This is a genomic window from Antarcticibacterium flavum (genome assembly GCF_006159205.1).
Classification (GTDB): Bacteria; Bacteroidota; Bacteroidia; order Flavobacteriales; family Flavobacteriaceae; genus Gillisia; species Gillisia flava.
This window is the reverse complement of sequence record NZ_CP040812.1, coordinates 692055-749725: the sequence shown is the minus strand read 5'-3', so window position 1 is coordinate 749725 and position 57671 is coordinate 692055. Positions and strand designations below refer to the sequence as shown.

Sequence of the window (57671 nt, the reverse complement as noted above, 5' to 3'; positions counted from 1 at the left end):
CCTTTCCTGTAAGGAGGTCTTTAAAGATCATTGCAGAAACAACCCCATAGGTAAGGCCATCTGTAGAAAAACCGGTAGCCACATAAATATTGTCATCGCTGCTTTCACCAATATATGGCAGCCCGTCTGCAGGTTTATAGTGTTGTGCAGACCATTTATACACCACCTCTTCAACATCGTAGATTCTTCTCAGGTTCTTTTCAAGATCTCCAAAATAATCCTTTTGGGGATCCTCCTGTCCCACTTTGTGGTGGTATCCAACTGTTATAAGATATTTACCATCTGCCGTATCATAGGAACGAAGGGAGGGATGAGTTTTGGAATCTGTACTCCAAAAGATACCTTCAGGATATTCTCCCGACTTTAATTTTGCGGCCAGTGCGTATTCCCTATGAGGGAATAATTTGGAATGTAGCGCATATACACCTTTTGGAGAATGTGTGGCCAGGATGACCTTCCCAGCTGTAACTTTCCCATTTGGGGTATGGAGAATATGTGGAGAGCCTTTTTCAATATGATGAACAGGAGTGTTCTCAAAGATTTTGCACCTGTCCTTTTCTATATTTTGAGCCAACCCGGAAACAAAAGCAGCGGGATTAAACTGCGCCTGATTCTCAACTTTAATAGCCGAATCGATTTGAAACGGCAAAGGCAGAGATTGCAGTTCCTCCACTTCTAAACCAAAATCCCGTAGGGCCTCTTTGGTCTTTTGAATGATCTTCTTTTCTTCGCCGCTTTCAGTGTAGAGGATCCAGGGTTGTCTTTTAAAACTGCACTCTATATCATAGTCTAATGTGAGCTGCTCGATAAAGTCGACTGCTGCTGTACGGGATTCAGCGACTGTTCTGGCTGTTTGTTTGTCAAATTTTGCCTGGATATGGTGCAGGCGGTTGTCCACCATTGTGTACAAATTGCCCGTAGAACCGGCAGTTGTTCCCCCACCAACCTGCATACTTTCAAGTACAGCAACCCGCACCCCGGATTTTGCCAATAGATAGGCAGAAGTTATACCGGTAATTCCACCACCAACTATAGCGATATCAACCTCTAATTGTCCTTGTAGAGGTGGATAGTGGTTATTTGAAGCCTTAGCTTTCCAAATGGATGTGGTCATTTCTAATACCTTTTTAACAAAGTTAAAAAATGATATCTGCATTAGAAGCTGCAGTATGTTATATTTATCTTAACATTCGCCGGTAAATCTTAAATTTTGTTCGTTTTTTTTCAAAAAACCCGGACCCCTTAATTAAGGGAATCCGGGTGTTTCAATTTTCACTCTCTGTTTAGGCAGGTTGTCTCTCTTCCACCAATACTTCAGTCTCGAGTTTAATTTCAGAAGTAATGGAGTTGGAGATGAGGCAGGCTCTTTCAGCCTTGATCATTATTTTCTCTGCTTTTTCCCTGTCGGCTTCATTTACAATGGTGACTACAGGTTTTAAAACCACCTCTGTCATTGCAAATTTTCCATCTTTCTTATCCAGGATTCCTTCAGCAGGACAGCTAAGGCTTTTGAATTCCAAATTGGAATTTTCAGCAATTGCTAAAAAAGTAGTCATAAAACAGCTGCTTACAGCTGCGGTGAAAAGATGTTCCGGGGACCATATTCCGGGCATTCCTTTGGGAAATTCCGGCGGGGTCGCCACTTCTATTATTTGGTCAAGTTCCGGGGAAGAAATTTCCCCTTTTCTTTGAGATAACCAGGTTAGGTCTACGTTATAAGTATGTGGATCCATAAAGTATATATTTAATTTTTTGTAAAATTAAGACCTCATGTTAGGAGGTCCTATGATCATGATCAGGTTTGACTTCACAGGCACTATTTGAACAGCTACCGGAGGCACAGCCAAGGCCAAAAATTCCCATTCCCGCAAAATAGAAACCGGGAAGGGTGAATAACCATTCTCCATCAAGCCCTGCGTGTATGATCATAAGTACGCCTATAACCACAAAGGCCAATCTTGTCCAGGTCCACCCGGTAAATATTCTCTTACGCATCCTAAGAAGAAATTTTATTATGTAAGTTTGACCAGCTTCCACCATTATGCACATTAGTATACCCCTTTGATTTCAAAAAACTTTTGGCAGATGCACTTCGCATCCCGGAAGCACAACAGGTAATGATAGGCGCATCTTTATTTTTAGAGATATTGGGATTAGCATTCAGGGATTGCAGCGGAATGTTTTTCGATCCCTTTATATGTCCTCCTGCATATTCTGCCTTTGTTCTTACATCTACAATGATCCCACCTTCCTTAACTAACTGGCTGTAATCAACCGGCGGTTTAATGCCAAGTAATTCTTTTAATTTATTTATCATAGTTCAGCCTCTTCAGAAATTAAAAAATTCACATCCAGCCAGGATCCTCCATTTACGCAATCCACACCCTCCCTGCTAAGGTATTGTGCAGCCTGCCCGCTTCTGTTACCGGAGGCACAGCATAAGATCAACGGGGATTCCAGGTCCTTTAACTCATCAAGTCTTAGTGGAATTTCATTTAAAGGAATATTTACAGCTCCTGCCACGCTTCCTCCTCTATATTCAGCAGGAGTGCGTACATCAACAACGGTTCCTTTGTTTTTCTTTATTAGGTCTTCTGTATTCATCTTAAATATTTTATTTAAACTTCGCTTATTTTCATACTGCATCTGGATGCAGATTTATAAGGACAAAATTAGTATTTAAGCATAGCTCCTTCAGTTACAAATGTTACATAACTGTCTATAAAACAGGGAGAGGAATAGGGGCTGTTGGGGGCAAGGAGTTAGAAGAGGTGAAAAATGAAAAAGGTTCGGGGGAATGTTCCACCCGGACGCTGTTTTTATAATGTATGGTTCCTGTTCGGGAAATCAGGATAGCCTGTTTATGACCGTTTCCAGTTTAGAGCGCACTTCCTGTGCAATTCCTCCGAGTTTCTCATTTTGGATGGCAGTCATTGAGGCTACTGGATCTACTGCAGAAACTTCGACTTTACCGTCTTCGGTTTCCTGCACGATCACATTACACGGCAGCATTGTACCTATCTTACTTTCAGCCGAAATTGCCTGATGAGCCATCTTAGGGTTACAGGCACCCAGGATCCTGTATTTCCTGAAGTCTACGTCCAGTTTCTTCTTGAAGGTTTCCTTTACATCAATTTCAGTCAGGATCCCGAAGCCTTCTTCCTTTAGTTCTCTAGTGACTTTTTCTATTGCTCCCTCGAAGGAATCGTCAAGGACTTTTGAAAAATAGTAACTCATAATTTTATTTTTTAGATTATCCTAAATTTACCTCTTTTCAACCTTTTGATTAAAGATTGAGTATTAATCTTATGTGAATTTAAATGTGCGCCGGCGGAACTAAGTCTTTTCCAAAATAAAATCTGAAGCCATCTGTGCATGAAGGTTTGTGGTGGCAAGCAACGGTAGATCAAAGTCCTTTTGCTCCAGAAGCATGGGAAGCTCTGTACAACCAAGAATGATCCCATCTGCGCCACGGGCACGGAGTAACCTCATTTGCTCCAGATAGAATTTTTTTGCCTCTTCGCTAAAAACGCCTTTTGTAAGCTCCTTCGCAATGTAATCGTGATTTTCATCTATATACTCACTCTCCGGAATAATGGTTTCTATACCGTACTTCTCTTTCAAAGGAGAAGAAATAAAATCTCCCGTCATTGTTGGCCGTGTACCCAGAAGTCCGAGTTTTTTCAAGCCTTCTTTTTTAGCTTCCTTCCCAATGGCGTCGGCTATGTGTAGTATTGGGATGTCAATTTTAGGTTGCACAAAGTCATAGACCAAATGCGGCGTATTGGCGCAGATCAATATAGCTTTAGCACCTGCCTCCTGCAGGGTTTGTGCAATTTCCAGATACTTATTGTTGATCTTTTCTATATTATGTTCCCGCATAAGCTCCACATTCAGGCTGTAGATAAGTAATTCAGGGTTTGCCTGATTTCCTATTTTCTCTCCTGTCATTTCATTGATGAGACGGTAATAAACTATGGTAGAATGCCATGAAGTACCGCCTATAAGGCCAATTTTTCTCATAACTTCATTTAATTTATGGTGCTTATTAAAGGTATAACATTAGTTATATATAGACCAGTTTTCCCTTGGAACAATGATCTTCCATACCCCGGTTCGGTTAAGAAAAGAAAAAAAACTTTTCCGGGCGGGACTATCTCCCATACGGATTTATTTTATGCGTTTGGAATTTGTGCGATATTGCATAGTGTAACAAATGTTACTGAAAAATGATAACTATCAGCTTTTCTTTGCAGCGTTAAAAAAAGAGAACTATGAATTATATTTTAGAACCATGGCCGTGGTATGTAGCAGGCCCATTAATTGCAGGAATAATGTTCTTGCTGCTTTTCACAGGTAAGAATTTTGGAATGTCTTCCAACCTGCGAACTATGTGTACTATTGGTGGGGCAGGGAAAAAAGCAGATTTTTTTGATTTTAACTGGAAAAGTCAGCGCTGGAACCTTATGGTTGTGGTAGGAGCGGTTCTAGGAGGATTCATAGCAGCCAATCTATTAAGTACAGATATTGCTGTGGATATAAACCCCGATACTGTTTCAACCCTGGAAGTACTGGGATTTGACAGTGCGGGAGAGGCCTATTTGCCAAATGAACTTTTTGCTACCAATGCCCTTACAGATCCAAAAGCCCTTGTAATATTATTGACTGGAGGAGTACTTATAGGCTTTGGGGCGAGATACGCGGGAGGTTGTACTTCCGGGCACGCGATATCCGGGCTTAGTAACCTGCAGCTGCCATCACTTATTGCTGTAGTTGGATTTTTTATAGGAGGATTGGTTATGATCCACCTTTTATTCCCTTTAATTTTTTAGAAGATGAAGTATATAAAATATTTATTGATAGGTATTGTTTTTGGAATTGTGATGTTTAAGAGTGAGGCCGCTTCATGGTTTCGTATTTATGAAATGTTCCAGTTCCAGTCGTTTCACATGTATGGGATCATAGGCTCTGCTCTCGCATTGGGAGTGCTTGGAGTTTACCTTATTAAAAAATACAGGCTTAAGGCTATTGACGGGGAGCCCATTAAATTTATTCCAAAGGATAAAAGCTTTAGCCGGTATATGTATGGCGGGATCATCTTTGGCCTTGGCTGGGCACTGGCCGGTTCCTGCCCGGGACCAATATATACGCTTATTGGTGCTGGATATATCTCTATAATTGTTGTTTTAGTGGGTGCCCTTGGAGGAACATTTCTGTATGGTTTACTGCGGAAAAAGCTTCCTCACTAAAAAAAATGAATTATAACTGAAAGCCTTCCGAAGAGAACATAGTTAGTTTTCTGCGGAAGGCCTTTAGTTTATTTCTCGTGCACGTTTATGCTTAGCACAGGTACATCCAAATGGTTCACGATCTTTTCAGTAAGGCTGGGAGAGAATATCTGGCTGAACGCCGACCGGCCTTCCGTAACAATTGCAAAAACATCGGGTTCCTGCTGCTTGAGGAAATATTTCACCCCGCTTTCCTCATTATGGGCATTATAAATATGTTTTGTACAACTTCCCTCGGCACAACTGGAATAATAGGAATCAAACAGGACATCCATTTCGTGAGTTTCCTTAAAATCATAGGGTGTATTAATATAAAGTAAATGTACCCTGGCCTCAAAAGCGTTTACAAAAGTGAGAACACTTTCAAAATGCCTGCTATATTTTTTGTCGAATGTAGATGCAAATAAAACTTCCTTAATACTATCATATTTTGGTTTATTCTTTACAATGAGCACCGGTTTTATGGAGGCACGAAGGACTTTTTGAGCATTGGAACCAATTGTAAATTCTTTGATTCCTCTTACCCCGTGAGAACCCATAATGATCAAATCCAGATCTTCATCCTTTACATATTCGGGAATACTCTCCACATCAAGGTTATAAATAAGAACAGAACGGGCGATAATACCTTTATCCCTAAACCTGCTAACCACATCATTTAGTGCCACCCGGGCATCTGCTATACGTTCACGGGTTTCAGGATATTGTTTTTCTTTTTCAACCCCAAGATTCACCCAGTCCACAGGAGTATTCACAATGTGCATTACCTGTATCTCTGCCCGCGTTTTCTTAGCTACAATGACTGCATATTCCATAGCATTATCAGAAATTTCAGAGAAATCTGTTAGTAGCAGGATTCTGTTGATTGATTTCATCTTTTTATATTTTAAAGGTGAATATTCAGAAGGGGAGGGAAGTAAATTTTTTTACTCCTCTTAAATTTCCTGTTTTTATTCCAAATATTCAATGATAATAATCAGTTTTTTAGAATAGTAGTAATGTTTTCTTCGGCCGCACAAAAAAATGATCCTGCTTTTGGCAGGATCATTTTTATAGCTGAAAAATAAGTTGCAAGTATGAGGTCATTGGTGACCGCATAAAATATTCAATATTTTTCCTTAAGCTTTATTATACCCGGTCAGAAGACATACCCATCTCAACCAGGGCGGTTTTGGACTCGAAATAGTTCAGGAAAATATAAGCTTTTTAAAAGTTGGTAAACGGTTCTTTTCCAAAAACTTACATTTTAGTCTGGATTCCAGATTCCAGCACGAAGCGGTCCAGACTCTTTTATCGGACAGTAGTGATTATGAGGTCCACTTATAAAGTAGCTTATAATATTCGTCTACAGATTTTTTCCAGGTAAATCTCATTTTACGGGCGTTCTTCCTTATCTTTTTCCAGGTTTCCTTTTCATTTTGGTAAATATCCAGCGCCTCTTCAAAGCTGGCAACCATATTCTGGACTTTTTCCTCATAGGTCCTGCCATCAAAACTAAAGCCTGTGTGAACGTGCCTCACTGTGTCCTTAAGCCCACCGGTGTGATGCACAAGGCAGGGCTGTCCATTACGCATGGCAAGCATTTGGCTTATGCCGCAGGGCTCAAATAAGCTTGGCATAAAATAAAGGTCAGATTCCCGGTAGATCGATTCTATCACATCCTCACTTTGAGCATTAATAAAGATAAAGTTAGCGCGTTGATGACTTATTTTTCTTAATAGGTGTTCATATTCCGGAGCGCCGGTTCCCAGAAGCACGTACACGCCATTTACAGTTGCAAGTTTATCCAGGATCTTTAAAAGAGCCTCTGGCGATCGTTTAAAGAAATAGAATTTTTGCTCGGTAAGACGGGCTACGCTGGCACAAATGAATCCCGGCCGTTTTTTAAGATACGGTAAGATCTTTTGTCCTGTATGTGCAAGAAAATCGATTTTATGTTTTACAGTCTCCTTTTGTACCTGGTCAAAAATAGTATTGTAAATATTCTTAAATAAGGTTCTGTTCCCCGTTTTCTTGGCTGCAGGATATTCACTGCCATTAAGTATGCCATAGAATCGTCCTTGCCTGTCTGCCTCTATAAGATCCTGCTCCAGCCCCTCGCCCCCAATAAATTCTGGCGGTTCACTAGGTAAAAGTACATCCTCCTTATAAGAAGGGGAGACGGTATGTACCACATCTGCAAAGCGTATTCCTATTGCCATAAGGTTAAAACAGTCGGCATAACGTGGATCCACTAATTCTTCCCGGGGTATCTCCAGGTTTGGGAACCAGGTTTGTAAAGAGGAATGGCTATTTTCAAAAGGCCTTATTCCCTGGATTGCAAGGTTATGAATACAATACACAGTTCTTATCCCCTGCATCATCTCATATTTAGGATGAAATTTTCTTAGGAATAGCAAGAGGCTGGTATGCCAGTCGTGCAAATGCATGATGTTGATCTTCCCGAACACATTTTGTTTAATTGCCTGAGCCACCGCCGTACAAAAGATAAAATACTTGATGGTATCTGTAAAAAATGGTTCAGTAAGGTCATTGTGATAGACATTTCCAATGTCTCCCGACTCAATTTCGGGATGATGTATCACGTAGTGAAAAATATTTTCATCTTTCTCTTTGGGCTCTACCTCATATAAATAAGCCACATAAGTTACATCCCGAAGCCTGAAGTTGAGGTTTGTGATCAATTTACCACCCTGGTGCAACCGGGAATAGGAGGGAACAACAACGTGAACCCTGTCTCCCTTTCGGGAAATTTCCCTGGGTACGTCCCTAATCACATCACCTACACCACCCACCTTACAGTTATGGATCGCATCATTTTCTGAAGCTACAAAAAGAAAGTTGTTCATTCTGTTCTATCTTAATTTAGATTATCATTCATTTAGATCATTCTTCATTCATAAATATGATAAGGCACATTAAGCACCTGGGGGTAAACCCTGTTCCTTTATTTGCACGTATACTTCTTAGTTGCTGATCTTTTTCTTCAGCAGGAAGCACAAGGACATAAATCAGGCTATCAATAATGTGGGGTAACGTGCTCTAATTGTGGGGGTAGAGAAAAAAGTAAAAACTAAAAATCTATTCAATTTATATCCTGCAGGTTAGGGGTACCTGCCGGAAAAAGGCCAATTTAAAAAACTGAATCTATTGAAGGATCATATAATACTCTTCAATAATTATACCGCCGAAGCTTCTATTAAGGAATTATATTCTGAAAAAATTAAAAATTCCACACTACCGGCAATCAATCTTTTATACCTGCTTTGGGTTGACGAAAATAAGGATTTGACATTAAAGTTTTGTTGACATTTATCAGCTTTAATAAATTTTTATAATAGAGTAAAATCTTGAGAATAAAAGGGGATAGGGTTATAAAAGATTTCTACTGCCAGGAGAAAATTTAAATCTCAAGGTTCCATCTAATATGATTACTTATAAAATTAGGAGACAATTTTAATATTGTTAAAAGCATCCCACAAATGGAATAAAGTGCAATGGAAACAATTGAAGAAAGGAAGTTTAGCACAATTTTAAATAAATGCTGTCTTAGATGAATTAAATTAGATAATCCTCGAAATCATTGATATAAGAAACTAAATGACAGAAACTATTTATCTAATAATCGGCTCTCTATTACTGCTCCTGGGAATATATGATTTCTTTCTAACCACCCTTTCAGCTAGTGGTGCCGGTTTCATTACCAGGGCTGTTGCATTTTCCACCCATGCTGTTATTAGGAAATTAAAAGGCCCCACCGGCAGAGGCATATTTAATATTAGTGGTCTTCTTGTGAACCTTAGTGTATTGGCAGTATGGATTTTCTTGGTGTGGTTAGGCCTTTTTCTTGTATTTTCCTTCGATCCGGACGGCATGACCAATGATACGGGAAGAGTTGCCAACTGGATAGAGCGCCTTTATTATACCGGGTATACTTTATCTACACTTGGTGTGGGAAATTTTAAAACAACAACAGCCTTTTTTGAGATCATAACCAGCATTTTCTCATTCTTCGGATTCATCTTTTTCACTAGCTCAATGACTTATCTCATTTCAGTTTCTTCTGCAGTGATCAATAAAAGAACACTGTCCAGAAGCATTCAAAATCTTGGAAAAGATCCGCAGGAAATTGCAGATAAATTGAATTCCCTGGATAGCTCTTATAGCATACAACAACTACAATCCTTTCAGGAAATGGTAGACCGGCATGCAGTTAATCACCAGGCTTATCCAGTGGTGCATTTTTTTAGCCATAAAAGGCAGGATGTATGCCTGGGATTAAATTTAGTAAGACTGGATGAAGCACTCAATATTCTTTTCTCGACACCAAAAGATAACCTTACAATAGAATTACAGCCTTTACGCGCTGCGGTCACTCATTTTATTTATCATGTCAATCAAAATTATTCCCGGTCCCTACCTAAGGGACAGGCCGGAGACGCCAAAAAAGCTTTATCGTATGAAGTCACCGCTATAAATGAAAATGAACTGGCAAAAAGAAGGGAGATCCTTGGAGGCTTATTACAAAATGAGGGTTTCGAATGGAGAGACGTTATGGAAGGCCGGGATCCCTTTGAGACCAGGACATAGAGGCAGAAAAAATGTTTGGGTGGTTAAGATATTCATTTTTAGATTATTATACTTTATATTTTCACATATTGTATAGAAAAAAATAGGAAAGATTTAAGGGTATGGGAGAAGCTTATTCTTAAATTTAATTCTTTAACCCTCAAAACCCTAAAGTAATGAAGAAGTACGGAATATGGGAATTCAATGAAGATCAGGGCCTCACAGGCAGACCTTTGAATTTGCCTGAGATTAAAATTAGTAAAGAGCAACTTTGGGAAACTGAAGATACAACAGAAGGAAAAGTATGGAAATGGCCCCTTCATCTTACAAGGCAAAAATGGTGTTCCCCGGTGATGGCCAACGATTTTAATAAAGCATTCTTTAGTAGTATAAAAGCACTTAAAAAACAGCGCCCGGCAACTTTTAATGTAGAGCCAGATCTTGATGCCAGGACCATTCGCTGGCAAACCGATATGCTAAGTGATTACTTTCCCGGGCCAGATGCTGAGGCGATTGCATGAAAAGCAAATGGACGGCCCCACCCGTCCATTCGATTTAGATCCTTATTAACCCCAACAGTTTAAGGACCTGTTGTAATGCCCAAAAGGGCTTTTATTCCTGATTGCCGATGTTAAAACATCTTCTCACAATGCAGGCTGTCGTCCTATGAGAAATGACGACTACTATATGTATAGCGAGGCGGCAGATTGTTACAGGATACTTTCTTTTTTTTTCTTTTCGTGGAAATTTTCATCCATCCCATAAGAGAATTTACATTGTCCTGTGGCTTAAGGTATAAAAGAGTCCAGAAAAGTATCAGAATTTTTTTACCGATAAAAAAAGATACTGCGCAACATTTAAAAGAGTGCCTCCAAAATGGAGGGTACTTTGAGGAGGCACCCAATCAAAAAAAACCGGTTGTACCGGTTGAAATAAGATTAGTCCAACATTTATAATAATGGGTCAAATCATCCCCTGTTTTTCAGCAAAGAACTGTAGATTGAGGAGATAAGAGACATCTCGGTTTCAAGCCAGACCAGAAACGCAATAAAAAAACTGAATACAATCGCTAAAAAAATAGTGATTGCATTTTTGTACAGTTTATTCCAGGTAAATAAATTCTCAATTCTTTCCATAGGTTCATTTCTCCAATTCATAGCCTTGCAAAGATATTTAATGAAGAGTTAAAGGATTACTAGTTTTTAACTAATTGTTAACGCATATAGACTTTTGTGATTTTATTCTTTTTTGTAAACAAGCGTGAAGAAGTATGAAAACTTTTTCTGTTGACGGTGAGAGTTTAAGATATCTCCTCTTTTCTCAATGTATCTATTGGGATCATTCCTGGGCCAGTTTTGTTGTAAAAGGTATAATACCTTATATTTCTTGACCGGCAGCACATACTTTCATACTTTTAGGGAGGCCAATCATAAATGCTCTAATGACTAAATTTAAGGGAAAAACAGTATTGATCACCGGCGGTGGTTCGGGGATAGGTAAATCTATGGGTAAACTTGTACTGGAAAAAGGGGCCAGGCTAATTATTTGGGATATAGACAGGGAGAATTTGGAAAATACTCGTATGGAGCTGGAAACCCTTGGAGAAGTTATATCCTATCCCGTCGATGTTTCAAAGATCGACGAAGTGAGAAAAAATGCCGGGTTGGTAAAGGAAACTTATGGAGGAATTGATGTGCTCATCAATAACGCAGGGATCATTGTAGGAAAGTTTTTTAATGAACATTCAACCGCAGAGATAGACAGCACAATGGATATTAATGCTACTGCCCCTATGCATATTACTTCTATATTTTTGGAGGATATGATGAAAAGGGAAGCTGCCCACATTTGTAATATAGCTTCTTCAGCAGGTTTTCTTTCCAATCCGCGAATGTCTGTATATGCAGCAAGCAAATGGGCGCTCCTGGGATGGTCAGACAGCTTAAGATTGGAAATGAAACAGCTGGGCAAAAATGTAAATGTATCTACAGTTACTCCATTTTATATAAACACAGGTATGTTTGCCGGGGTAAGATCTATAATTCCTGTTCTGGACCAGGAAAAAGTTGCCAATAAGATTATAAAGGGTATTGAAAAAGACAGGATAATTATAAGTATGCCCTGGAGTATGAGGTTTGTTAGGTTTTTCCAGGGGTTGTTTCCCATTTGGTTCTTTGACTGGTTTGTGGGTAAAGTTTTGGGAGTCTATCATACAATGGATCACTTTGAAGGAAGAAAAGACCAAAAGGTAAAAAATTACGAATATGAAAGAAACCAACCGGGAGAAGGTCCTGCAGGTTCACAGGGATCAAAAAGGATTTTTTAATAGCCATCAAACAAAAGATCTTGATTTTAGGTTAAAGCAACTGCAAAAACTGAAAAAGGTTATTAAGGAGTATGAAAAAAGAATTGAAGAGGCATTGTGGCTGGACCTTCATAAAAGTGCAGAGGAGGCTTATTTAACCGAGATAAGTATTGTTACCGGGGAGTTGGACCTGCATATAAGTAATTTGAAAAAATGGGCAAAACCTCAAAAAGTATCCACTCCATTACACCTCAAGCCTTCGAAAGGTAAATTAATCTATGAACCCCTGGGAGTAGGCTTGATCATTGCGCCCTGGAATTACCCATTTCAACTTTTAATAAATCCACTAGTGGGAGCAATAGCCGCAGGTTGTTGTGCTATTCTTAAACCTTCTGAATTTACCCCAAATATTTCCGGGGTCATGGAAGAAATGATCAACAATACGTTTGAAGAAAATTATGTAAAAGTGTTACCCGGGGGCAGCAAACAGGAGAAGAATTGTTAAGCTTAGAATTTGATATGATATTCTTTACAGGCAGCACAAGGGTAGGCAAACTGGTGATGAAAGCTGCTGCAGAGCATCTCACCCCGGTGGTCCTTGAACTTGGAGGAAAAAGCCCGTGTATAGTAGATGAAAATGCAAACCTTGAGATTTCTGCTAAACGTATTGCCTGGGGGAAGACAATAAATGCAGGTCAAACCTGTATAGCGCCAGATTATTTGCTGTTGAACAGAAATGTGAAGAGAGAATTTTTGGAGCTGCTTAAAGGTCATCTTGAAAGCATGTTTGGAAGTGATATTAAGCAAAGTGAGTACTATGGTCGTATAGTGAATGACAAGACCTTCAATAAGCTTGAGCAATTGCTGCAGGAAACTAAGGGGAATATTTTTTACGGGGGAGAGACAGAAAAAAACCAGCGTTTTATTACTCCTACAATCATTGAGAATATCTCCAGGGAGGATGTTCTTATGCAGGAGGAAATCTTTGGCCCTTTACTACCTGTTCTTGAATTCTCTAATTTAGGTGAAGCAATCGCAATTATAAATTCCAGGCCCAAGCCCCTTGCTCTTTATTACTTTGGGAGTAAGGAGAAGGCAAATGAGGTCCTGCACAAAACCAGTTCTGGCGGTACAAGTATTAATGATACTCTTATACATATTGGAAATCATAACCTTCCTTTTGGCGGGGTAGGTAATAGCGGTTTTGGAAAGTACCACGGTAGGGAAAGCTTTCGAATCTTCAGTAATCAAAGGGCGGTGGCCACCACACCTACCTGGATTGACCTGCCATTCAAATATGCTCCTTTTAAAAATTTCCGGTGGATTAAAAAATTGCTGGATTAATTAAAGACAGCAAATTAAAAATTCCGGTAAAAATCTTAAATCCTGAAATTTATTACTTTGTAGTCCGAATAAACCTGATAAAACTTTCTTTACGCCTTCCTATATGCAGGCAGTGCATGTATCCAACTGGCCCAGGACGTGGTTTTGGGTTTAAATTGTTTTTGAATTTTTCAATTTTTCCAAAAAAGGTTAGTGGTCTTTTTTTCAGACCACTATAAGGTAAAGTCCAGGTTCCAGATTCTAGCAGTGAAAGCGGTCCTGACTCTTTTACCAGGCAACAATGAATTTAATATTGTGAACTAAAAGTGAGCAGGAAAAGCAGAAGGAATATAAAACCCGCAACTAGAAATAAAATATAGAAGGGTGAGAGACTATCAAAAAGGGTAAGTGAAAGCAGGGTAAGGGAATAGAAGGTCCCGAAAAGGAGAAAAAAAACCGGCCGTAAAAAGTTGTAATTATTCACCATACCTCTTAAATTAACCTTAAAGGTTGTTAAACATTTTAAGTTATAATTAAAGATAGCACCAAATCTTCCCTTTTTGCATAAGGGAAAACCCCCATTTTAAGTAACTGAACAACTGCACTCATAAAAATTTTAAGAAAATGTTCTTTAAGTGAAAATTTAGTGGCATCTCCGAAAAATACAGGATTTCCCCAGTTTTAGGTAAGGATTGTATATAGTAATTTAAAGACGATTCAGAACAACAAAATTGTTGATGGAATGATATAAAATTACACCACTGCACATTTTCGGTCTAATTAGAAGGGCAGGCGGCAGCCTTTTGCCGGCTTATTTAGTATTATTTAAGAACCTGGATAATTTGATCTCCACAGATGGTAATAGTACCTATTCCTTCAATAAGGTAAGTAGTCATTAACCTTTAAATCTATTACTATGGATTCTCTAAACGTATTTATTAGCAATTACCGCAAGGCTACAGAAGGTCTAAGTATTTTAGGAAAAATTATTATTGCGATCGTTATCTCGTTTATTTTTGTCGCTGTGATCTTTGCTTTGGTTGGGGTGATCAAGAATGCTTTTTAAATTTTTCTTGTACCGGGCAGTCCTCCTGCCTTTAAGCATGAGTTTAGAAAGAGTTACAAAAAAAGGCGGCCAATTATTGACCACCTTTTGTACCCTGGATTTTATTGGCTTCCTAAAATGGCAACAGGACACTATCAATAACATGTATGATCCCATTTGAGGCAGAGATATCTGCCGGGCCAATATTGGCGGTACTACCAATCGCATTAATTTCAGCAGCTGTATTTACGCTAAAGGTTTCGCCCAGTAAGGTTTCTATAGTCCTGCTGCGTACCGGCGGCACCACACTGTTTGAAGCTCTGCGACCCTCAGTAACGTGATATAGTAATACTTCAAGTACAGTTTCTGCGTCAAGCTCTCTCACACTTTCAATTCCCAGGACACCATATAATTCTGAAAAGGCAGCATCTGTAGGGGCAAAAACGGTGTACTGGTCTGTTCCATTAAGAAAAAGGTTCACGAGGCCTGCATCGAGTTCTTCATCTACAAAGAATAAGGCATCTACCAGTTCATTAAAGCCACCTGCAATGGCGATTGCAGCAATGGCGTCATCACCCTTGGCAGGAGCACCCTTTCTACGGGTATCCACGTTATTCTCATCTGCAGGCACTTTTAAAAGATCCAGAATTGCCATTTCCGCATCATTGACTGCAGGTGATACTGCCTCATCCTTTTCACATGATGTGAAAACAAAAGCAAATAAAAGCATCATAAGAAGAGTACTCATTCTTGAGATACCCTGAAATTTGTAATTGAAATTTTTCATAATGATATGATTTTTAGATTAATACCAACTTAAAGGTAACAGGAAAATAAGATTGTTTAATTTTTTTATATAAAAAGTAAACAAAAAATAACAGTTGTTTATCTCCCTTTTTCAACTTAGGACTATCAACCTCCATTTTTGGTATATATTCTTTTTGGTCGTTAAACATATTTGTTTAATAATCAGCTTTTTGCAGAACTATTGTCGATTACTCATGTTCCTAACTTCCAATAAAGTTCTTTCAAACATACCCCATAGTAATAATTTTAAAACATGAGTGATGCATATTAGCTTCCTGGATCCAGCAACCCACATTCCTGATATTCTTTTTGGTTTACAGGCAGCATCAATTTACCTTTGTCCTGTTTTTCAGAATAAGAAAAGGTATTACAGAACCTACCTGAGAAGACATTTAGGTTTTTTAAGTATTCGGCTTCTTTGGAGGTTAGTCTTTCAGTAAAAGTTATTTTTAAGAATCCAACACTAACCCTGGGCTGCCAAAAACATTCAGGCTTAATTATGTTTTCTGTAGATACATAATAAAATTCTTACTAAGTTGCAGTTAAAGCTTTATGTTTAATAATTCGGTAAATTTTGAAATGATCCCTACCCTGGCATGTCCCGTTTAAATTTCAAGATCATTTCCCATATTATGGGCCTGCTCCTGCTTTTCAATGGTAGTTTTATGCTGTTGGCTGCATTGGCGAGTTTTTATTATGAGGATGGGGTAACCCTTGAAATCTCCCTGGCCTCCTTAATAACCCTATTTACCGGGATGCTACTTATGTACTTCACCCGGGGGCATCACAAGGAGATGAAACCACGAGAAGGTTATCTCATTGTAAGCTTAGGATGGATCTTTATGGCCCTAAGCGGCACATTGCCATATTTGTTGAGCGGCGCTATACCACAAGTAACCAATGCTTTCTTTGAGACCATGTCTGGTTACACTACAACCGGCGCCACCATACTTAATGATATCGAAGTGGTACCAAAAGGCATTTTGCTCTGGCGCAGCCTTACCCACTGGATTGGAGGGATGGGAATTATTGTACTTGCCATAGCAATTTTACCGTTACTGGGGGTAGGAGGAATGCAACTTTTCTCTGCAGAATCGCCCGGTCCCAGTGCAGATAAGCTTAAACCGCGTATTGCCGATACAGCTAAAAGATTGTGGTTGATCTATGTAGGCTTTACTATTGCTGAAACTATCTTGCTCAAAGTTGCAGGGATGAGTTTGTTTGACGCTGTTAACCATGCTTTAAGCACCATGGCTTCGGGAGGATTCTCTACTAAGAATGCCAGTGCAGCTTATTGGAATAACCAGCCTATAATACAATATATCTTAATCTTATTTATGTTTTTGGCAGGTACTAATTTTGTAGTTAGTTATTTTGCTTTTAAAGGAAGGTTTCAAAGAGTATTTCAAGATGATGAATTTCGTTGGTATGTAGGATTTGTTGTTACCTTTTCAATTATTACGGCACTTTTAATATATTTTCAGGCAGACCTTAGCTTATCCTCAATTTCCCATCCACAGGTTTGGGGAGTGGCAGAGAGTTCCTTTCGCCACGCTCTGTTCCAGGTCCTCGCCATCATTACTACCACAGGATTTGTATCTGCAGACTATACCTTATGGTCGCCATTTCTCACTATCCTATTTTTTGGACTATTTTTTACAGGAGGGTCTGCAGGTTCAACTTCAGGAGGGGTTAAAGTAATGCGGCATATGATAATGATCAAGAATGGCCTTATGGAGTTTAAGAGAATCCTTCACCCCAATGCCATTTTACCTGTAAGGTTCAACGGTAAGGCTGTAGAGAACAATATAGTATTCAATATCCTTGGTTTTTTTATTCTATATATGCTATCTTTTATAGTTGGTGCACTTGTCCTTTCTTTCATGGGGCTGGATTTTACCACTGCAATAGGAGCCGCAGCCTCTTCCATTGGTAACGTTGGGCCCGCCCTGGGAAATCTTGGACCGGTCAACAATTTTGATGCTATCCCGGCAATGGCCAAATGGTGGTGTAGTTTCCTTATGCTTATTGGCAGGCTGGAACTTTTTACAGTTCTTATACTTTTTACTCAATTTTTCTGGAGGAACAGGTAATTTGGATGTGCTCGGGAAGTTGATGTTTCAGTAAAAAGCGTAGCAAAATACCATTTTCTGAAAAATTTGAAAATTGCAAGGAAACCGATAACAGGACAGTGACTTCTGAAAGAATATCTCACTTTGGCCCGGTTAACTATCTGAGGAATTCCCGAAAATAGAAATTAATTTATTTTTTTGACTTTTCCTCCTCTTCCCGTTCCCTTACCTGTTTTCTTAGCTTAACAATAGTAAATATGATCGCTGCCAGTAAAACTACAGCCATAGTAATAGCAAACCCGGCCCCATAACCATATTCAAATTTTGTAGTAATCATATTTAAAGGATTTGAATTCTTTAATTTACATATTTAATGCAAGACCCGGTGAAAATTGATTTGTTTTAAAAACGCCTGGTGATTGATCCCTATATCTTTATTCCTGTATCATTGGTGTCCGATTAAAATGATGTGAATTTACGTTAAGCCTTGCTACATATAGTCCATGGCCTTATCAACCTCCATTTGGGGTGGTTTTGAATTTAAAATAGTTTTAGAAAATCCAGGTTTTTTAGAATTGGGTAAAATATCCGATTTACAACGAAATTGATTTTAGTCCAGGTTCTATATTCTAGCAGCGGAAGCGGTCCAGACTCTTTTACCGGACAATAATGATTCCTGTATTAAGACTTTTTCCTTACTTTTAATTCATCGTAAAAATATAGACGATGTCTTTTCACAATTAATCAAGTTCAAATAATATGAAAAAAAGGAATTTTGGTATACCAGCCACGGCTGCTATGTTTTCTTTGCTCCTGCTGTTGGGCACAGGTTGTAGTAGCAGCAAAGATAGAGATGCCGGGGAAACTGTTGCAGTAGTTGAACAATCTGCCCCCGAGGTCCGGACGCCCCAACCCCCTGTGGCTCCCGTACATCCAAAGGAATTAACCATCCACAATGATACCCGGATAGATAACTATTACTGGCTTAATGAAAGGGATAATCCAGAAGTGATCTCTTACCTCAATGCTGAAAATGCCTATACCCGGCAGGTAATGAGTGATACTGAAGACTTACAGGAACAACTCTTTGATGAGATCGTAAGTAGAATTAAGCAAACAGACGAATCTGTACCCTACAAAAAGAACGGATATTTCTATTATACCCGCTACGAGGAAGGACAGGAGTATCCTATATACGCCAGGAAAAAAGAGAGCATTGATGCGGCTGAAGAAGTGATGCTTAATGCAAATGAACGCGCAGAAGGAAAAAGTTATTATGCTGCTGCAGGAATGAATGTGAGCCCAAACAACAAGTTAATGGCCTTTGGGGAAGATACCGTAAGCCGCCGGCAATATACCCTGCGGTTTAAAAATTTGGAAACAGGGGAACTTCTTGAAGACAGGATACCCAATACTACTGGTTCTGCTGTATGGGCAGGGGACAATAAAACAATATTTTATACAATGAAGGACCCCGCACTGCGATCCTTTAAGATCTTTAGTCATATTCTTGGTACCCCGGCCTCACAGGACAGGGAGGTTTATCATGAAGATGACGAAACCTTCAACACCTTTGTCTATAAAACGAAATCTGATAAATACATAATCATTGGTTCCAGCAGTACTATGTCACAGGAATACCGGTTTGTGGACGCCAATGATCCTGCAGCCACCTTTAAGGTTATCCAGCCAAGGGAGCGGGGCCTTGAATATAGTATTGACCATTATGGAGATAGCTTCTACATTCGAACCAATAAAGATGCAGCTACCAATTTTAAATTGATGAAAACCCCGGTAACAAAAACATCCAAAGAGAACTGGAAGGATGTCATTCCTCACCGGGAAGATACTTATCTCGAGGGAACCGAAATATTTAAGGATTACCTGGTCCTGCAGGAACGCAAAGATGCCCTTACCCATTTAAGAATAAAAAAATGGGATGATCCTCAAACCGACTATTATGTAGATTTTGGAGAAGAAGCCTATACAGCCGGTATTAGTGTTAATCCAGATTTTGACAGCAAAGTTCTTAGATACGGTTATAGTTCCCTTACTACACCTTTCTCGACATACGACTATAATATGGAAACCAGGGAGAAAACCCTTATGAAAGAGCAGGAGGTAGTGGGTGATTTCAGCAAAGATAATTATGTATCCAAACGTATTTACGCGACTGCTAAGGATGGTACCAGGATTCCTGTTTCCCTGGTTTACAGAAAAGGTCTTAATCTTGACGGTAACAATCCTACCCTTCAATATGCTTATGGTTCTTATGGGTACTCTACCAATCCCGGTTTTAATTCTGCCAGGCTTAGTTTACTGGACCGAGGCTTTGTATATGCGATCGCACATATTAGGGGAGGCCAGGAAATGGGCCGGCAGTGGTATGAGGATGGAAAAATGATGAACAAAAAAAATACGTTTACAGATTTTATTGCTGTATCTGAATATTTAATCGAGCAAAAATATACCAATCCCAATAAGCTTTTTGCCCAGGGAGGCAGTGCGGGTGGGTTGCTTATGGGAGCTGTTGTGAATATGCGGCCAGACCTTTATAAAGGAGTACACGCCGCTGTACCATTTGTAGATGTTATAACTACTATGCTGGACACCAGTATTCCTTTAACTACCGGAGAATTTGACGAATGGGGGAACCCTGCAGATAAAGAAGCTTATGATTATATGCTGTCCTATTCCCCATATGATAATGTTGAAGCAAAGGAATATCCAAATATGCTGGTTACCACAGGTCTGCATGATTCCCAGGTACAGTACTTTGAACCTGCTAAATGGGTTGCCAAATTGCGTCAAATGAAAACAGATGATAACCTCCTTTTGCTCCAAACCAATATGGATGCCGGGCACGGCGGAGCATCGGGACGCTTTCAGCCATACAGGGAAACCGCTTTACAATACGCCTTTTTCCTGAAGCTGGCAGATATAACACAATAAAAAGAAATAGTACTCCAAAAAAACCCTGTTGCCTGGTAGTAACAGGGTTTTTTAGTTTAATGAAATTAGGTTTTCGAAATAATTGATGGGAGGTCTTGAGTGCAGAACAAAGGCTGATCTCTATTTATAAAGTTCTGCCTCTATGCTGTTCATATAAATAGTAGTTTCCCCCTCAAAACCAGAGTCGGTACCAAACAGCAGCCATAAGGAACCTTCACTGTTGGTGGTAACAGTAAGTGGAACAGAGGTAGAGAGGGTTTTAAGAGTATATATATTATTATCTGTCCCATTGGCAAAATTACCTATAACGACCATATGCCGCCCGCCGGTTGCCTGGTTTCCCTTATCGATATCCAGCCTGTACCAGCCCAGCTCATCCTCCTCCTTCTGTGGTTCAGCAGGTGTTGCGCCGGCTTTGAGATATACGCTCTCGCCGGGACTACCCCCAATTCCAAATTGCCCGGTCGCCACGTTGGAGGCAAATTCCACTTCGAAATTTAGTCGGTATTCTGTGTTAGGAGAAAGTCCGGTAACCTGTCTTTTCACGAACATAAAAAGGTCGTCGCTGTGATTTCTGCCTGTAAGCATAAGAGATCCCTGCGAATTATCGAGCGGTTCGGGATGGGGAGAGTGCTTAAATTCCAGGCCATAAGCTTCTTCTTCCCCCGCGGGATAGTCGGCAAAATCACCTGTCCATCCTTCAGCATCTGCCTCGAATTCATATTTCAATGTAAGCCTGTCATTTCGCGGCTGCTCATCATCACTATCACAGGCCAAAAAGACGGCCAGTATCAATATTGAAAAGGTTTTATTTTTCATAATTCGTTTTAGATTTTAGATATTAGACATGAGATATTAGACATGAGATATTAGACATGAGATATTAGACATGAGATGTTAGAATATAGATTTCGAATTAAGAGTAGTCAAAAATTTTTAAATTGAAACCTTCAGCTACAAACACCAAACACCAAACACCAAAACACAAAACATCAAACATCAAACACCAAACACCAAACACCAAACACCAACCCCCAAACTCCAAACACCAAATTTTACTAACGACTAACGACTAACGACTAATTCCCCCTGTTCCTCTTCTCGATCTCCTGCAATTTTTCGCTGATCTTTTCCTCCGGATACCATTCTCCCCGTACCATGACCCCGGCACGATCTTTTACATTAGAAATATCTTCTATTGGATTGGAATTCAGCAAAATGAGATCGGCACGGCGGCCGGGTTGTATGGTTCCAAATTCTTCAGGGGTTGCGAAATATTCGGCTGCATTCTTAGTTCCCGTCACCAGGACTTCATAGGGGGAAAGACCGGAATTAACCATCATTTCCAGTTCGTGGTGAATTGAAAACCCGGGCACGTTGAAGAATTGTGGCGCATCAGATCCCAAAACAATATTTGCACCGGCATCGTGAAGTTTTTTTGTTAGTTCCCGTCTAAATTCTACCAGTTTTGCTGTATCATCTGGTTGGAAATCATCGCGTTGCACATAGTCATTCTTGAATTTAACCCAGCCATCCAGTACCTGTTTGGGCATGTATTTCATTTCAGGGCGTTTGATCATTTCCTCAGCTTCTTCTTCATTGGCAAGATGTTCAATGAGGCTTAGGGTTGGTACATTCCAGGTGCCTGCCTCCAGTGTTTTTTCTATAGCCAGAGGGATCCTTTCCCGGTCAATAAGGCCTATGATCCCGCTGCCAAAGAAACCGTTGCTGCGGCCTTGTTTCGCCTCTTCGGGTACCAGGAACTCCACATACCTGTCATAATGATCAATGGAGGTTTGCCGTGCTTCAAGCGCTCCTGCCAGCCCCACTGCTTCCGGAATATGGCCACCAAAAGGCATTCCTATTTCATGAGCCGTCGCAGCCATTTGTTTATAGGTTTCAGGCTCAAGACTTCCAATTTTCAGGAGGTCAAAGCCTGTGGATTTATATTCCCTTACTGCATTATCTGCAGCTTGAGGGGTGGGAATAGCTTCCTGGCTTAGCCATGGGCTGGCTGCAAAAATGGTAGGGCCAGGTAATTCTCCTTTCCTTACTCGTTCCCGAAGTTGCAACTGGAACTTTGTACCCAGCATATTGCGAACGGTGGTGACCCCGTTAGCGATATAAAGGAAAAGGACATCTTCTGCATATTGGACCTGGTCCTCTCCTGGAATATGTCCGTGCATCTCTGCAAGTCCGGGCATAAGATAGCGGCCCCTGCCTTCAATTTCAACTGCTCCTTGCGGAATGGTAATTTCTGCTGAAGGGCCTAGCCTTGTGATCCTGTTGTTCTCTACGATCACATGATGATCCTCCAGTACTTCCTCCCGGTCCATGGGAAGTACATTCACATTTTTAAAAACAAATACTTCAGCTGTAATATCATCCTTTTCCTGTGCCTGAAGCTGATTTATAAATAGTAAAATAAATGCCAGTATCCCTAATATTTTTCTGAAGCTATTCATATAGTTTAGATTTAAATAGTATCTACTAATTTACTGAAAAAGAATGAGCAGAGGTTTAAAAAAGAGAAGTGCTAGTTAAAGAGAATCAAGAAACAAGAACCAAGAAACAAGAAAAGAGAAAAGAGAGAAGAGAAAAAAAGAGTCTAGAATCTGGAGTCACTGGCGTCCGGTAAAAATAGTATTTCTTGTTTTAATCTTAATAAACCTTGATTCTACCTCACTTCGATTTTTATTTTCAATCTATGGGGGTCCTATGTCAAAAAGGTTAGGTGCAAGCTGTATATTTTTAGGATAAATGTTAGGATCTGCTGATTTTAAAAGTAAGTCTGTAACTCTCACATAATTCATTAAATGAAGTCTAAATAGCCCGCAAATCACCGAATAAGATAATCTGCAACGTCGAGACCCTTTTCGAGCTATTTGGACCAGTAAATCCGCTATAAGTGCACACCAGATTTGAATTCGTATTGCATTCTCATTATCGCCAATAAAGCTGGTGATCTTAAGGTTTTGCTTGAGCCTTTTAAATAAAAGCTCAATTTGCCATCGCTGCTTGTATATTTCTGCAATTGTGCAAGCAGGCAGCTGCATATCATTGGTAATAAATTCAATTTCCCGTTGATCTTTGTGATCATAAAACTTTATAATGCGGCATTTTACTTTTTGTTTTTGCTGGCTATGCCCTAATTCTGCTCTACAGTCTTCCAATATGCCATATTGCTCATCCTCCTTAGTTAAGAGGTTATAATTCCCCCAAGTTACTTTGCATCTTTTGTGCAGTCGGCTTACAAAACTGACATCGTTTTTACTCCAATGAATAAATAAACCAAAATTTAAGTATGCCTTATCAAAAACTACAATGGTCTGTGCAGGAAGTTTTTTAAATCGGGGCATAAAATTTTTATCATTTTCCGCTGCTTTAGTAATCATTATTAAAGAAGGAACTTGTTCTTTTAGCCACATTCCAGTATGTATTTTAACTCCTCCCTTACGCCTCCCGTTAGCCATAGCATTACCACAGGCCTTCATTATATTCTTGAATAACGTAACAGTGGTAGAGTCAACCAAAAACAGCCTGGAGAGCCATTTTTCATTTTTAGGTATACTGCTGTCCGAGAAAAAACGATAGTGCTGCTTATATATGCTTATAAAGGTTTTTTCAAACAACTCAGAACACCGGCGCATATTAGCATCACTCACGGTGCTTCTGCATGGCATAGAACTCATTCCTAAATGTTTTAAACTTTGATTATGTGCTGCTAAACCAGAGCATAACTCACGTAATCCGCCAACATTCTCAATAACCGCAAACAACATACAGACCAGGTGATCCCAGGATGTAAATCGTTTGGTATAGCGATCTGTACCTAATTGGCCAACTAAACGGTTAAAATTGCTTCGGGGAATAAAAGATAACAGCTGTCCGAGAACCGGCATTCCAGAATTTCTTGTAATTTTGTCCATAATGTCCGCTTTAAGTGGAACCTTTAAAGGGAGTCTGTGGTCGAAAACGAGGACTCCCTTTTTCCATGGTATTAAGGTAGGATTTAATTTGGTTTACCGGACGCCAGTGAATCTGGAGTCTAGAGACTAGACCAATATAAAGCAGGATCACAGAATTTAGCTGAAGGAAATAGAAAAACATTCGTGCATATAGGGATATTTTATTTTCGTCTAACGTCTAACGTCTAACGTCTAACGACTAACGACTAACGACTAACGTCTAACGTCTAACGTCTAACGACTAACGACTAACGTCTAACGTCTAACGTCTAACGACTAACGACTAACGTCTAACGTCTAACGTCTAACGACTAACGACTAACGACTAACGTCTAACGTCTAACGTCTAACGTCTGACGACTAATCTTCAGTAAAAAGCTTCCCAATAGAATAAGTACGGGCATGGCCGCTAATTGCTACACGGTCACCTAGTAATTTGCACCCCAGGCTGCCGCCTCTGGGGGAGATTTGGCGGGCATTGAGATGAGTCTTATTTAATTTGCTGCTCCAGTAGGGAATTAGTGAACAGTGGGCAGAACCTGTGACAGGATCTTCAAATACAGAGGCCCCTGGTGTAAAGAAGCGGGAAACAAAATCTACCTCCTTTCCAGGTGCAGTAACTATGACCCCGCCTGTTCCCAACTCCAGCTTGTCAAAATGAAGCCGGTTAATATCTATATTTTTTACATCCTCTTCTTTGTCATATACCAAAACAAAATCACGGGCTTTTAAAACTTCCAGTGGTTGGATGTTCAGGGAATTTTTTAGCAGTTCAGGCATTTCAGCTGGTTCCGGTGTTCTGATAGGAAAATTGAGAGTATAGACTCCATTTTCTACGAGTACCTCCAGGTCTCCGCTATTGGTTTCAAAAAGTATCTTGTTGCCTTGATGTTTTCGAATCTCCTTTATAGCGTGTGCTGCCGCAAGAGTAGCATGTCCGCAAAGGTCCATTTCCATTTCAGGCGTGAATTAACGCAGGTGGTAGTTAAATCCCTGGTTCACAAAGAAGGCGGTTTCAGCCACAGCATTCTCACGAGCAATCCTGAGCAAGAGATCATCTGGTAACCACTCGCTTAGCGGCACAACACAGGCTGGGTTGCCCTCAAATATAGTTTCAGTAAAAGCATCGATCTGGTATAGGTGTAGCTGCATGATTTTTTTTTAAAGATACTGCTTTACCAATCTTTGTTTTTATATATAATGATCATTTTTAAGAACAGGGTGTCAACGTCAACATGGGGAGGTTTTGAATCTAAAATAGGTTCGGAAAATACAGGCTTTTTATAATTGGGTAAAGCGCTGTTTTCCATTGATGTAAATTTTAGTCCGGGTTCTATATTCTAGCAGCGGAAGCCGTCCAGACTCTTTAACCGGACAGCTATGGTTGAAGTATTCAGTTCTTTGCTTATTACCATAAAAATTAACCTATATGTAGATGATAGCACAACTGAACTTACTTAAACAGTTCATAATTCATTAATTTTCATTATATTCAAATATTTGATAATTAACTACTTATATTAATATGCATTAAAATTCCGGCTTTTCTACCGGTATGCGCTAACCATTCAAAATGATAAGGGATTTTGCGAAAAAAGTAAATTGCAAAATCCCTGATGCGTTAAAGGATCTGGTAGTAGGTGTTATCATAGGTCATTCTGGAAAAGCGGTCGATGAGGTAATCCCTATGTACGCATCTGGTTATGCCGTATTAATCAATATTTTTGAAGACAAACCATCTTTAATAATAGATGGGAAAAAACAGGAAATTAAATCCCGTCTTATTATTGCAGGTCAAATTTGCGATAAGATTATTTTTTTTCAGATAAACGGGATATTTGGCCAGCTTGGTATTGTTCTCCATCCTACGGCTCCTTATTATCTTTTTCACAAATCTGGAGTTGCTTTTTTAAATACCTGGAGTAGCCTGGAGGAAAACACTCCCTTTAATACCCGTGATTTTAGCAATAACCTACAAACCGCACATTCCAGAGATGGTCGAATTCAAATCATGTTCAATTTCCTTATTGAATTGGAGAAGCATCGAATTCCTAAAATACACTGGCTTGATGAATCTCTTGAATTAATTCTGAAAAGTAATGGAAGGATTTCCCAAAGGGAACTTATTATAAAATCTGCTGTTTCTGCGAGACATTACAGGCGAATCTTTAAAAAAGTTATTGGGGTTTCACCTAAGTATTATTGCAAGATCATACAACTTGCCACTGTTTTCGAATTGCTTAAGAATTCAGAAAAACAAAAACTTCACCATTTGGCCCTGGATTGTGGCTATTATGACCAATCCCATTTTATACGTGATTTTCAGAAATTAATAGGTAGAAGTCCCGGGGATTTTATGAATGGAAAGTTTTCGTATCTAAGCACCTATATGGGTAGAAGGGGAATTTAAAGAATTCATAAAAAATTACATCGTAAGATCTGGAGAAGAAATGGAGTATTATAAGGGACGCAATCAGAATCATTTTTAGGCTGCAAACCAAAAGTAAAAAAGAAGAACGACCACCAGAACACCTCCCAGGATAAGCTGGCCTTTCAGCATAAGCCAATCCCAGTTTATTTGTTCAAGGTAAAGTTTTATATCTTCCCGCTCTTTCGTGCTATCTTTTTTCTCTTTCATGATTTCAGGTTTTTGTTCCAAACAACATCGCTCTTTATTAATAAGACGTAAAGAGTTTAATATTGTTTCACTCTTGGGAATATTTTAACTCCAAAAGACAGAATCTTATAGATTTCTTCAGAACTTGTTTAAAATCCTGCCTTCCGCACTATGCAATTGGATAAAATATAAACGCCTCCTTTTTATTATCCTTTTGAAATATTTAAATTGCCTAAGGTCTTTCTTTATATGGTTAGAGGGCCTATCAATCTCGCCAATGGAGTAAAAGATAGATTAAGAAATTTCCAGAAATCCTGAAGATCAAAAATGATATTTCCCATGCGTTGAAATTTTAATCCAAGCACTGGATTCCAGCAGCGAAAGTGATCAAGACACTTTTACCTTACAACATTAATTGTTTACTTTTAAGGCTCAAACCTGTTTTTATGAATGATCTTAAGGACCGTATCCTGGCGCTGCAGCTGCAAAGTGCTGCACTTGAGCCGGGAGAGGGGGAGCGTGACCGGCTGCTTGAGGAATTACAATACTATTCCAATAATTTCATAAACTCTCTTGGGGAACAAAAAGCTTATATAGGAGAGAAAGCAGATGTTTCCACTTTCCAAATAGGTGAGGGAACACGTACTCTTAAGGAAGTGCTGGAAATTTATAGCAGGGAAGTGGCAGCAAAGGGTGTGAAGCCTGCCAGTGGAGGCCATATGGGTTATATTCCCGGTGGCGGCATCTTTACCGCAGCACTTGGCGATTACCTGGCCGATGTTACCAATGAATATGCGGGTATTTCTTTTGCCTCCCCCGGTGCTGTCGCGATGGAACACGCGCTGCTTAATTGGATGAAGTCCTTATTTAATTTTCCCGAAACAGCAGTAGGCAATCTTACTTCGGGCGGGTCCATTGCCAATATGATCGCTCTTACCGCAGCGCGGGACAAATACGTGATAAAAGGGGCACAAATCGAAAAAAGTGTGGTGTATCTAAGTGAACACCTGCACCATTGTAATCTTAAAGCCCTTAGAATAATTGGCCTGGAAGATGTGGTCATTCGCCACCTGCAGTTGGATGAACGTTCGCGAATTGATCCAGGAGATCTTGAAAAAAAGGTAAATGAAGATAAGCTTGCCGGGCTAAAACCTTTCCTTGTTATAGCTTCTGCCGGTACTACAGATACCGGGGCAGTGGATCCCCTTAAAGATATTGGGGAAATTTGTTTGGCAGAAGATCTTTGGTTTCACATTGATGCTGCCTATGGCGGATTCTTTATTCTTACTGAAAAATGTAAATCAATGTTTAGAGGGATAGGGCTGGCCAATTCTCTTGCCATAGATCCCCATAAAGGTTTGTTTCTTCCGTTTGGCCTGGGCGCGGTTTTAATAAAGGACAGGGAAGCAGTATTCCACTCTCATCATCACAATGCCAACTACATGCAGGATGCTAAGGAAAACGCCGAAGTTATAGATCCTGCCGATGTTTCACCTGAACTTACAAAGCATTTTAGGGCCTTGCGCCTCTGGTTGCCATTACAACTGCATGGAACAGCGCCTTTCATTGCCTGCCTGCAAGAAAAGCTCCTGCTTACCAAATACTTCAGAATTAAATTGAAGGAAGCCGGTTTTAAACTTGGCCCGGAACCAGATCTTACCGTAAGTTACTTCTGGTGGCCTCTTGCCGTGGGAGATGAAAATTCTTTTAATAAAAGACTCATCAAAGAGATCCATAGAGATGGGCGGGTATTCCTTACGTCAACTACAATCAAGGGTAAATTCGTTATAAGACTGGCAATCCTGTCCTTTCGATCAAAAATTGAAACCGTAGACCGGGCAATGGAAATGATCCTCACCGCAAAAGAGAAGGTCCTGGCAGAGGATAAGGATTTGGGAATTTAGCGTAGCTTTTAGGTTTAACTGATTATAATCATAGGATGTTTTCCGGTTTCCTGTTACCTTAAAGGCTGCTAAAAGGACATTATGAGTATTTCCAGAAATATCCCGGGAGGAAAACGCCCAAAGGAAAGTGATCTCCATTCACGAAACAAGGGGGTAATCAATAAAGAATATATTGGGGAGTTTGTCTACGGGGGAATTGACGGGGCTATCACTACATTTGCCGTGGTGGCGGGGGCAGAGGGGGCGAGCCTGGGAGTGACTGTTGTTGTGATTTTGGGAATAGCCAATTTAATTGCAGATGGTTTCTCCATGTCTGTAGGTAATTTCTTTTCAACCAAAGCTGAAAGGGATAATTTTGAAAAACACCGTCAAATTGAATATTGGGAAGTAGAGAATCTCAGGGAAAAGGAAGTGCAGGAAATACGCGAGATCTATGCCGCAAAAGGTTTTAAAGGCAGCCTACTGGAACAGGTTGTGGAAGTGATCACCTCCAATAAAGATGTTTGGGTAGACACTATGATGAAAGAGGAGCTGGAGATGGTAGTAGGGGATAAGACTCCTTTTAAAACTGCAGGGGTTACCTTCTTTAGCTTTATACTTGTGGGTGCTGTACCTCTGCTGTCCTATGTATTTATTGGAAATGACCTTATATCTGGCCCAGATCTTTTCCTTTATTCCTGCCTGCTCACCGCTGTAGCCCTTTCGATCGTGGGAGCCCTCAAAAGTCTTGTCACAGAAAAAAATGTTATTATTGGGATCCTCGAAACCCTTCTCTTAGGTGGGATAGCAGCACTACTTGCTTATTATGTGGGAGATGTGCTGGAGAAGATGTTTATGTGATTTGTGAATAGTAAATCATTGATGTCCAATTAATATAATGTGAATATACGTTTAGTCCTTTTATGTATAGTCTAAGGTCATGTCAACCTCGAAATGGGGCCGGTTTGGAATCTAAAATAGATTTATGAAATCCACGCTATTTAGGTATGGGTAAAGTGCTGTTTTCCATTGAAGTAGATTTTAGTCTAGATTCTATTCTATCAGCGAAAGCGGTCTAGTCTCTTTAACCGGACAGCAATGAATAGTGATTAGTGAGTAGAGGAAAGGAAAAAGTGGAGAGTGAAGAGTGGAGAGTGGAGAGTGGAAAGTGAATAGTCAAAACGGAAAAAAAATTATGGAAAGTTGCCGGGATCTTCGGAATTGAAACCGATAAATTTTTTAATAATTGCTATATGTTTTTTGAGATTTGGAATTTAAAATCATGGGTGTCCGCTTAAAATAAGGTTGATGGTCTGTTTTTCTGGCCAATCAAAAGTCCGGGTTCTAGATTCTGGCAGCTGAAGCGGTCCGGACTCTTCCACCGGACAAGAATGTTTTAAAATATTGAAATAAATCTATACATTTATTGCTGAAAAATCAAAGTTCCTGTTTAAGTTTTATCCCAGGCTTCCTTATGAAAAAAAATCTTTCCCCTCTGTTATTCCTTGTGTTTCTGATACTTTTTTCCTGTACCACATCTGATGCTCCTGAAGAACGCAAAGTGCCGGAAGTAGCTGTAGATGAAGACACTGCTTTTTATCTTGCTTTACGCAATGATGGACAGCTGTTTGAAATTGGAGACACTACAGGAGAAATAAAAACCGTCAATAAGATACCTGGAATAGATTTCAATACGGTGATTAATGGTGTTACAGCTTCGTCAACAAAACTTTTTATTTATGAACATGAGTTTGATCCTTTTCAGGCCTATATCCACGTTTATAATTTTTCAAATAAAACAAGCACCGCACATAAGCTCACATTTGCTGAAGATGATTTTGGGACCTTCGCAGGCCTCGTGTCCATGGAATGGGATGAGGAAAAGAAAGTCCTCATAGGGCTGGTAAAGGAAAACTTTGGAGAGAACTATCCGGTTGCAAGCAGGGTAGCTCATATTGATCCTGTAACTTTTAAGGTAACTCCCCTGGAAATTGAGGTGGAAAAAGGCCATATAATGGGTACACTTCTTATAGGTAATAGTATTTACGCATCATCTTTTCGCACTTCCACGGGAAGTGGGATGACAGAGTTTTTCAGGATCGATCTTAGTAATGGCTCAGTAACCAACCTTGAGGTAGATGGAATGACGATTCCTCCAATCCATCTTTCTCAGGATCCCGGAAGTAATACTGTTTTTGGTTTTCTTCCCGTCTTAGGTTCCACTTTTATGGGAGAATCAAATCCTGTTACAATGAATTTGGAATCTGGTGCGGTCACTTATTTGCTGCCCGGGGAGACCACGGGAACAAAACACCAGTTTGGGCGTTCCTTCTTCAATGTTGACACCAATGAGCATGTGGATATCATAACTTCTCCTACCTATAATGCCCTGTTTAGATATAATTCAGTAACTCAGGAAATCATCATTACCAAGCTGCCAAATACTAATGACCTTAGCAGTATGATTTCACTGGTAGGAGTGAGGAGGGGGTAGGAGTTATAGAGTTATGAGTTATGAGTTATGGAATTGTGAGTTATGGAGATAGGTGTTAGGAGTTACGAATTGATTTTGTGAATTACCTATCATTGGTGTCCGATTAATATAATCTGAATTTCCGTTTAGCCTTGCTATGTATAGTCTGAGGTCATTTCAACCTCAACAGGGGGGTGGTTTTGAATCTAAAATAGTTTAGGAAAATCCACTTTTTTTGAAGTGAGCAAAGCGCTGTTTTCCACGAAGTAAATTTTTGTCCAGGTTCTATATTCTAGCAGCGGAAGCGGTCCAGACTCTTTAGCCGGACAATAATGAATTACCTATCAAAGATTAAACTTCAATTTCAGATGAGGTGATCTTCTCTGGTTAAAAAGCCTAATGAGGAGGTCATGGGAGCAAAATTGAAATTTTCAGATAAAATAGTACGATTGAGTATCGAACCTCTACGTAATCCGGTAAAATCCGCGTAATCTATTTTTTCCGTAACTTGAGTAGAAACAAAGTTTTTGATCTATGATCCTGAATTCTGTACCGGCTATCTTGCTGCTGTGTTTGATCCATATTTTTGTTAATAAACTTAGGTTAACAGGCATGCCCAGGAGCAAGTGGTTGTCTATTGCGGGGGGCATCTCTGTTTCCTATATTTTCCTGCAGGCGTTTCCGGAACTCCACCATTTCCAGGAAGAAATGAACAGGGAAGAGGTTTTTTCTATAGGGAGGATCCACGAACTGGAAATATACCTCGTGGGACTACTGGGCCTCACTTTTTTTTACGGACTTGAAAATAAAACTCGAAAATCTGTAGAATCCAGGAGGAAACCTAACGAAGGGGAACATACAGAAAATATTGGGATCTTCTGGATACATATTAGTTCCTTCGCAGTTTATAATTTTATCATTGCTTACCTGCTTCTCAACAGGGAAGAGGTCTCTTTTTTACAAATGCTTTTATATGCTGTGGCAATGTCCTTTCATCTCATTGTAACAGACCATTCCCTGGAATCACATTTCGCAAGCAGTTATCGTAAAAAGGGCAGGTGGTTGCTTGTAACTGCTCTCCTTGCAGGGTGGGCTACTTCAATTTTCACCAGTATCCCACATGTGTATGTTGGGATCATTTTTGCATTTATTGCAGGGGGCGTAATTATGAATGTAATGAAAGAAGAACTCCCAAGGGAGCGTGAAAGCAATCTCCTTTCCTTCCTCGCCGGGGTTTTGTTTTACAGTGTGGTGCTTCTTCTGGTGTAACAAGGTCATTTGGCCCTTCTTGATTCTCTTTAATTAGCCACGAATGCACGAATGTTTTTCTATTTCCTTCTGCTAAATCTGTGATTTTGCCTTATTACATTTGTCTAGGCTCTAGACTCCAGACTCTATTTTCTCTATTCTCTTCTCTCTTTTCTTGTTTCTTGTTTCTTGTCTCCTGGCTATTGATTCTCTTTAATTAGCCATGAATTCAAGAATATCTTTTAGTGGTCAATTTTTTTTGTCCTTATCCTTTCTCTTCTCCTGTTTCCTGTAGTTCACCCATTTACAATTACATGAACAAAAAGCAGTGATTTACCCTATAATTTTAACCTGCTGAAAGTTAGAAATTAATTTTATTAAGTATTACCTTAATAGGTTGATTGTCAATGATTAAATAATTTAAATCTGTTATTATGAGAACAAAAATGATTTATTATGTAGCAGCTGTGGCAATGCTGTTGTTTTCCTGTGAAAAGGAAGCAATGGAAGCTGAAATTCAGGAGGTGCCACTCCACCTGGAAGTCGATAATGTAAAAGCGAAGCAAGTGCTAACTTTTAAAGCCCATCTTTCCGGGGACCAGGAAGTTCCTCCTGCAGAGACAAATGCTACCGGACAAACAAACTTTAAACTAAGTAAGGATGGGATGGAGCTGGAATATAAATTGATTGTAGCCAATATCGAGAATGTGAGAATGGCTCATATACATGTAGCTCCTGTAGGGGTTAATGGAGGGGTGGTTGCCTGGTTATATCCAGATGGTCCACCTCCACAAACTATCCCGGGTAGAACCGACGGTATCCTCACACAGGGGACTATTACAGCAGGTGACCTCGTGGGTGATCTTGAAGGTGGTAGTCTGCAGGATCTTGTTGACCTAATGACAGCAGGCCAAACCTATGTTAATGTGCATACTGATCAATTTCCCGGAGGAGAGATTCGCGGGCAAATATCTGCCAATAATAAAAAATAATATTAAAGTATTGCTTAATTCCCCCGGGGATTAAGTGCTTTTAAAAAAACCAGGAAGCTAGAACGAAGAGCCAGGAATCAATTCTCAAGGATTAACGGAATGACGAATCCCGAATTAACTTATCACGAATTAACGAACTAACCATTCCCCGTCTTCACAATAATTAGTTAAGCAACGCTCTAAAGGTATCCCCCTGCGCGATGTCGCCACTGCTGTAACCCCGTTTAAACCATTCCATTCTTTGTTGAGAGGTACCGTGGGTGAAAGCGTCGGGAACTACGGTTCCTGAAGTTCGTTTTTGAATGGCATCATCCCCTACGGCACTTGCTGCGCTAAGGGCTTCTTCGATATCACCTTCTTCAAGGTATTTCCTGTTATGATGTGCCCATACCCCGGCATAGAAGTCGGCCTGTAATTCCAGGGCTACAGATAGTTTATTGGCATCTGCCTGGCTAAGGTTCTGTTGCCTTTGTCTTACTTCTCCTGCTGTACCCGTAAGATTTTGAATATGATGGCCTACCTCGTGTGCAATGACATAGGCAATGGCGAAGTCTCCTTCCTTGGCTCCAAAGCGGGCATGAAGTTCGTCAAAGAACCTTAGATCCATATAGATCTTTTCATCTGCCGGGCAGTAAAATGGTCCTACTGCAGCCGATGCACCGCCGCAGGCACTGCGTACTGCATCTGTAAAAAGCACCATTCCGGGTTCTCTATAATTTGAATTATGCTGCGAAAAGATGTTGTTCCATACATCTTCTGTATCGGCCAGGACTGTGGCAGAGTAATCACCAAGTTCTACCTCCTCTGCGGTAAGCTCCCTTTCCTGTGTGGTCGCAGGACCCTGATCCTGAAGCTGATTAAGGACCTCGGCATCACCTGTAAATAAATAAATTGCAAGGGCTATCATTCCCAGAATTCCGCCACCTGCGGCCAACCCTTTGCCAGATTTTCCTCTCCTGTCATCTACATTTGAGCTTTTTCTTCTCCCTTGCCATTTCATTATTAAAGTATTTATATTAAAACCACAAAGTAGTTAAAATTTGAGCAGGAGGATGTTGGGGATTTCTTAAAAAGGGAGGGATGTTGGCGGTTGAAAAAGTTGTAGGTTGTCGGTGGAAAAAAGTTATAGGTTGTAGGTTGTATGTTAAAAAAAGAGGAAAGAGAAAAGTGGGAAGAGGATAGTCAACCCATTTTAAACAAACGTATAACCAAACTCATGGAATGTTGTGGTTGGTTATGTCTGTTATAATTTCCAGGGATTCTAAATTTCTCTTCTCTCTTCTCTCTTCTCTCTTCTCTCTTCTCTCTTCTCTCTTCTCTCTTTGTACTTGGTTCTTGGTTCTTGTCTCTTGTCTCTTGTCTCTTGTCTCCAAACACTCATTTCGAGCTCGAGCTACCTAATTCCCGGCTCCACTGGCTCCCCTTTTTGGTACCGTCCACATGTAAATGGTGGCTCCATCTACCACTGCAGTTTTTTCCGGTTCCCAGTCACCCATGCTAAAAGCATGTGAAACTATTCTCGTTCCGGGTTTTAATTGTTGGAGCAGGGTGGGTCTGAGTTTTTCATTCAGGCTGCTTAAAAGATATAATGTTACCACCGTTGCTTCGCTGAAATCGCTTTCAAAAAGATCGGCCTCGATGAATTCCACATCATCTGTTACTCCGGCATTTCTTGCATTTTCATTGGCTTCCTCAATTCTTTCAGGGTCTATATCTATTCCAACTCCCTTTGCACCGTAATTTTTAGCGGCATGAATTACGATACGGCCATCGCCGCATCCAAGGTCATAAACCACATCACTTGATTTTACATCGGCCATTCTAAGCATTGCATCTACAACGGGCTCCCTGGTTGGAACATACACCACATCTGGTTTCTTTTGAGCAATGGCAGGCTCAATTGCCCAAAAGACTATAAACATTATAGCGGCAAAGGTTTTTAAACTGTTCATAATTTCTGAATTTTAATGGTTAATAAATTGTATGATTAATTTAGATGTTCATTTTTGTTGTGGCCATTCTGTTTAAACTTCAGACCATGATTTTCTCCGGTCACAGATGGTTTCAGCAGCAAAAAGATTATACCAATGGCCAGGACTGCTATTCCCACCAATGCCCCCAGCCGGTATAGGCTATACTGGAATACAGTAAATAGGCGCTGGTAAGACAAAATACCAGGGGTAGTATGGGGTACAGTGGTACACGGAAAGGCCTTTCAGTATCTGGTTCTTTTTTTCTTAAAACAAATAAGGCAATTCCCACAAGTAGCAGGAAAAACCAAAAAACCGGTGCAGTGTAATCGATCATTGTCTCAAAGCCGCTTCGAGAAAAAAAGCCAAAGCTAACCAGTACCAGTGCGATGGCACCCTGTATCAGGAAAGCGTTTACGGGCCCTGCTTTTCGGGTCTTCCATTTGCCCATAAAGGAAAATGCTTTGAAGTCCCTGCCAAGGGCATAGTTGGAACGGGCCCCTGTAAAAATAGTTGCATTAGCCGAAGTCATTGCGGCAATTGCAACTACCAGGGATATAAGAATGAGGCCGGTTTGGCCAAAGGCGGCTCCCATGAGGTCACCTGCCACAGCACTGGAACCTGCCATCCCATCAAGTCCCAGGCCTTTTAGAAAGGCAATGTTTACAAGAAAATACACGAGGGTAATTATTATAATGCTAAGCACCAGTGCCATAGCCATCTTTTTCTTTCCTGAGCGTATTTCAGCAGAAATATATGCAGCTTCATTCCAGCCACCAAAAGTAAGTAGTACAAATACCATTGCCAGGCCAAGGGAATTACCCGCTTCTGTTGCCGGAACAAACGAAAAGGAAACATCTGTAGCAGCAGGTACAAAGAAAAGCCCTGCAATAATGACAGCAAGGATCCCCAGTACTTCAAGGCTGGTGAGTAATTTTTGCGTCCCGGCGCCCATTTTAACTCCAATTATATTTATTGTAGTGAGGAGCAGGACGATAAGCCCGGCATAAAGAACAGAGGAATATTCTCCCAAACTGTAAATTTGAGTGGCATAATCTCCAAAGATGAAAGCTAATAAAGCTATAGAGCCGGTTTGGATGACGCTCATTCTAGCCCAGGCAAAAAGGAATGCTGTTCTTTTTCCAAAAGCTCTCATTAAAAAGTGATAATCACCTCCGGTATTGGGGAAGGTGGTGGTAAGCTCGGCATAACAAAGGGCACCAATTAAAGAAACTGCTCCTCCAATAAGCCACACCCCAAGCATTAGTCCGCCAGATTCTACATTGCCCGCCACCAGGGAGGGTGTTCGAAAAATACCCGCACCTATAACAATTCCCACAATAAGAGCTATAGCATCAACGGCTCCCAAAACCCTTTTAGGGGTTTCAGGTTGTACAGACTTTTTTTCCTGTGCTGGTGCTAAAACTTCTTCCTGGGCTGTTGGCATATAATCGTTTCTTGATCTTATCAGATTTAATTGCAAAAGCAATTTCTGCTCAAATCGCTATAGCCCTGCCATATTTCGAAGCATTATTGGGAAGCAAAAAAATAAACCTGATTCTTTACTTCCCTGAAACTATGAAATTTAGCTCTTATCCAGACGCCCTTTGGGAAAAGTTTTGCATTTGGATTAAGGAGAGGATAAATTGAAAGGGCTGGTCTTGAGAATAACCTTAAAAGATTCTTCTTAGAATATTCAACACCGATAATTAGAAAAACCAGCGCCTGCTTTTACTTTTAAAATTGTTTTGTTTCTAAATATTCCATCGCTTTCTCCAGCACAGGATCGCTATTTTCGATATACTGTGCCAGGGTTTTTTTTACCTCAATGTCCGGTAGTATTCCCACACCCACAAACTCCCGCCCATCTGGATAAGTATCCTGTTTGGTGCATATCCTTGCAAAGGCATTGCCCGGTAATTCAAACGCCAGGGGCTGGCCCGTGCTTCCAAAGGTAGGTTCTCCAATCTTGATCATATGTGGCTTACCGTGGGCATAGATAAGAAAATCCTCTGCGGCAGATGCTGTCTTGCTGGAAATGAGCAGGGCGGTAGGCACGATGATCCTTTTTTCCTTTATTTTTAGGGTATCTGGCTTGTAAGGGAGAGAATGATAAAGCTCGTCCCGGAAAGCAAGAAAGGTCCTTTTTGCCCCCTCATTTTGAATGGTATCTTTCTCGGCAGTCCAGCGACCCCAGGCTTTAAGAGTGGGAATATGCATCCTGCTTCGGGATCTTGAGCTATACAAGATCTCATCCTCAATTAAATATTGAAGGATCTCCCGGCCAATACTGGTATTGCCGCCACCATTATCTCGTAGATCTATAATAAGATTTTTTGCCTTGTATAATTCCGGAAGAATTTCCCTGAACCTCTTGGTTATGGCAGGATCATCAAATGAATTGAGTGCCAGGTACGCAGTATTCCCGGCCATCCATTTAAATTCCAACAGTTCTTTTTTGTTGAGCGGGGGAAAGAAGGGCTCTTCAGTATTGCGGGCAGCAATACGTAATTCCATTTCTTCCCTTCTTCCATTAGGTAAATGGAATTTAATTTGAAAAGTTTTGCCAATGGGAGCCTGGAACATTCGATGTATTGCCATCTCCTCTAAAACGTAGGAAGTAGAGGAGGATATAAATGGTTTTATTTGAAGATCCAGGTATTCCTGCACTGGAAGTGCATTGACCTCAAGTATTCTAGTGCCAATGGGTAATTCTTCCTGTTTGCTCTCATTTATACCTGCTATAATTACCTGTCCTTCTATCCCGGTAAGCCGGAGGGAATATCCCTCAAATTGATTGTTAAGCTGGTCCCTTACATTTTGTGGCATATAGATATTGGTATGCCCGTCGTTGAGCATTGCGCAAAATTTTTCCAGCAATCGAAAATATTCATAATCATTAGTGGTTTCCTGCACCTGTATTATTAGCTTTTTATACTCCTCGTCCCAGGCCTCACGATCTATTTTATTGAGATACACAAAATTGTAATTTACCTCCTGCCAAAATTTAGAGAGTCCATATACTTTATCTGTAGCAGTGAGATCTGCCGGCATTTGTGCAAAAACCTGGGTTGCAAAAAGGAAACTTATAATATGAATGAATTGTTTCATAGTTCGAATTTTCCATAAGAGACTATCAACCAATAATTTTGTTACTGCTTAGGTGAAATTTTTTACGCAACCTTTTGAAGTTTTGAGGTCATATATATAATGGAAGGTAGGACAGGGATAATAATCCCGGCCATTCTAAAAAAGAGTGCCTTATGAAAAGAATTCTGCTAATAATACTTATCATTTTGACAGGCTGTTCGAGAGATTCTTCTCCAGGGAACTCAAAAATATTCGGCACCTGGGGAAGGTCATTTGCCTTCAACCCTGCTGCAGTTGGGGAGGAGGGAACCGGCAATCTTCTTAGCGTTACACGCTATATTTTCAAAAATGACTATTCCTTTGAGAGTTTTACATTTCTTATGAATGAGGATTCCATGGAGATCCCGGGCTATTGGAGCCGTAAGATGGGCACTTTTACCCAACAGGGGAATCGGCTTTTTTTGATCTATGACCTTTATAATACAGGAGGCGAAGCTTTAAGTGACTTTCCCCATATTGATAAGGAGGATCTTGTCCTTGCTGCTGAAGGTGTTGAGTGGGAGTTTAATTTTTCAATTCTTGAGGATAACAGTATCCTTAAATTTGAATTCGACCCCTGCGGACCCCTGGAAAATTGTGTGGGAGAGATGACGCTGGTGAGGGTAAAATAGTATGCCGCCTGTGAAACCGGTGAATACCTGATTTAATATATATTCCCTTACGATGTACAGGTACTACAGGAAAAATAAATAAAAGGTTTAAATTAGCTTTTTTATACAAAGCTATATGGCAACGACAAAGATCACAGTTAACAATAATGGATCCCTTATAATTGACGGGGATTTCGAGATAGTAGATAAAAGCGGAAATTCCTATGACTTGGGAGGAAGGGATAAGGTAACTCTTTGCCGCTGCGGACTCTCTAACAACAAACCTTTTTGTGACGGCTCTCACAGGAATCACTTTGAGCATGATGCCGTGGCATTTGCACTTCCTCCAAAAAAGGTGTAGCTTCTCTGGCAGGAGTACAATTCATTTTACCGCCTGCCCGGCCTTTCCCAATCTTTTTTTAATTCCTTACCTTTAAGGTATCACCAACAGGTAAAATTTCCGGCTGTGTATGTTCGAGTTTTTATATAAGAAGGTCAATGAGACCATCACTATAAGTGAGGAGGACTTCGAATTTGCCAAAACCCTTTTTATTCCTAAAAAGCTTAGAAAGAAACGTTTTGTTTTGCAGGATGGGGATCCCTGTAAGTATACAATTTTCGTGGAAAAAGGCCTTCTGCGTAGTTACACCATTGACGAAAAGGGGAGTGACCATATTCTGCAGTTCGCAATGCAGGGATGGTGGAGTGCAGACCTTTACAGCTTTCTCACCGGGGAACCTTCAGAATATAACATAGAAGCCCTGGAGGACAGTGAGCTACTGCTTATTACAAAACCATCGTGGGATATTTTGCTGGAGAATGTGCCGGCTTTTGAACGCTACTTCCGCATTCTTATACAAAATAACCTCATTGCCACCCAAAGAAGGTTAATGGGTACCTTTAGCACTACAGCTGAAGAGCGGTACCAAAAACTTCTTGAAGATTTTCCCGATATCTCCCAACGGGTGCCACAGCATATGATAGCCTCCTATATAGGTATAACCAGGGAAACTCTTAGCCGAATAAGAAACCAGATCGCTACCGGCTCTTAAGGAACCGGAATTCCAAATTCTTTCCAAAACCCTCTGTTCACAGGGCTTTAACTTAATCCTAAGAAAAAACTGTGATATAGATCACATACATTTATTAATCTATGTCATTGGGTACCCCGTAATGTCGAGGTAAATTTGTCCTGTAATTAATTAGTAACTAAAAATTAGAAAATTATGGCAAATACAAAATGGACAATCGATCCAACCCACAGTGAAGTAACATTCAAAGTAAAACACTTAATGATTTCAACAGTAACCGGGAACTTCAAGGTTTTTGAGGGGTATGCTGAAAGTGAGAGCGATGAATTCAAATCTATAAGCAATATCGAGTTTAAAGCAGATGTTAAGTCTATAAATACAAATAACGAACAACGTGACGAGCACCTTAGGTCTGCCGATTTCTTTGCTGCCGATGAAAATGCTGAAATGATCTTTCGCGCCAGCAAGTTTGATGTGGAAACTGAAAAGCTGGAAGGAGAACTTACTATAAGGAATACTACGAAACCTGTAACCCTGGATGTTGATTTTGGAGGAGTGGTAGTAGACCCTTACGGGCAAACAAAAGCCGGATTGACAGTTTCAGGAAAAATAAGCCGTAAAGAATTTGGTTTGACCTGGGATGCAGTCACCGAGGCCGGAAGTGTAGTTGTAAGCGACCAGGTGAGAATAAATACCGAAGTACAGTTTGTAAAACAAGCTTAAAAGGAAACCATATTTTCCGGGAACTGTAAACCCTGTTCCCGGGAATTATTTAAATGATGATAGAATGAAGGCAGAAAGAACGATAGCAATCATAGGTGATACCGGCAATTTTTGTCCTGCCCTTGCTAAGCAGCTGGCAGGAAAAAATGTTCGCCTGCTGTTTGTTTCAAATGATGAAGAAAAGGAACTAGCGCTAAAGAACCGCCTGGATTCTGCAAACCCTCCTGCAGAGGTTGATTTTACCACCTGTGAGAAAGAAGGATGCTGGGAAGCCGATGTGATTGCCTTTACCCATCCTGAAACTATAGAACAAGGTCTTATTGAAAAAATAAAGGAAGTTGCTACTCAAAAGATCGTTCTTATATTATCACATGAAGAGGATTGCCCTATTTTGAAAGATAAAGTAAATTTTGAGGAACTGCTCCCACATTCAATGGTAGTGAAGGTAGTCCTGAATATTGAAAAGATGCAGGTAGGACTACTGGGAAATGATGAGGGATCACTGTTAACGGTGAGGGGCTTTTTTGAGGAAGCCGGTTATACATTAAAAAAATAAAAATGGTTATAGATATATTTTCAGATGTTAGATGTCCTTTCTGCTATATAGGAAAGAGAAAATTTGAAGCAGCACTGGAAAAGTTTCCGCAGCGGGATAAGATAAAGGTAAACTGGAAAAGCTTTCAGCTTGATCCCACCCTGGAAACAAGAACAGATATAAGTACTGTAGATTATTTCGTAAAAGCTAAAGGAGTAAGCCGGGAGCAGGCAAAGCAAATGCTGGGCGGCGCCACTCAAATGGCAAAGGAAGTAGGTCTTAATTTTAACCTGGAGGACTCGGTTCTTGCAAATTCCTTCAATGCCCACCGGCTTATCCAAATGGCTAAAACCAAAAGTTTGGGTAACGAGATCGAAGAAGCCCTTTTTAAGGTACATTTTGAAGAAGCAAGGAATATCGATGATTTTGATGTTCTCATAGAAACCGGGGAATCGATAGGTTTAAATGCTGAAGAGGTGAAAGAGGTCCTGGCTTCAAATTCCTTTGAATATGAGGTAAAGCAGGATGAGATGGATGCCCGCAACATTGGGGTAAGGGGAGTTCCCTTCTTCGTGTTCGATAATCGCTATGGCGTATCTGGAGCGCAATCTACAGAAGCATTTTTACAAACCCTGGAGAAATCATGGGAGGAATACACTCAAAAGAATAATGATATAGAGATCATAGAAGGGGATTCCTGTAAGCCCGATGGTAATTGTGATTGAGCAATCCATAAATACAGGAACATAAAACAGTAATTAACTAAACATTCAAATTAAACAATCATGAAAAAAGGAATTTTATTTGCATTCGTTGCTTTATTAAGCACAGGGCTTTTCGCCCAAACTACCTGGACCGTAGACAAAGCCCATTCACAGGTATCTTTTGGGATCACCCATATGGGAATTGCGGAGGTTACAGGATTGTTTCGCAGCTTTGATGCGAGCATCAATACTACCAATGGCCTGGATAACGCCACTTACAATGTTACTATAGATGTAAATTCTGTAGACACAGGGGTAGAGAGAAGGGATAATCACCTTAGAAGTGATGATTTTTTCGCAGTTGAAAAACATCCTGAGTTGACCTTTAAAAGTAAGTCAGTTAAAAAAGATGGAGAGAACAGGTATAAAGTAACAGGGGATCTAAGCCTTCACGGAATCACTAAGCCCGTTACGCTGGATGTATGGCATAGAGGAACTATCACAAAAGATGATGGCACCCAGGTAGCCGGTTTCCAGATCACAGGAGAGGTGAGCAGGCAAGAATTCAATATTGGTCCAGATTTTCCTGAAGCAGCTTTAAGTGATGATGTAAGGATTAAAGTAGATGCAGAGTTCAAAAAATAATATTTAGAAACCAAAGGGTCCCGGGTTTATCTCGCGAAAGCTTAGGAAATGTGACCCTACTCACCCCCGGGCCTTATGGTTTTATTTACTAAATGAAGAAAAAGAAAATGAAAAAATTGCTTGGAATAAACATAGGAAATGAGCAGGTAAGTATAGCCTTGCTGATTGTAAGAATAGGTGTTGCCTCGATGATGCTGGTGCATGGTTTTCCCAAAATGCAAATGTTGTTTAGCGGGGATGCCTCACAATTTCCCGGAGTGATGGGATTAAGCCCAATGATCTCCCTGGCACTTGCAGTCTTTGCTGAGGTTGTATGTTCTGTTTTGATCCTTATAGGACTGGCTACGAGATTCGCAGCTATACCTTTGATAATTACTATGATGGTGGCAGTATTCTATATTCATGCAACAGATCCTTTCTCGAGCCAGGAACTGGGATTACACTACTTGATGTCATATATAGTGCTATTAATTCTTGGAAGCGGTAAATATTCTCTGGATGCAGTCCTGGTACAGCAAAATAAAATGAGCTTGCAAAACGCATAATTACCCCAACTTTTTGGAATAAATCCGGATCATTTAATTGATCCGGATTTTTTTTGCTCGGGCTTAATTGCTGAAGAAATCGTAAAACCTTGTTAAACCTTCTATTGCTTAGGCTTCAAAGAGCTGTAAGAGATAGACTTTTTAGTATTTTAGGGTGCTAACCAAAATTTCTTATGGAATCACAGGACAAAACTGAAGCACAGGAAATCGAGGATATCCTGAAAGATGAAAAGGTACAGGACGCCATAAAACTTTCATCTGAGGAGAAGACCGAGGAAACAAAAGAGGAGGAAAAACAGGGCATGTCTGCCCTTGCTGTTACTATAATAATTTCGGCTGTTTGTATTTTTCTTTATTTCCTGCTGGAGTGGAAATATTTCCCAATACAGGCCTCCTATATTCCTGCGCTGCAAAAAATAGTACTGGGTTTTATGTTTGCTTCATTTGTGCTGGTACTAAACAGACTTTTTAAAAGGATTGTAAGCCGAAGGATAGCCGATGGTTCTGTTGCTTACAACCTGCGCAATATCATCAACCTGTTCTCGGGTATTCTAATATTCATCATCACCCTATCCCTTTTCTTTACAAACTGGTATGCCACCATGGTCTCTTTTGGGGTGGTATCCCTTATAGTTGGTTTGGCATTACAAAATCCCTTAAGCAGTTTTTTTGGCTGGATCTATTTGTTGATAAGGAAACCCTATGAAGTAGGTGACCGCATTAGGATTGGGGCTGTTTACGGGGATGTCATAAATGTTGGCTATCTCGATACCACGCTTTGGGAATTTAGGGGAGATTATCTCACCGGCGACCATCCCAGCGGACGTATCATTAAATTTTCAAATTCAAGGATCTTTAACGAATATATCTATAACTATTCCTGGCCGCTGTTCCCATTTATCTGGAAGGAACTGTCTTTCTTTGTCTCCTATGATACCGATCTTCAGTTTGCGGGGGATATTATACGCAGGATGGCAGAGGATGAAATTGGGGAGGCGATGATGCGAAGGGTAAAACGCTTTAAGGATATACTGGCAGGCACCCTTATTGATGAACTGGAAGTAAAGGAAAGACCTACAATTATTCTGAAGGCGCATACCAACGGCTGGATAGAAGTGACCCTAAGATATCTTTCCCGACCCAAGAATTCTGAGTTCGTGAAAACAAAACTTTTTCAAAAGATTATAGAAGAGTTGCTGAAGCATCCTGATAAAATTGGACTGCCAAATATCAAATTACAACCTAAGGCCTGAGTGCGTTAGAATATACTTTTATCCTTAAGAAGGATAAAGATTTAACTGAATTGCCGGTTAAGATTTTAGCGATTTGTGATTCCCTGCTTTTCAGGATAAAGGTTCCGGGGAAGGATTATCCCTGGGTTTAAAAGGATTTTCTGGCAACGGGATGAACTCCTCATCATCTGTAGGAGGTAGCAGGATCCTGCCCTGTTTCCAGTCTTCTTTTGCCTGTTCAATGCGTTCCTTACGGGAAGAAACGAAATTCCACCAAATATAACGCTCTCCAAGGGGCTCCCCTCCCAGGACCATAAGGTCTGCAGGTTCTGTTGCTATGATCACAGGATCTACACCCGGTTCAAAAACAAGCATTTGCCCTGCAGAATATACAGTGCTGCCTATTTTAAGTTTTCCCTTTGCAATATAGATCCCTCTTTCGCTATGTTTTTCAGGCAATCCAAATCGGGCCTCTTTATCCAGCTTCACGTGCAAATAAAAAAGAGGGGAGTGGGTACTCACATCATTCTTTAAACCATAGGCGTCCCCGGCAATAAGGCGCATCCAGACACCTTTGCCTGTATAGACCGGCAATTCTTCGGGTTTATAATTTTCGAAAGATGGTTGTGCTTCCTCATATTTTTCGGGAAGCGCGACCCAGGTTTGTATCAATTCCAGGGAATTTTCAGAAAGAATTCCCGGATCTTCAAATCTTTCAGAATGAGAGATCCCGCTTCCTGCAGTCATCCAGTTTACCTCGCCTGGACGTATCACCTGCTGTACCCCCAGGCTGTCCCGGTGGACCAGTTCCCCACTGAAGAGGTAGCTAACCGTTGAAAGTCCAATATGAGGATGCGGCAGCACGTCCATGGATTTTTTAAGGTCAGGGCGCAGGTCTACCGGCCCTCCATGGTCCATAAATATAAAAGGCCCCACCATTCGTTGTTTTCTAAATGGCAGGATACGTTTTACCTTCATTCCTTCTCCAAGGGAAGCCTGGCGGGCATCAATTACAATTTTAACCATAAGATTCCTTTTATTTTATGTATTATTCCATTCTTATGAAAATGGTTTTTCTCTTTTGCCCGGATTTTCCTGGTTTAGTGTCCTTTTCCTGGAATATCTTACATTTGCTTTTTATTTGTATAAATCTTGCTATTTTAAACATTCTCATATGAGTCATTCCAGGAGGTCCATGTTCCAATTAGCGAGATTGGTTCCTGCCGAGTAGGCGCTTTCCAGAAATTCCTTCAATTTTTTATTCGGATCCTTTGCGTTTGCCACTGCTTTGTATGGTAGGACAAATTCTCTTAGGTTTGGGTGGTAGTAGGCTTCCCCGGGTTTTATGGCCGCTTCTTTATAACCTTCCGGTTCCGGGTAGAGGTAGGAGTAAAATGCAGCTTCCGGCAGGGCTTCACTGCCCGGCCAAAACCCAAAACTCATAACTTCGTGGGAGTATGCTTCCACCGCGACCCAATTTGCCAGGTTTGGAAATCCACCGGGATGTTCCGGTGCTTTCCGGCCGGAGAAAAAGGACACTGCCAGATCAAAACTTCCCCAAAAAAAATGCACGTCGCTACTTTTTCCTTTAAAACCGCACTTAAACTCGAAGAAAACCTGTTGCATGGCCAGCAGGGCATGGTGTAGATCACCTGCCTGGACAGGATCATATGTATTATGCATGTTGTCTTCTGCAAAAGGAATTGGGTGCTCTATTTCTACAGGTTTGCCGTAAATTTCTATAGCTATCTTCAATTCCCTTAATTCATTGAAGAGTCTTTCATTAAAGGAGGAAACAGATAGGCCTCTCAATTCAAATGTCCTTTTTTCCCCCCGGCTGGTCGTGATCTTTAAAATATGCTTCACCAAATCAAGATCAATTTGAAAAAATATGTCTTTGTAGGGCAGGGTATTGGTTGTAAGGCCCGTAGGGGTGAATTTTAAGGTCACATGCCAGGAGTGATTTTGCCAGGGCAGGGTTTCCAGCTTTATCTTCCCCAGGATCTGGGTAAACATATGAAGTGTTTCATACGTTTTTTTTCCATTTTCATACGATAGAACAGGCCACTTGTTTTCCATATTTTCAATTTTTGAACTAATAAGATACTCAAAAACAGTATCTTGAGCGCGATAAGGTGATTAAAAATTCTCCATCATTCAAAAATAAATTTTACCGCCAATTCTATTTCATCACGGGAAATAGTATGCGGCCTGTTGTCATAGATCTTTACCTCCACCCGGGCATTCATCTCCTGCATAATTTGCTGGGTTTCTTTCACCCGCTCTACGGGAACATGGGCATCCGGGTTTCCGCTGCCAATGAAAACCGGCGTGCCTGCAAAATCTCCCTTATAATTTTCATATATCCTGTCGCCAATAAGGCCGCCGGTGAAGATTATAACTCCTCCATATCGGGAAGCATTTCGGGTAACAAATTCGGCAGTGAGGCAGGCTCCCTGGGAGAACCCTGCAAAGTATATGTTCTCTGCAGCTATTCCCTGTAGTTGTATCTCATCCAGTAGATCCTTCAGGATTTCCAGGGCAGAAGAGAGGCCGGGTTCATTTTGAGCGGGAGGTGCGAGAAATGAATAGGGATACCAGGTATTGCCGGTAGCCTGGGGAGCAAAAAGCGCAAAGTCCTCCACCGGTAAATGATCTGCAAGGCTCAGTATATCCTGTGCCGTTCCTCCACGGCCGTGAAGGAAGATCATTGCTTTTTTTGCATCTTTTAGGTCTTTTCCTGCTGTAAGTATGTTTTTGGTATGCATTTTTTTTTGAGTTATGAGTTATGGATTAGGGTTAAGAGTTAAGAGTTAAGAGTTATGGGGTATGGTTATGAGTTTGAGCTTGCCTGATTATTGGTGCTTTTTTAGAGACTAATTTTTATTTAACCACGGAGTTTTTAAAGGAGTTTAAAAAGAAGTTTCAAAAAGTAGTCGTTGGTCGTTAGTCGTTAGTCCGTAGCGGGAACAGATTGACGGAGCACGTTTATCGTAGCTCAAATCGCAAATCCCCCGCTAACTAGCTAAAAGAATGTATATGCAATTTTCAATTACCAATTACCCAGTTTTTCCATTTAAAGAATTCCGAACTAACGAATCAACGCCTCACGAACTAACGAATCCACCCTAACTAATTAACCCCAAACACCAAACACCAAACAACAGAGCTATTCCCTCAACTCCGGCAGTGCCTTTTCAATTTGCTCTCTTGCTCCTCTGTACCTTGCGGGTAATTGGAGGGAGGAGCCAAGTTCATCTACTGTTTCATCTGTGGCAAAGCCGGGATTATCTGTCGCGATCTCAAAGAGGACGCCGCCCGGTTCCCGGAAATACAGGGAATAGAAATAATCCCTGTCTATTTTTTCTGTAATATGTAAACCTTTTGCCAGCACTTTTTCCCGCATTTGCATCAAATCTTCTTCATCCTTCACCCTAAAAGCTACATGATGATTGGTGCCGGCTGCATTGATGCCCCTGTATGCATCTGGCAGAATAAAAAGATCTACTATTGCGGCATTCTCCGTTGCATCAGTTTTATAACGGTGAAAGCTTCCTTCTTCGGAGAGCTTTTCATAGCCGAAAATATCGGTTAATACCGCTGCGGTTTCTTCAGCAAAATTAAGTGTAAGGGTAACAGAATGAAACCCTTTGATAGCGGCATCTGCTTTCACCTCGTTGCTTTTAAATCCCTGCCTGTCGTCATTGGTGGTTTCAATGAGGCTTAATTTTAGACCATCGGGATCCAGGAAAAGCAGTTTTCTCTCCCCAAATTGCTCCTTGATCTGGAAATGCCGTACGTTCTTTTCTTCAAACCTGTCTTTCCAGAACTCAAGGCTTCCTTTGGGTACAGAGTAGCCAATCTCGGTAGCCATCCCGGCACCATCCTGTCCCTGCCTGGCTCCGGGCCAGGGGAAAAATGTAAGAATACTTCCCGGGGTTCCCACTTCATCCCCGAAATAAAAGTGATATGTCTTAGGATCGTCGAAGTTCACCGTTTTTTTTACCATCCTTAAACCTAGAGTTTTGGTATAAAAATCATAATTGCGCTGGGGATCTCCTGCAATTGCAGTAATGTGATGTAAACCTTTTATTTTCTTTTCCATAATCTAAAATTTTGAATGCTTCTTTTTTAACTAATAGCCACAGACTGGACTTTTCATTTATTTACCTGTCTTTGTACCTCAAAGATCGGCATCAAAAGCCGGAAAAATGTTGACCTATGTTAATAACATTTGCTAAAAACATTAAGAGAAAACCAAAATCATCAAGCTTTGTAGCTGCAGATTATTTTTCCTGAATAAATCTCTTTCTGTATTTAATATACAAACAAAATCGCAATACTACGTACCTGGAATATCTTTGAGAGTTTAGCACGATAGGTAACATTGTGTAATCCTGGATAGGTAGAATGGGAAATAGATATTCTAACCCCTGCTGTGATTTCCTTTATAAATTAAATAATGAGCAGATGGAAGGTGGTTGTTTCCACTGTAACTAATGTTACTGTGAAGCAGTAATACAAAGAGTATTTTTGCTTCAGAATTTTAAATAGAATATTCATTTAATATATAAAAATTATGTTTTTTCAACACGTTTATGACAAATCGCTTGCCCAGGCAAGTTATGTAATTGGCTGTCAAAAGACAGGGGAGGCCATCGTCATCGATGCTAAACGCGATATAGATACATATCTGGAGATCGCACAACAGAATAACCTGCGAATCACTCACGTAACTGAGACACATATTCATGCCGATTTTCTGGCAGGAACCAGGGAATTAAATGCGGTGACGGGAGCAAAAATGTATCTTTCAGACGAAGGCGGGCCAGATTGGAGCTACCAGTTTGACCACATTGGATTGAAGGATGGTGACAGCATCCAGGTAGGGAATCTTACCCTGGATGTGATGCATACTCCCGGTCATACACCAGAGAGTATCTCCTTCCTATTAACAGATAATCCTGCAAGCCGGGAACCGGTAATGCTATTTACCGGGGATTTTGTTTTTGTTGGGGATATTGGCAGACCCGACCTGCTGGAAAAAGCTGCCGGATTAAAAGGTACACAGGATAAGGGGGCAGAGGATATGTATAGATCTCTCAAAAAATTTAGTGAACTTCCTGCGCACCTGCAGGTATGGCCGGGTCACGGGGCAGGATCTGCCTGCGGGAAAGCTCTTGGAGCCGTACCAAGCACAACTGTTGGCTACGAAAAAATTCGAAACTGGGCATTCCAGTATGAAGATAATAAAAAGGGCTTTATAGATTACCTGCTGGAAGGCCAGCCTGAACCTCCCAAATACTTCGCAATGATGAAAAAGCTGAACAAGGAGGAGCGTCCACTGCTTACCGAAGTACCTAAACATAAGAAACTTTCAGAAAAAGAATTTAAGGAAGCTTACGATAAAGGTATTAAGATCATAGATGCCCGGGATAAGCAAGAATTTGCGAATGGTCATATTCCAAATAGTATTCATATACAGGGAAATAATTCCTTCTCTACATGGGCAGGGTGGTTCCTTAACTATGAAGAGCAATTTATACTTGTGGCCGGGGAGGAGCAAATGGAGGACCTTACCAGGAAATTGATGAGAATAGGCCTGGATAATATTATGGGATATATCGAGAAAGTCGAAGTTTTAAACATTGCACTTGAAAAAACAGAGAACCTCTCAATCGAAGAATTTAAGTCTTACCTGGGAAAAGATAATGTACAGGTTATAGATGTACGGGGCGTATCTGAATACACAGAAGGTCATATCCAGGGGGTGGAAAATATTTTCGTTGGGACCTTGCCCGATAATCTCGATAAGATTGACGCAGAAAAAGAAATAGTGATCCATTGCCAGAGTGGTGCCCGGGCTGCTATAGCTGAATCGATCCTCGCCCGCAATGGGTTTAAGAATGTAAAAGTATATCCCGGCGGGATGGAAGAATGGAATAGGTTAAATTCTCCTGAAACGGAAAAGGATTTCAAAATAGCCCTTTCCTAAATTTTATAACTGTATTAATTGTAAAGTCCTGATACTTCCTGTATCGGGACTTTTTTGTATGCAAATTTTCATAATCCCGAAGAAGCAAGCGGTGGCTGCCACTGCTCAAAGACCAGCACCCTGATCTTTATAGTTGAAGAAATTGTAAAGACAGGAGAACTCAAGCAGCCGCGATTTAATTATCTTATGTAAATAATAATTTTAGGATTTTTAAGAAAATAATTGGTTATTGACTATTCCATAGCAGCCTTTATATCGAACTTTAATTTCCAGAGTTTATGAGACTTCAAAAGAACAGGTGGTTGATCGCTTTATCTGCTATATGCATACATCTCTCTATTGGGGCAGCATATGCTTATAGTGTATATACTATTCCCCTTGCAGAAAATTTGGGATGGACGATCTCCTCAGTTACTATAGCATTTACAGTTATGATGACCCTTGGTGGGGCATCGGCTGCTGTGTTTGGGAGATTTGTAGAACGAAGCGGCCCTACAAAATCGGCTATGATAGCTGCGGTGCTGTTCGGCCTTGGGCAGGCAGGATCTGGAGTGGCAGTAGCTTTGGACTCCTTGGTGATGTTCATTCTTTCTTATGGTCTTTTAAGCGGGATAGGTTTAGGGATAGGATACATCGCACCGGTTTCCACTTTGGTAAAATGGTTTCCGGACCGTCGCGGGCTTGCTACGGGGATGGCAGTTCTTGGATTTGGTGCGGGTGCCTTGATCACGGCTCCACTTGCCGCTTCGCTTATGGAATCTGTGGGAATAAGCACTACTTTCTATATTCTCGGCGGTAGTTATTTCCTGCTTATGTCCCTTGGGGCCTGGTATATTGCACCTCCACCTAAAGGGTGGCTCCCTGTCGGGATGAAGGAAAAAGCCCGTATAAGCACCAGGAGAGTGCTACAGGATTTGTCCTCGCTCACAGCTAAAAAGGCAGTGGTAACAAAGCACTTCTGGATGTTGTGGACAATTATGTTGATCAATACGAGCGCAGGTATAATGATGATCTCGGTCGCCTCCCCTATGGCACAAACCATTGGCGGACTAACTGCTGCGAGTGCAGCGGTGATGGTTGGGCTTATGGGGATCTTTAACGGCGCAGGAAGGATTGGCTGGGCAGCAGCATCAGATTATCTTTCAAGGCCGGTGGTGTATATTATATTTTTTGTGATACAACTGGTAGCCTTTATCACCTTGCCTATTATTTCCAGCGCTATTATTTTCCAGGTGCTCATCTTTCTTGTGGTGAGCTGTTATGGCGGCGGATTCTCAAATCTACCTGCCTTTATAGCCGATCTTTTTGGAACCCGGGAACTTGGGGCGATCCACGGCTATCTTCTTACAACCTGGTCCCTGGGCGGGCTCATTGGTCCAACGCTGGTTTCACAGATCTACGCCTTTACAGGAAGCTATGTTCCCGTATTCTATGTTTTTATTGTACTCATTGCAATCGCTTTGATCATATCTTTATTTCTGAAAAAGGATGTGAGGAAAATTCAAAAAGAACAGCGGGATCCTCAAATGGCTACAGCAGGATCATTGGTGTCCGATTAAAATAGTGTGAATTTGCGATAAGCCTTGCTATATATTGTCCGAAGTTTTATAAACCCACATGGGGTGGTTTTGAATCTTAAATAGTTTAATAAAATCCAGACTTTTTAGAATTGGTTAAATATATGATTTACAATGATATAGATTTTAGTCTGGGTTTTTTATTCTAGCAGCGGAAGCGGTCGAGACTCTTTTACCGGACAACAATGCAGCAGAATAAAAAATTCCTGTGGTTAGGAATTATAAGAATTGATGTTTTTAAGCAGTGGAAACAAATTCAACTACCATCGTTTGTATTATTTCTTCTCCAATAATTTTTGTAAAGACTCTGTCACCCTCTCAAATTCCTCCAGAATTGCCTCGTGTTGTTCGGTGGTCTTCGCTGTCTCATCCTCCTGCAGGCTCTCCCGGTAGTTTTGGATCATTCCTCCAAGCCGGTTTGCCTGTATATAATGTAAGGTTACCGTATTTTTATGAATGAGGTTGGACAAAGCCTCAGTATCCCTTCCAGTTGCCGCTATATCAAATTCTTTTCTATAGCTCTTAATGGATTTTAGGGAATTGCCCAATAATTTCTCCAGTAGTACCCGGTTATCTCCGGCCAGGCTGGTATAGCGTGAAACATCAATAGGATCTTGATCATCTTGTTCCTTCCTGGATATACCATTTCCATTAGGTGCACCTTTCATAGGCTTGATTTCACCATTTATGGCATCTGGTTTTGGTTTTGGATTTGCAGCAGGGTAGAGGTAATGTAGGATCCTGCGCTTAAGTTGTGCGGGATCAAATGGTTTGGTAAGCAGGTCATCAAATTGCGAATTATTCTGCTCTTGTTGTACCTCCAAATTTTTGTCGGCAGTAAGCGCCAGGATTGGTACATTCTTATAACCGGGTAATCTTCTTATTTGTTTTGTGGCTTCATGGCCATCCATGATGGGCATACGCACGTCCATAAGTATCATATCATACTTCTTCTTTGTAGCTTTTTCCACAGCTTCTTTTCCGTTTAAAGCTTCATCGGGTTGGATTTGCCACCAATTAGACATAAACTGCAAAAGGATATTTCTGTTGATCTCCACATCTTCCACCAGCAATATCTCCAACTCCTCTATATTAGTTATATCTTCATGCCCATAAACAGGGATGTCATTTATAGACTTTTCTAATGGGGCCTCCTTCACGGGAAGCAGAAAATGGAATTTAGAACCCTGTCCCACCTGGCTTTCAACCTTGATCTCGCTACCCAACAATTCCAGTAACAATTTGGTAATGGTCAATCCAAGCCCGGTCCCGCCATACTGTCTTACTGTAGAACTCTCTGCCTGGGAAAATTTTTCAAAAATATGAGCGAGTTTTTCTCTTGGAACTCCAATCCCGGTGTCTTTAATTACAAATTCCAGCCATAGCATCTCATGTTCGCGCCTTTGAACGGAAATGGAAAAATCAATGTTACCATCACGAGTAAATTTCACAGCATTGCTTACCAGGTTGTGAAGAATTTGGGATAGTTTAAGTTGATCTGTCACTATACGTGGCGGGATCTTGTTATCGAGTTTTAGATTAAATAAACTGCCATTCTTCCTTGCCTGGGGAGCATATAGCTGCTGAAGGCTTATTACAAGAATTGAAAGGTCAAAGACATTTTCATCCACGTCTCCTTTTCCTGCTTCAAGTTTGCTGAAATCCAGGATATCGTTGATGAGGGACAGGAGGTTTTGAGCAGAAAAACTGAGAGAATTTAGATTTTCCTTTTGATCATCCCTGGGATTATTATCTAATAAAAGGTTGGTAAGACCAATAACTGCATTAAGGGGAGTGCGTATCTCATGGCTCATAGTGGAAACAAAATCTTCCTTAGCCCTGGAGGCAGCTTCAGCCTCATTCTTGGCTTTGATAAGGGCATCCTCTGTCATCTTCATATTATGGATATCCAGGTTCATACCTGCCCATTTGGTTACTTTGCCATCCAGGCTTATTATAGGGATTGCTTTTACATTCGTCCACCGGCTTTCACCATTTTTACCTACCAGTCGAAACTCTGTATCCACCTTGCGATTTGCAGCAACTGCTTCTTTCCAGTTTTTTATTACCAACTCTCGTTCCTCAGGGTGTACGGCATTCAGCCACCCGTACCCTTTCCAATCATCAAATGATTGCCCGGTAAATGTTCTCCAGGAAGGGCTATCGGTTTCCACCATTCCCTGTGGATTGGTTTCCCATACTGCGAGAGCCGATGCTTCTACCAGGTCTCTAAATTTTTGTTCACTCTCTCGTAGTGCATTCCCAGATCTTGCCCTTTCTACTGCTGCCCAGGTATGTTTGCATACCTCCTCCACCAGGGAGACTTCTGCGGGGGTCCAGCGTCTTGGGGTATTTTGATGAACCCTAATGGCTGCCACAAGTTTCTCATTTTTTATTAAGGGAACAGCTATGCCTGCTCTAACCTGCTGGTTGTTTAGATCTATATCTGACTCCTCCCTTAAAACATTTTCTACAAGGACATCATTGATGACCAGGGTTTTGCCATTGAGGAATTGTTCTATTAATTCTGGCTTATAACTTGTTATATTAATTTCTTCAGGAGCTTCGTCCACTCCATCTATGTACTCGGGATTAGTATAAAGGGTTTCTTCATTATCCTGCGCTTCTGAATAAAAAGCACGGGTAACCTCGAGGTGCGATCCCAGTACATTCATAGCTGTGATCTGGATCTCGGCAGGATCTGCCAGGGGACGCAGGGCATCATTTAAATTTAAAAGGAAAGTCTGCCTGTCTTCTGCGGCTTTGCGTTCTGTTATATCTTTAAAAATTACCCCAATCTGGTTCTTTTCCTGCTCATCAAGTCGAAAAGCGTAAATGTCAAACCAGCGTTCCAGGGATTCAGAGTAATCTTCGAAACGCAAGGATTCCCCTGTCTTAGCCACGGTACCATAATACTTAAACCAGTAGTCCTCCATATGAGGTACCAAATCTGTAATTCTCTTTCCAAGAACATCCTGCAAACCTGCCTGCTCCTCAAATACAGGATTAATTTCAAGGTAGCGGTAATCTACACATTCATCCCTGTCATTAAAAATAACTTCCATAAGACAGTAAGCTTCATCCATGGAGTTAATGATCTTTCTGTACCTGTCCTTTGCCCGCTGGGCAAGTTCCTCTTTTAATTGCACCAGCTCCTGCTCTGCCTCTTTTTGCTCGGTGATATCATTAAAGGTCATGATAATACCATCTCCTATTTTCACGGCAGAGACGTCAAACCAATTGTTGAGATGTTCATAGGAATACTGCCGCTGAACTCTCAATGGTTCCCCGGTCTCAACTACATTTATATAGGTGTCAAGAAAAACATGTTTTACACCGGGAAACAGGTGCAACAGCCTTTGTCCAACCATTTTCTCTGCAGGTAGAGAATTTATTTTTTCTGCCGCTTTGTTAGCTCCTTTAAATACGAAATCTGTGATCTCACCATCTTCACCTCTAACGGCCTGTAGAATTGTAATGGCAGATAGGGATCCATTCAACATTTGCTGGATGATCTCTTCAGACTTTTTCCTTTCGGTAATATCTTCACTGGTAACTAAAAGTTGATCTTCTAGCCTGGTTACCCTGTAATGGAACCAATGTTGGTAACCTCCTCCTTCCAGCCAGGTCTCAAAATCTGTCGCAATTCCTGTTTCTGCTGTATAGATAAAATTCTCCAGGGTTTTGTTTTCCTTAACCAGCGGGAATTCCTCTCCTAATCTTTTACCAATTATATTCTTATTTACTTCCAGAACCTTATAGTTAAAGGCATTCACCATAGAAAATTGTAAGTCATAGACTTTTCCATCCCGGTCGCGCAGGATATCATAGAGTACTATGGAATTTGGGGAAGCATCAAAAATAGATTGCAACAAGGACCTGCTTTCTTTTAACTGGCTCGCCTGGATCTTGATTTCCTCCAGGGAGGTTTTAAGTATTTCGGTTTCATTAGAGAGCCCTGCGATCGCGGTCTGCTTCTTCATGACCTCGGTAACGTCCAGCACCCTGTGAATAATATAATCCACATCTCCTTTTGCATTGATCACCGGGGTATTGGTAGGGCTCCAGTATTTTTCTTTAAATGAACCCTCCTTATCCCTTACATCATAATGCTGTATGGGCATACGATCTGGTTTCCTGGTTTGAAGGACGTTTTGAAGTGAAGCCTTAAGGTTTTTAACCCCCATGGCATCCACAGCTTCAGGATTATCTGGAAAGGCATCAAAAACAAGTTTTCCTATAATATCCTTACGGGTTGTTTGTGTAGCTTCCAGGTAGGCATCACTAGCCATTTCAATAACCAAATCGGCCGTTAATACCAGGTAGGAATCGGGTGCATTTTGAAGTACTTTTAGGAGGTTACGGCTACGTTCTTCACTTTCCTGAAGGGATTTCTCAGCTTTTTTACGAGCTGTCACATCCTGCACCAGGCCAATGAATTTTACAGGTTTTCCCTTCTCATCAACAATGATGCTACCCTGGGATTCAATTACCCGCTTTTGTCCATCTTTTCTATATATGCGCCGGGTATAGGAATAGCCCTTTTTATTGTTGGTTGCTTCCTCCAGGATTTGTCGAACTACCGGGGCATCATCTGGATGGGAATGAGCATTCACCCACTCTTCAGTAGGTTCAAACTCTCCCGGTTCATATCCAAACAGCCGGAATAATCCTTTAGAAAAAAACAGCTTATTATTTATTAGATCGGCCTCATAACTTCCTGTGCCTGCAACTATCTCTGTAGATTGCATAAGGGTTTCCAGTCTTTCCCTTTCTTCCTCGGCCTTTATTCTTTCTGTAATATCCTGCCCGGTACCATAGCCAAGTACCGGGGTGCCGAGCTCATCTTTAAGTATGGCAGCACGGCGCTGAATATATCTTATACTGCCATCTGGCCTTATTGCTCTTGTCACTATGTCAAGAGGTTCCCCGGTAGCATAGGTATGTTGTATGGCTTTTATGTATTCTTCCCGATCGTCTGGGTGTACATGGGATAAAAACTCATCAATATGTATTTCTTCCTCCCTTGGCTCCAACCCAAGAATGCGATAGAACTCTGCAGAATAAGTAAAATAATCCCCTGGAAGTTTTCGCTGGTAACTTCCTATATGGCCAATTTCCTGGGCATTCTCAAACCTGCGGTGTTCCTCACGCTGTTTTTCTTCCCAAACTTTTTGCTCGTGAATATTGTTTGCCGTACCTATTATATGGGTAACCTTGCCTTCACTGCTGCGGTCAAAGATCTTATCCTTTAATTTGAACCATTCCCAATTTCCACTGGCCGTGCGTATTCGAACATCTATTTCACATAATTCCTCTTCCTTGTTTTTGAGGCATTTTTCAAGATTATCCAGCCTTTGTTCATAATCCTCTTCGTGTAGGATGTTTTTAAAAATTTCAGGTCCGGTATTGATTACAGTCTTAGGCTCAAG

The 57671-nt window shown here is 40.8% G+C and carries 52 protein-coding genes and 1 pseudogene (2 of these 53 cut by a window edge); 27 read left to right on the top strand and 26 right to left on the bottom strand.

Going from position 1 to position 57671, the window contains the following annotated elements; all coding sequences use genetic code 11:
* The 7 genes from FHG64_RS03235 to FHG64_RS03205 form a co-directional block, all read right to left on the bottom strand.
* Window positions 1-1114 carry the 5' portion of an FAD-dependent oxidoreductase gene (locus FHG64_RS03235; RefSeq protein WP_139065056.1) on the bottom strand. 392 nt of this gene lie to the left of the window's left edge, so 1114 of the gene's 1506 nt are visible here — the first part of the coding sequence; the start codon lies at window positions 1112-1114; its stop codon lies off the left edge, out of view.
* A 169-nt stretch (window positions 1115-1283) separates the two neighbouring features.
* Entirely contained in the window at window positions 1284-1733 is a 450-nt protein-coding gene (locus FHG64_RS03230; protein WP_139065055.1) for an OsmC family protein, read from the bottom strand.
* Window positions 1734-1773: 40 nt separating this feature from the next.
* On the bottom strand, window positions 1774-1995 hold the full coding sequence (locus FHG64_RS03225) for a hypothetical protein (protein ID WP_139065054.1): 222 nt from the start codon (window positions 1993-1995) through the stop codon (window positions 1774-1776).
* Between the two features lies 1 nt (window position 1996).
* Complete coding sequence (locus tag FHG64_RS03220; protein ID WP_139065053.1) at window positions 1997-2317, bottom strand: rhodanese-like domain-containing protein; 321 nt, start codon at window positions 2315-2317, stop codon at window positions 1997-1999.
* Window positions 2314-2604, bottom strand: a complete 291-nt coding sequence (locus tag FHG64_RS03215; protein ID WP_139065052.1) for a rhodanese-like domain-containing protein — start codon at window positions 2602-2604, stop codon at window positions 2314-2316. The genes FHG64_RS03220 and FHG64_RS03215 overlap by 4 nt, the downstream gene beginning before the upstream one ends.
* A gap of 243 nt (window positions 2605-2847) precedes the next feature.
* The gene (locus tag FHG64_RS03210; RefSeq protein WP_139065051.1) at window positions 2848-3237 is read right to left on the bottom strand and encodes a DUF302 domain-containing protein; all 390 of its coding nucleotides are present in this window, start codon (window positions 3235-3237) and stop codon (window positions 2848-2850) included.
* A gap of 99 nt (window positions 3238-3336) precedes the next feature.
* Complete coding sequence (locus FHG64_RS03205; RefSeq protein ID WP_139065050.1) at window positions 3337-4023, bottom strand: aspartate/glutamate racemase family protein; 687 nt, start codon at window positions 4021-4023, stop codon at window positions 3337-3339.
* Between the two features lie 251 nt (window positions 4024-4274).
* On the opposite strand from FHG64_RS03205, the gene FHG64_RS03200 reads away from it, so the two are divergent.
* Window positions 4275-4832: a YeeE/YedE family protein gene (locus tag FHG64_RS03200; protein WP_139065049.1), complete on the top strand. Its 558-nt coding sequence runs from the start codon at window positions 4275-4277 to the stop codon at window positions 4830-4832.
* 3 nt (window positions 4833-4835) lie between these two features.
* Entirely contained in the window at window positions 4836-5249 is a 414-nt protein-coding gene (locus FHG64_RS03195) for a YeeE/YedE family protein (RefSeq protein ID WP_139065048.1), read from the top strand.
* A gap of 68 nt (window positions 5250-5317) precedes the next feature.
* On the opposite strand, the gene FHG64_RS03190 is transcribed toward FHG64_RS03195, so the two are convergent.
* Window positions 5318-6163: a universal stress protein gene (locus FHG64_RS03190; RefSeq protein ID WP_139065047.1), complete on the bottom strand. Its 846-nt coding sequence runs from the start codon at window positions 6161-6163 to the stop codon at window positions 5318-5320.
* Between the two features lie 432 nt (window positions 6164-6595).
* Window positions 6596-8137, bottom strand: a complete 1542-nt coding sequence (locus FHG64_RS03185) for a glycogen synthase (protein ID WP_139065046.1) — start codon at window positions 8135-8137, stop codon at window positions 6596-6598.
* Window positions 8138-8888: 751 nt separating this feature from the next.
* Between FHG64_RS03185 and FHG64_RS03180 the strand changes: the two genes are divergently transcribed.
* The 6 genes from FHG64_RS03180 to FHG64_RS19120 all read left to right on the top strand — a co-directional run bounded on the left by FHG64_RS03180 (window position 8889) and on the right by FHG64_RS19120 (window position 14551).
* On the top strand, window positions 8889-9878 hold the full coding sequence (locus FHG64_RS03180; protein ID WP_139065045.1) for a hypothetical protein: 990 nt from the start codon (window positions 8889-8891) through the stop codon (window positions 9876-9878).
* Window positions 9879-10033: 155 nt separating this feature from the next.
* A complete protein-coding gene (locus FHG64_RS03175; RefSeq protein WP_139065043.1) occupies window positions 10034-10378 on the top strand; it encodes a hypothetical protein in 345 nt (114 codons plus the stop codon).
* 920 nt (window positions 10379-11298) lie between these two features.
* Window positions 11299-12183 (top strand): SDR family oxidoreductase, encoded by an 885-nt coding sequence (locus tag FHG64_RS03170; RefSeq protein WP_139065042.1) that lies wholly within the window; start codon window positions 11299-11301, stop codon window positions 12181-12183.
* The gene (locus FHG64_RS19510; protein ID WP_246054263.1) at window positions 12122-12667 is read left to right on the top strand and encodes an aldehyde dehydrogenase family protein; all 546 of its coding nucleotides are present in this window, start codon (window positions 12122-12124) and stop codon (window positions 12665-12667) included. Before FHG64_RS03170 ends, FHG64_RS19510 begins: the two co-directional genes overlap by 62 nt.
* Window positions 12661-13506 (top strand): aldehyde dehydrogenase family protein, encoded by an 846-nt coding sequence (locus FHG64_RS19505; protein ID WP_246054262.1) that lies wholly within the window; start codon window positions 12661-12663, stop codon window positions 13504-13506. Before FHG64_RS19510 ends, FHG64_RS19505 begins: the two co-directional genes overlap by 7 nt.
* An 895-nt stretch (window positions 13507-14401) precedes the next feature.
* The gene (locus FHG64_RS19120; RefSeq protein WP_168191310.1) at window positions 14402-14551 is read left to right on the top strand and encodes a hypothetical protein; all 150 of its coding nucleotides are present in this window, start codon (window positions 14402-14404) and stop codon (window positions 14549-14551) included.
* A 112-nt stretch (window positions 14552-14663) separates the two neighbouring features.
* Here the strand turns inward: FHG64_RS19120 and FHG64_RS03160 are convergent, their stop codons facing one another.
* Window positions 14664-15317, bottom strand: coding sequence for a fasciclin domain-containing protein (locus tag FHG64_RS03160; protein WP_139065041.1), 654 nt, complete (start codon window positions 15315-15317; stop codon window positions 14664-14666).
* A 616-nt stretch (window positions 15318-15933) separates the two neighbouring features.
* Here FHG64_RS03160 and FHG64_RS03155 point away from each other — a divergent pair.
* Window positions 15934-17430, top strand: a complete 1497-nt coding sequence (locus FHG64_RS03155) for a TrkH family potassium uptake protein (RefSeq protein WP_139065040.1) — start codon at window positions 15934-15936, stop codon at window positions 17428-17430.
* A 169-nt stretch (window positions 17431-17599) separates the two neighbouring features.
* On the opposite strand, the gene FHG64_RS19115 is transcribed toward FHG64_RS03155, so the two are convergent.
* Complete coding sequence (locus FHG64_RS19115) at window positions 17600-17746, bottom strand: hypothetical protein (RefSeq protein ID WP_168191309.1); 147 nt, start codon at window positions 17744-17746, stop codon at window positions 17600-17602.
* A gap of 422 nt (window positions 17747-18168) precedes the next feature.
* Between FHG64_RS19115 and FHG64_RS03150 the strand changes: the two genes are divergently transcribed.
* Window positions 18169-20361 carry a S9 family peptidase gene (locus FHG64_RS03150; RefSeq protein ID WP_246054260.1) on the top strand — a complete coding sequence of 731 codons (2193 nt, stop codon included), beginning with the start codon at window positions 18169-18171 and terminating at the stop codon, window positions 20359-20361.
* A gap of 120 nt (window positions 20362-20481) precedes the next feature.
* Here FHG64_RS03150 and FHG64_RS03145 read toward each other — a convergent pair whose 3' ends face one another.
* The 4 genes and pseudogenes from FHG64_RS03145 to FHG64_RS03125 all read right to left on the bottom strand — a co-directional run bounded on the left by FHG64_RS03145 (window position 20482) and on the right by FHG64_RS03125 (window position 25481).
* Window positions 20482-21180 carry a hypothetical protein gene (locus tag FHG64_RS03145; RefSeq protein WP_139065039.1) on the bottom strand — a complete coding sequence of 233 codons (699 nt, stop codon included), beginning with the start codon at window positions 21178-21180 and terminating at the stop codon, window positions 20482-20484.
* A gap of 260 nt (window positions 21181-21440) precedes the next feature.
* A complete protein-coding gene (locus FHG64_RS03135; protein ID WP_139065038.1) occupies window positions 21441-22826 on the bottom strand; it encodes an amidohydrolase family protein in 1386 nt (461 codons plus the stop codon).
* A 240-nt stretch (window positions 22827-23066) separates the two neighbouring features.
* Window positions 23067-24290: an IS4 family transposase gene (locus tag FHG64_RS03130; RefSeq protein WP_139065037.1), complete on the bottom strand. Its 1224-nt coding sequence runs from the start codon at window positions 24288-24290 to the stop codon at window positions 23067-23069.
* A 399-nt stretch (window positions 24291-24689) separates the two neighbouring features.
* Window positions 24690-25481 (bottom strand): annotated as a pseudogene (locus FHG64_RS03125) (PhzF family phenazine biosynthesis protein).
* Between the two features lie 421 nt (window positions 25482-25902).
* Between FHG64_RS03125 and FHG64_RS03120 the strand changes: the two are divergent.
* Window positions 25903-26739: a helix-turn-helix domain-containing protein gene (locus tag FHG64_RS03120; protein ID WP_139065036.1), complete on the top strand. Its 837-nt coding sequence runs from the start codon at window positions 25903-25905 to the stop codon at window positions 26737-26739.
* A gap of 75 nt (window positions 26740-26814) precedes the next feature.
* Here FHG64_RS03120 and FHG64_RS19110 read toward each other — a convergent pair whose 3' ends face one another.
* Window positions 26815-26967: a hypothetical protein gene (locus tag FHG64_RS19110; RefSeq protein ID WP_168191308.1), complete on the bottom strand. Its 153-nt coding sequence runs from the start codon at window positions 26965-26967 to the stop codon at window positions 26815-26817.
* Window positions 26968-27392: 425 nt separating this feature from the next.
* Between FHG64_RS19110 and FHG64_RS03115 the strand changes: the two genes are divergently transcribed.
* The 5 genes from FHG64_RS03115 (at window position 27393) to FHG64_RS03095 (ending at window position 33542) form a co-directional block, all read left to right on the top strand.
* Entirely contained in the window at window positions 27393-28850 is a 1458-nt protein-coding gene (locus FHG64_RS03115; RefSeq protein WP_139065035.1) for a pyridoxal phosphate-dependent decarboxylase family protein, read from the top strand.
* A gap of 81 nt (window positions 28851-28931) precedes the next feature.
* Entirely contained in the window at window positions 28932-29690 is a 759-nt protein-coding gene (locus tag FHG64_RS03110; RefSeq protein WP_139065034.1) for a VIT1/CCC1 transporter family protein, read from the top strand.
* Between the two features lie 613 nt (window positions 29691-30303).
* On the top strand, window positions 30304-31323 hold the full coding sequence (locus FHG64_RS03105) for a hypothetical protein (protein WP_139065032.1): 1020 nt from the start codon (window positions 30304-30306) through the stop codon (window positions 31321-31323).
* A gap of 513 nt (window positions 31324-31836) precedes the next feature.
* Entirely contained in the window at window positions 31837-32571 is a 735-nt protein-coding gene (locus FHG64_RS03100) for a hypothetical protein (RefSeq protein ID WP_139065031.1), read from the top strand.
* Between the two features lie 413 nt (window positions 32572-32984).
* Window positions 32985-33542 (top strand): CHRD domain-containing protein, encoded by a 558-nt coding sequence (locus FHG64_RS03095; RefSeq protein WP_218937551.1) that lies wholly within the window; start codon window positions 32985-32987, stop codon window positions 33540-33542.
* A 163-nt stretch (window positions 33543-33705) separates the two neighbouring features.
* On the opposite strand, the gene ypfJ is transcribed toward FHG64_RS03095, so the two are convergent.
* From ypfJ to FHG64_RS03075, 5 genes are all read right to left on the bottom strand, one after another.
* Window positions 33706-34542, bottom strand: coding sequence for a KPN_02809 family neutral zinc metallopeptidase (gene ypfJ / locus FHG64_RS03090; protein WP_139065030.1), 837 nt, complete (start codon window positions 34540-34542; stop codon window positions 33706-33708).
* A gap of 214 nt (window positions 34543-34756) precedes the next feature.
* Window positions 34757-34915 carry a hypothetical protein gene (locus tag FHG64_RS19105; protein ID WP_168191307.1) on the bottom strand — a complete coding sequence of 53 codons (159 nt, stop codon included), beginning with the start codon at window positions 34913-34915 and terminating at the stop codon, window positions 34757-34759.
* A gap of 24 nt (window positions 34916-34939) precedes the next feature.
* Window positions 34940-35494 (bottom strand): SAM-dependent methyltransferase, encoded by a 555-nt coding sequence (locus FHG64_RS03085; protein ID WP_139065029.1) that lies wholly within the window; start codon window positions 35492-35494, stop codon window positions 34940-34942.
* 148 nt (window positions 35495-35642) lie between these two features.
* The gene (locus FHG64_RS03080; RefSeq protein WP_218937549.1) at window positions 35643-36959 is read right to left on the bottom strand and encodes an APC family permease; all 1317 of its coding nucleotides are present in this window, start codon (window positions 36957-36959) and stop codon (window positions 35643-35645) included.
* A 290-nt stretch (window positions 36960-37249) separates the two neighbouring features.
* Window positions 37250-38623 carry a S41 family peptidase gene (locus tag FHG64_RS03075; protein ID WP_139065028.1) on the bottom strand — a complete coding sequence of 458 codons (1374 nt, stop codon included), beginning with the start codon at window positions 38621-38623 and terminating at the stop codon, window positions 37250-37252.
* A gap of 152 nt (window positions 38624-38775) precedes the next feature.
* Between FHG64_RS03075 and FHG64_RS03070 the strand changes: the two genes are divergently transcribed.
* The 9 genes from FHG64_RS03070 (at window position 38776) to FHG64_RS03030 (ending at window position 44688) form a co-directional block, all read left to right on the top strand.
* Entirely contained in the window at window positions 38776-39273 is a 498-nt protein-coding gene (locus tag FHG64_RS03070) for a hypothetical protein (protein WP_139065027.1), read from the top strand.
* Window positions 39274-39388: 115 nt separating this feature from the next.
* Complete coding sequence (locus tag FHG64_RS03065; RefSeq protein WP_139065026.1) at window positions 39389-39613, top strand: CDGSH iron-sulfur domain-containing protein; 225 nt, start codon at window positions 39389-39391, stop codon at window positions 39611-39613.
* A 109-nt stretch (window positions 39614-39722) separates the two neighbouring features.
* Window positions 39723-40304, top strand: a complete 582-nt coding sequence (locus FHG64_RS03060; RefSeq protein ID WP_139065025.1) for a Crp/Fnr family transcriptional regulator — start codon at window positions 39723-39725, stop codon at window positions 40302-40304.
* A gap of 174 nt (window positions 40305-40478) precedes the next feature.
* Window positions 40479-41006 carry a YceI family protein gene (locus FHG64_RS03055; RefSeq protein WP_139065024.1) on the top strand — a complete coding sequence of 176 codons (528 nt, stop codon included), beginning with the start codon at window positions 40479-40481 and terminating at the stop codon, window positions 41004-41006.
* A gap of 64 nt (window positions 41007-41070) precedes the next feature.
* Entirely contained in the window at window positions 41071-41562 is a 492-nt protein-coding gene (locus tag FHG64_RS03050; protein ID WP_139065023.1) for a hypothetical protein, read from the top strand.
* A 2-nt stretch (window positions 41563-41564) separates the two neighbouring features.
* On the top strand, window positions 41565-42266 hold the full coding sequence (locus tag FHG64_RS03045; protein ID WP_139065022.1) for a DsbA family oxidoreductase: 702 nt from the start codon (window positions 41565-41567) through the stop codon (window positions 42264-42266).
* A gap of 60 nt (window positions 42267-42326) precedes the next feature.
* The gene (locus FHG64_RS03040; protein WP_139065021.1) at window positions 42327-42890 is read left to right on the top strand and encodes a YceI family protein; all 564 of its coding nucleotides are present in this window, start codon (window positions 42327-42329) and stop codon (window positions 42888-42890) included.
* Window positions 42891-42997: 107 nt separating this feature from the next.
* The gene (locus FHG64_RS03035) at window positions 42998-43435 is read left to right on the top strand and encodes a DoxX family protein (RefSeq protein ID WP_139065020.1); all 438 of its coding nucleotides are present in this window, start codon (window positions 42998-43000) and stop codon (window positions 43433-43435) included.
* A 173-nt stretch (window positions 43436-43608) separates the two neighbouring features.
* A complete protein-coding gene (locus tag FHG64_RS03030; RefSeq protein WP_139065019.1) occupies window positions 43609-44688 on the top strand; it encodes a mechanosensitive ion channel family protein in 1080 nt (359 codons plus the stop codon).
* A gap of 90 nt (window positions 44689-44778) precedes the next feature.
* Here FHG64_RS03030 and FHG64_RS03025 read toward each other — a convergent pair whose 3' ends face one another.
* The 4 genes from FHG64_RS03025 to FHG64_RS03010 all read right to left on the bottom strand — a co-directional run bounded on the left by FHG64_RS03025 (window position 44779) and on the right by FHG64_RS03010 (window position 48772).
* Complete coding sequence (locus FHG64_RS03025; protein ID WP_139065018.1) at window positions 44779-45693, bottom strand: pirin family protein; 915 nt, start codon at window positions 45691-45693, stop codon at window positions 44779-44781.
* A gap of 153 nt (window positions 45694-45846) precedes the next feature.
* Window positions 45847-46746, bottom strand: a complete 900-nt coding sequence (locus tag FHG64_RS03020) for a DUF5996 family protein (RefSeq protein ID WP_139065017.1) — start codon at window positions 46744-46746, stop codon at window positions 45847-45849.
* A gap of 74 nt (window positions 46747-46820) precedes the next feature.
* The gene (locus tag FHG64_RS03015; RefSeq protein WP_139065016.1) at window positions 46821-47435 is read right to left on the bottom strand and encodes an alpha/beta hydrolase; all 615 of its coding nucleotides are present in this window, start codon (window positions 47433-47435) and stop codon (window positions 46821-46823) included.
* Between the two features lie 401 nt (window positions 47436-47836).
* Window positions 47837-48772 (bottom strand): ring-cleaving dioxygenase, encoded by a 936-nt coding sequence (locus FHG64_RS03010; protein ID WP_139065015.1) that lies wholly within the window; start codon window positions 48770-48772, stop codon window positions 47837-47839.
* Between the two features lie 474 nt (window positions 48773-49246).
* On the opposite strand from FHG64_RS03010, the gene FHG64_RS03005 reads away from it, so the two are divergent.
* Window positions 49247-50662 (top strand): MBL fold metallo-hydrolase, encoded by a 1416-nt coding sequence (locus FHG64_RS03005; protein WP_139065014.1) that lies wholly within the window; start codon window positions 49247-49249, stop codon window positions 50660-50662.
* Between the two features lie 278 nt (window positions 50663-50940).
* Window positions 50941-52221, top strand: coding sequence for an L-lactate MFS transporter (locus FHG64_RS03000; RefSeq protein ID WP_139065013.1), 1281 nt, complete (start codon window positions 50941-50943; stop codon window positions 52219-52221).
* 293 nt (window positions 52222-52514) lie between these two features.
* On the opposite strand, the gene FHG64_RS02995 is transcribed toward FHG64_RS03000, so the two are convergent.
* On the bottom strand, window positions 52515-57671 hold the 3' portion of the coding sequence (locus FHG64_RS02995) for a PAS domain-containing protein (protein ID WP_139065012.1). The gene runs 168 nt beyond the window's last position; the window shows 5157 of its 5325 coding nt (coding positions 169-5325); the start codon falls outside the window, past its right edge — the gene reads right to left on this strand; its stop codon occupies window positions 52515-52517.

Bases quoted from the DNA above. Each gene is read 5' to 3' on its own strand.
- FHG64_RS03230 (WP_139065055.1), bottom strand. From the start codon at position 1,733: ATGGATCCACATACTTATAACGTAGACCTAACCTGGTTATCTCAAAGA.
- FHG64_RS03225 (WP_139065054.1), bottom strand. From the start codon at position 1,995: ATGCGTAAGAGAATATTTACCGGGTGGACCTGGACAAGATTGGCCTTT.
- FHG64_RS03220 (WP_139065053.1), bottom strand. From the start codon at position 2,317: ATGATAAATAAATTAAAAGAATTACTTGGCATTAAACCGCCGGTTGAT.
- FHG64_RS03215 (WP_139065052.1), bottom strand. From the start codon at position 2,604: ATGAATACAGAAGACCTAATAAAGAAAAACAAAGGAACCGTTGTTGAT.
- FHG64_RS03210 (WP_139065051.1), bottom strand. From the start codon at position 3,237: ATGAGTTACTATTTTTCAAAAGTCCTTGACGATTCCTTCGAGGGAGCA.
- FHG64_RS03205 (WP_139065050.1), bottom strand. From the start codon at position 4,023: ATGAGAAAAATTGGCCTTATAGGCGGTACTTCATGGCATTCTACCATA.
- FHG64_RS03200 (WP_139065049.1), top strand. From the start codon at position 4,275: ATGAATTATATTTTAGAACCATGGCCGTGGTATGTAGCAGGCCCATTA.
- FHG64_RS03195 (WP_139065048.1), top strand. From the start codon at position 4,836: ATGAAGTATATAAAATATTTATTGATAGGTATTGTTTTTGGAATTGTG.
- FHG64_RS03190 (WP_139065047.1), bottom strand. From the start codon at position 6,163: ATGAAATCAATCAACAGAATCCTGCTACTAACAGATTTCTCTGAAATT.
- FHG64_RS03185 (WP_139065046.1), bottom strand. From the start codon at position 8,137: ATGAACAACTTTCTTTTTGTAGCTTCAGAAAATGATGCGATCCATAAC.
- FHG64_RS03180 (WP_139065045.1), top strand. From the start codon at position 8,889: ATGACAGAAACTATTTATCTAATAATCGGCTCTCTATTACTGCTCCTG.
- FHG64_RS03175 (WP_139065043.1), top strand. From the start codon at position 10,034: ATGAAGAAGTACGGAATATGGGAATTCAATGAAGATCAGGGCCTCACA.
- FHG64_RS03170 (WP_139065042.1), top strand. From the start codon at position 11,299: ATGACTAAATTTAAGGGAAAAACAGTATTGATCACCGGCGGTGGTTCG.
- FHG64_RS19510 (WP_246054263.1), top strand. From the start codon at position 12,122: ATGAAAGAAACCAACCGGGAGAAGGTCCTGCAGGTTCACAGGGATCAA.
- FHG64_RS19120 (WP_168191310.1), top strand. From the start codon at position 14,402: ATGGATTCTCTAAACGTATTTATTAGCAATTACCGCAAGGCTACAGAA.
- FHG64_RS03160 (WP_139065041.1), bottom strand. From the start codon at position 15,317: ATGAAAAATTTCAATTACAAATTTCAGGGTATCTCAAGAATGAGTACT.
- FHG64_RS03155 (WP_139065040.1), top strand. From the start codon at position 15,934: ATGTCCCGTTTAAATTTCAAGATCATTTCCCATATTATGGGCCTGCTC.
- FHG64_RS19115 (WP_168191309.1), bottom strand. From the start codon at position 17,746: ATGATTACTACAAAATTTGAATATGGTTATGGGGCCGGGTTTGCTATT.
- FHG64_RS03150 (WP_246054260.1), top strand. From the start codon at position 18,169: ATGAAAAAAAGGAATTTTGGTATACCAGCCACGGCTGCTATGTTTTCT.
- FHG64_RS03145 (WP_139065039.1), bottom strand. From the start codon at position 21,180: ATGAAAAATAAAACCTTTTCAATATTGATACTGGCCGTCTTTTTGGCC.
- FHG64_RS03135 (WP_139065038.1), bottom strand. From the start codon at position 22,826: ATGAATAGCTTCAGAAAAATATTAGGGATACTGGCATTTATTTTACTA.
- FHG64_RS03130 (WP_139065037.1), bottom strand. From the start codon at position 24,290: ATGGACAAAATTACAAGAAATTCTGGAATGCCGGTTCTCGGACAGCTG.
- FHG64_RS03120 (WP_139065036.1), top strand. From the start codon at position 25,903: ATGATAAGGGATTTTGCGAAAAAAGTAAATTGCAAAATCCCTGATGCG.
- FHG64_RS19110 (WP_168191308.1), bottom strand. From the start codon at position 26,967: ATGAAAGAGAAAAAAGATAGCACGAAAGAGCGGGAAGATATAAAACTT.
- FHG64_RS03115 (WP_139065035.1), top strand. From the start codon at position 27,393: ATGAATGATCTTAAGGACCGTATCCTGGCGCTGCAGCTGCAAAGTGCT.
- FHG64_RS03110 (WP_139065034.1), top strand. From the start codon at position 28,932: ATGAGTATTTCCAGAAATATCCCGGGAGGAAAACGCCCAAAGGAAAGT.
- FHG64_RS03105 (WP_139065032.1), top strand. From the start codon at position 30,304: ATGAAAAAAAATCTTTCCCCTCTGTTATTCCTTGTGTTTCTGATACTT.
- FHG64_RS03100 (WP_139065031.1), top strand. From the start codon at position 31,837: ATGATCCTGAATTCTGTACCGGCTATCTTGCTGCTGTGTTTGATCCAT.
- FHG64_RS03095 (WP_218937551.1), top strand. From the start codon at position 32,985: ATGAGAACAAAAATGATTTATTATGTAGCAGCTGTGGCAATGCTGTTG.
- ypfJ (WP_139065030.1), bottom strand. From the start codon at position 34,542: ATGAAATGGCAAGGGAGAAGAAAAAGCTCAAATGTAGATGACAGGAGA.
- FHG64_RS03085 (WP_139065029.1), bottom strand. From the start codon at position 35,494: ATGAACAGTTTAAAAACCTTTGCCGCTATAATGTTTATAGTCTTTTGG.
- FHG64_RS03080 (WP_218937549.1), bottom strand. From the start codon at position 36,959: ATGCCAACAGCCCAGGAAGAAGTTTTAGCACCAGCACAGGAAAAAAAG.
- FHG64_RS03075 (WP_139065028.1), bottom strand. From the start codon at position 38,623: ATGAAACAATTCATTCATATTATAAGTTTCCTTTTTGCAACCCAGGTT.
- FHG64_RS03070 (WP_139065027.1), top strand. From the start codon at position 38,776: ATGAAAAGAATTCTGCTAATAATACTTATCATTTTGACAGGCTGTTCG.
- FHG64_RS03065 (WP_139065026.1), top strand. From the start codon at position 39,389: ATGGCAACGACAAAGATCACAGTTAACAATAATGGATCCCTTATAATT.
- FHG64_RS03060 (WP_139065025.1), top strand. From the start codon at position 39,723: ATGTTCGAGTTTTTATATAAGAAGGTCAATGAGACCATCACTATAAGT.
- FHG64_RS03055 (WP_139065024.1), top strand. From the start codon at position 40,479: ATGGCAAATACAAAATGGACAATCGATCCAACCCACAGTGAAGTAACA.
- FHG64_RS03050 (WP_139065023.1), top strand. From the start codon at position 41,071: ATGAAGGCAGAAAGAACGATAGCAATCATAGGTGATACCGGCAATTTT.
- FHG64_RS03045 (WP_139065022.1), top strand. From the start codon at position 41,565: ATGGTTATAGATATATTTTCAGATGTTAGATGTCCTTTCTGCTATATA.
- FHG64_RS03040 (WP_139065021.1), top strand. From the start codon at position 42,327: ATGAAAAAAGGAATTTTATTTGCATTCGTTGCTTTATTAAGCACAGGG.
- FHG64_RS03035 (WP_139065020.1), top strand. From the start codon at position 42,998: ATGAAAAAATTGCTTGGAATAAACATAGGAAATGAGCAGGTAAGTATA.
- FHG64_RS03030 (WP_139065019.1), top strand. From the start codon at position 43,609: ATGGAATCACAGGACAAAACTGAAGCACAGGAAATCGAGGATATCCTG.
- FHG64_RS03025 (WP_139065018.1), bottom strand. From the start codon at position 45,693: ATGGTTAAAATTGTAATTGATGCCCGCCAGGCTTCCCTTGGAGAAGGA.
- FHG64_RS03020 (WP_139065017.1), bottom strand. From the start codon at position 46,746: ATGGAAAACAAGTGGCCTGTTCTATCGTATGAAAATGGAAAAAAAACG.
- FHG64_RS03015 (WP_139065016.1), bottom strand. From the start codon at position 47,435: ATGCATACCAAAAACATACTTACAGCAGGAAAAGACCTAAAAGATGCA.
- FHG64_RS03010 (WP_139065015.1), bottom strand. From the start codon at position 48,772: ATGGAAAAGAAAATAAAAGGTTTACATCACATTACTGCAATTGCAGGA.
- FHG64_RS03005 (WP_139065014.1), top strand. From the start codon at position 49,247: ATGTTTTTTCAACACGTTTATGACAAATCGCTTGCCCAGGCAAGTTAT.
- FHG64_RS03000 (WP_139065013.1), top strand. From the start codon at position 50,941: ATGAGACTTCAAAAGAACAGGTGGTTGATCGCTTTATCTGCTATATGC.